Annotated in this window: 47 protein-coding genes and 1 pseudogene (2 of these 48 cut by a window edge); 13 read left to right on the top strand and 35 right to left on the bottom strand. The window is 53.1% G+C overall.

Annotated features, from left to right (window positions below):
• The 25 genes from rfbC to QEN32_RS08195 all read right to left on the bottom strand — a co-directional run.
• Positions 1-32, bottom strand: the start of a protein-coding gene (gene rfbC, locus QEN32_RS08315) for a dTDP-4-dehydrorhamnose 3,5-epimerase (RefSeq protein WP_077914013.1). The gene continues 520 nt to the left of window position 1, outside the view; 32 of the gene's 552 nt are visible here — the first part of the coding sequence; it begins with the start codon at positions 30-32; its stop codon lies beyond the left edge, outside the window.
• Positions 33-911, bottom strand: a complete 879-nt coding sequence (rfbA, locus tag QEN32_RS08310; protein ID WP_126523980.1) for a glucose-1-phosphate thymidylyltransferase RfbA — start codon at positions 909-911, stop codon at positions 33-35.
• A gap of 47 nt (positions 912-958) precedes the next feature.
• Positions 959-1,858, bottom strand: a complete 900-nt coding sequence (rfbD, locus tag QEN32_RS08305) for a dTDP-4-dehydrorhamnose reductase (RefSeq protein ID WP_001023662.1) — start codon at positions 1,856-1,858, stop codon at positions 959-961.
• Complete coding sequence (gene rfbB, locus QEN32_RS08300) at positions 1,858-2,943, bottom strand: dTDP-glucose 4,6-dehydratase (protein ID WP_080197992.1); 1,086 nt, start codon at positions 2,941-2,943, stop codon at positions 1,858-1,860. Before rfbB ends, rfbD begins: the two co-directional genes overlap by 1 nt.
• 376 nt (positions 2,944-3,319) lie before the next feature.
• Positions 3,320-4,213 (bottom strand): GalU regulator GalF, encoded by an 894-nt coding sequence (galF, locus tag QEN32_RS08295; protein WP_000981469.1) that lies wholly within the window; start codon positions 4,211-4,213, stop codon positions 3,320-3,322.
• Between the two features lie 177 nt (positions 4,214-4,390).
• On the bottom strand, positions 4,391-5,794 hold the full coding sequence (gene wcaM / locus QEN32_RS08290; RefSeq protein WP_080250359.1) for a colanic acid biosynthesis protein WcaM: 1,404 nt from the start codon (positions 5,792-5,794) through the stop codon (positions 4,391-4,393).
• Between the two features lie 10 nt (positions 5,795-5,804).
• A complete protein-coding gene (gene wcaL / locus QEN32_RS08285; protein ID WP_133322643.1) occupies positions 5,805-7,025 on the bottom strand; it encodes a colanic acid biosynthesis glycosyltransferase WcaL in 1,221 nt (406 codons plus the stop codon).
• A complete protein-coding gene (gene wcaK, locus QEN32_RS08280) occupies positions 7,022-8,302 on the bottom strand; it encodes a colanic acid biosynthesis pyruvyl transferase WcaK (RefSeq protein WP_000770901.1) in 1,281 nt (426 codons plus the stop codon). Before wcaK ends, wcaL begins: the two co-directional genes overlap by 4 nt.
• A gap of 21 nt (positions 8,303-8,323) precedes the next feature.
• On the bottom strand, positions 8,324-9,802 hold the full coding sequence (gene wzxC / locus QEN32_RS08275; RefSeq protein WP_000058679.1) for a colanic acid undecaprenyl disphosphate flippase WzxC: 1,479 nt from the start codon (positions 9,800-9,802) through the stop codon (positions 8,324-8,326).
• A 131-nt stretch (positions 9,803-9,933) separates the two neighbouring features.
• Positions 9,934-11,328: an undecaprenyl-phosphate glucose phosphotransferase gene (gene wcaJ / locus QEN32_RS08270; RefSeq protein ID WP_000183166.1), complete on the bottom strand. Its 1,395-nt coding sequence runs from the start codon at positions 11,326-11,328 to the stop codon at positions 9,934-9,936.
• 53 nt (positions 11,329-11,381) lie between these two features.
• Positions 11,382-12,752 (bottom strand): colanic acid biosynthesis phosphomannomutase CpsG, encoded by a 1,371-nt coding sequence (cpsG, locus tag QEN32_RS08265; RefSeq protein WP_133322641.1) that lies wholly within the window; start codon positions 12,750-12,752, stop codon positions 11,382-11,384.
• A 110-nt stretch (positions 12,753-12,862) separates the two neighbouring features.
• Positions 12,863-14,305 carry a mannose-1-phosphate guanyltransferase gene (gene cpsB, locus QEN32_RS08260; protein ID WP_000605946.1) on the bottom strand — a complete coding sequence of 481 codons (1,443 nt, stop codon included), beginning with the start codon at positions 14,303-14,305 and terminating at the stop codon, positions 12,863-12,865.
• Complete coding sequence (wcaI, locus tag QEN32_RS08255; RefSeq protein ID WP_133322639.1) at positions 14,302-15,525, bottom strand: colanic acid biosynthesis fucosyltransferase WcaI; 1,224 nt, start codon at positions 15,523-15,525, stop codon at positions 14,302-14,304. The genes cpsB and wcaI overlap by 4 nt, the downstream gene beginning before the upstream one ends.
• A complete protein-coding gene (locus QEN32_RS08250; protein WP_001748574.1) occupies positions 15,522-15,995 on the bottom strand; it encodes a GDP-mannose mannosyl hydrolase in 474 nt (157 codons plus the stop codon). The genes wcaI and QEN32_RS08250 overlap by 4 nt, the downstream gene beginning before the upstream one ends.
• 2 nt (positions 15,996-15,997) lie before the next feature.
• Positions 15,998-16,963 (bottom strand): GDP-L-fucose synthase, encoded by a 966-nt coding sequence (locus tag QEN32_RS08245; RefSeq protein WP_001041701.1) that lies wholly within the window; start codon positions 16,961-16,963, stop codon positions 15,998-16,000.
• A gap of 2 nt (positions 16,964-16,965) precedes the next feature.
• Positions 16,966-18,087: a GDP-mannose 4,6-dehydratase gene (gene gmd / locus QEN32_RS08240; RefSeq protein WP_000048160.1), complete on the bottom strand. Its 1,122-nt coding sequence runs from the start codon at positions 18,085-18,087 to the stop codon at positions 16,966-16,968.
• Positions 18,088-18,110: 23 nt separating this feature from the next.
• On the bottom strand, positions 18,111-18,665 hold the full coding sequence (gene wcaF, locus QEN32_RS08235) for a colanic acid biosynthesis acetyltransferase WcaF (RefSeq protein WP_001153603.1): 555 nt from the start codon (positions 18,663-18,665) through the stop codon (positions 18,111-18,113).
• Between the two features lie 15 nt (positions 18,666-18,680).
• Positions 18,681-19,427: a colanic acid biosynthesis glycosyltransferase WcaE gene (gene wcaE / locus QEN32_RS08230; protein ID WP_000480134.1), complete on the bottom strand. Its 747-nt coding sequence runs from the start codon at positions 19,425-19,427 to the stop codon at positions 18,681-18,683.
• 12 nt (positions 19,428-19,439) lie between these two features.
• Positions 19,440-20,654 (bottom strand): colanic acid polymerase WcaD, encoded by a 1,215-nt coding sequence (gene wcaD, locus QEN32_RS08225; protein ID WP_133322637.1) that lies wholly within the window; start codon positions 20,652-20,654, stop codon positions 19,440-19,442.
• Complete coding sequence (gene wcaC, locus QEN32_RS08220; protein ID WP_115276103.1) at positions 20,629-21,846, bottom strand: colanic acid biosynthesis glycosyltransferase WcaC; 1,218 nt, start codon at positions 21,844-21,846, stop codon at positions 20,629-20,631. The genes wcaD and wcaC overlap by 26 nt, the downstream gene beginning before the upstream one ends.
• Positions 21,843-22,331, bottom strand: a complete 489-nt coding sequence (gene wcaB / locus QEN32_RS08215; protein WP_000888724.1) for a colanic acid biosynthesis acetyltransferase WcaB — start codon at positions 22,329-22,331, stop codon at positions 21,843-21,845. Before wcaB ends, wcaC begins: the two co-directional genes overlap by 4 nt.
• Positions 22,332-22,333: 2 nt before the next feature.
• Positions 22,334-23,176, bottom strand: a complete 843-nt coding sequence (gene wcaA, locus QEN32_RS08210) for a colanic acid biosynthesis glycosyltransferase WcaA (RefSeq protein ID WP_000205695.1) — start codon at positions 23,174-23,176, stop codon at positions 22,334-22,336.
• Positions 23,177-23,262: 86 nt separating this feature from the next.
• Positions 23,263-25,422, bottom strand: coding sequence for a tyrosine-protein kinase Wzc (gene wzc / locus QEN32_RS08205; protein ID WP_103106944.1), 2,160 nt, complete (start codon positions 25,420-25,422; stop codon positions 23,263-23,265).
• Complete coding sequence (gene wzb / locus QEN32_RS08200; protein ID WP_000482224.1) at positions 25,419-25,868, bottom strand: low molecular weight protein-tyrosine-phosphatase Wzb; 450 nt, start codon at positions 25,866-25,868, stop codon at positions 25,419-25,421. The genes wzc and wzb overlap by 4 nt, the downstream gene beginning before the upstream one ends.
• 5 nt (positions 25,869-25,873) lie before the next feature.
• Positions 25,874-27,013, bottom strand: coding sequence for a polysaccharide export protein (locus QEN32_RS08195; protein ID WP_000978077.1), 1,140 nt, complete (start codon positions 27,011-27,013; stop codon positions 25,874-25,876).
• A 674-nt stretch (positions 27,014-27,687) separates the two neighbouring features.
• On the opposite strand from QEN32_RS08195, the gene QEN32_RS08190 reads away from it, so the two are divergent.
• A complete protein-coding gene (locus tag QEN32_RS08190; RefSeq protein WP_265322285.1) occupies positions 27,688-29,268 on the top strand; it encodes a TerC family protein in 1,581 nt (526 codons plus the stop codon).
• 85 nt (positions 29,269-29,353) lie between these two features.
• On the opposite strand, the gene asmA is transcribed toward QEN32_RS08190, so the two are convergent.
• The 3 genes from asmA to udk all read right to left on the bottom strand — a co-directional run bounded on the left by asmA (position 29,354) and on the right by udk (position 32,562).
• Positions 29,354-31,210: an outer membrane assembly protein AsmA gene (asmA, locus tag QEN32_RS08185; protein ID WP_023195397.1), complete on the bottom strand. Its 1,857-nt coding sequence runs from the start codon at positions 31,208-31,210 to the stop codon at positions 29,354-29,356.
• A 38-nt stretch (positions 31,211-31,248) separates the two neighbouring features.
• Entirely contained in the window at positions 31,249-31,830 is a 582-nt protein-coding gene (gene dcd / locus QEN32_RS08180; RefSeq protein WP_001234783.1) for a dCTP deaminase, read from the bottom strand.
• 90 nt (positions 31,831-31,920) lie between these two features.
• On the bottom strand, positions 31,921-32,562 hold the full coding sequence (udk, locus tag QEN32_RS08175; protein ID WP_000132082.1) for a uridine kinase: 642 nt from the start codon (positions 32,560-32,562) through the stop codon (positions 31,921-31,923).
• A 333-nt stretch (positions 32,563-32,895) separates the two neighbouring features.
• Here udk and QEN32_RS08170 point away from each other — a divergent pair, with 333 nt between their 5' ends.
• Positions 32,896-35,886 (top strand): MASE1 domain-containing protein, encoded by a 2,991-nt coding sequence (locus tag QEN32_RS08170; RefSeq protein WP_265322284.1) that lies wholly within the window; start codon positions 32,896-32,898, stop codon positions 35,884-35,886.
• Here QEN32_RS08170 and alkA read toward each other — a convergent pair.
• Complete coding sequence (gene alkA / locus QEN32_RS08165; RefSeq protein ID WP_094897105.1) at positions 35,854-36,723, bottom strand: DNA-3-methyladenine glycosylase 2; 870 nt, start codon at positions 36,721-36,723, stop codon at positions 35,854-35,856. The two genes, QEN32_RS08170 and alkA, sit on opposite strands and share 33 nt — an antisense overlap.
• A gap of 133 nt (positions 36,724-36,856) precedes the next feature.
• On the opposite strand from alkA, the gene yegD reads away from it, so the two are divergent.
• Complete coding sequence (yegD, locus tag QEN32_RS08160; protein ID WP_094897102.1) at positions 36,857-38,209, top strand: molecular chaperone; 1,353 nt, start codon at positions 36,857-36,859, stop codon at positions 38,207-38,209.
• 98 nt (positions 38,210-38,307) lie between these two features.
• Here the strand turns inward: yegD and ibsA are convergent, their stop codons facing one another.
• A complete protein-coding gene (gene ibsA / locus QEN32_RS08155; RefSeq protein WP_001805500.1) occupies positions 38,308-38,367 on the bottom strand; it encodes a type I toxin-antitoxin system Ibs family toxin in 60 nt (19 codons plus the stop codon).
• 282 nt (positions 38,368-38,649) lie between these two features.
• On the opposite strand from ibsA, the gene mdtA reads away from it, so the two are divergent.
• From mdtA to QEN32_RS08105, 10 genes are all read left to right on the top strand, one after another.
• Positions 38,650-39,891 (top strand): multidrug efflux RND transporter subunit MdtA, encoded by a 1,242-nt coding sequence (mdtA, locus tag QEN32_RS08150; RefSeq protein ID WP_023181959.1) that lies wholly within the window; start codon positions 38,650-38,652, stop codon positions 39,889-39,891.
• The gene (gene mdtB, locus QEN32_RS08145) at positions 39,891-43,013 is read left to right on the top strand and encodes a multidrug efflux RND transporter permease subunit MdtB (protein ID WP_265322283.1); all 3,123 of its coding nucleotides are present in this window, start codon (positions 39,891-39,893) and stop codon (positions 43,011-43,013) included. Before mdtA ends, mdtB begins: the two co-directional genes overlap by 1 nt.
• Positions 43,014-46,094: a multidrug efflux RND transporter permease subunit MdtC gene (gene mdtC / locus QEN32_RS08140; protein WP_061383568.1), complete on the top strand. Its 3,081-nt coding sequence runs from the start codon at positions 43,014-43,016 to the stop codon at positions 46,092-46,094.
• Complete coding sequence (locus QEN32_RS08135) at positions 46,091-47,503, top strand: MFS transporter (protein ID WP_000137818.1); 1,413 nt, start codon at positions 46,091-46,093, stop codon at positions 47,501-47,503. The genes mdtC and QEN32_RS08135 overlap by 4 nt, the downstream gene beginning before the upstream one ends.
• Entirely contained in the window at positions 47,503-48,906 is a 1,404-nt protein-coding gene (baeS, locus tag QEN32_RS08130) for a two-component system sensor histidine kinase BaeS (protein ID WP_000870081.1), read from the top strand. The genes QEN32_RS08135 and baeS overlap by 1 nt, the downstream gene beginning before the upstream one ends.
• Positions 48,903-49,625, top strand: coding sequence for a two-component system response regulator BaeR (gene baeR / locus QEN32_RS08125; protein ID WP_000137854.1), 723 nt, complete (start codon positions 48,903-48,905; stop codon positions 49,623-49,625). Before baeS ends, baeR begins: the two co-directional genes overlap by 4 nt.
• Before the next feature lie 268 nt (positions 49,626-49,893).
• On the top strand, positions 49,894-51,096 hold the full coding sequence (locus QEN32_RS08120) for a cytoplasmic protein (RefSeq protein ID WP_265322282.1): 1,203 nt from the start codon (positions 49,894-49,896) through the stop codon (positions 51,094-51,096).
• Positions 51,096-51,812, top strand: coding sequence for a DUF1266 domain-containing protein (locus tag QEN32_RS08115; RefSeq protein ID WP_000498587.1), 717 nt, complete (start codon positions 51,096-51,098; stop codon positions 51,810-51,812). The genes QEN32_RS08120 and QEN32_RS08115 overlap by 1 nt, the downstream gene beginning before the upstream one ends.
• 10 nt (positions 51,813-51,822) lie before the next feature.
• Positions 51,823-53,934: a DUF4034 domain-containing protein gene (locus tag QEN32_RS08110; protein ID WP_265322281.1), complete on the top strand. Its 2,112-nt coding sequence runs from the start codon at positions 51,823-51,825 to the stop codon at positions 53,932-53,934.
• 4 nt (positions 53,935-53,938) lie between these two features.
• The gene (locus QEN32_RS08105) at positions 53,939-54,658 is read left to right on the top strand and encodes a tetratricopeptide repeat protein (RefSeq protein WP_265322280.1); all 720 of its coding nucleotides are present in this window, start codon (positions 53,939-53,941) and stop codon (positions 54,656-54,658) included.
• Between the two features lie 130 nt (positions 54,659-54,788).
• On the opposite strand, the gene QEN32_RS08100 is transcribed toward QEN32_RS08105, so the two are convergent.
• The 5 genes and pseudogenes from QEN32_RS08100 to QEN32_RS08080 all read right to left on the bottom strand — a co-directional run.
• A complete protein-coding gene (locus QEN32_RS08100) occupies positions 54,789-55,526 on the bottom strand; it encodes a hypothetical protein (RefSeq protein WP_265322312.1) in 738 nt (245 codons plus the stop codon).
• Between the two features lie 114 nt (positions 55,527-55,640).
• Positions 55,641-55,841 (bottom strand): annotated as a pseudogene (locus QEN32_RS08095) (IS1-like element transposase); the annotation flags it as partial.
• 139 nt (positions 55,842-55,980) lie between these two features.
• Positions 55,981-56,478, bottom strand: a complete 498-nt coding sequence (locus tag QEN32_RS08090; RefSeq protein WP_000037400.1) for a hypothetical protein — start codon at positions 56,476-56,478, stop codon at positions 55,981-55,983.
• A 199-nt stretch (positions 56,479-56,677) separates the two neighbouring features.
• On the bottom strand, positions 56,678-57,055 hold the full coding sequence (locus QEN32_RS08085) for a hypothetical protein (RefSeq protein WP_000357798.1): 378 nt from the start codon (positions 57,053-57,055) through the stop codon (positions 56,678-56,680).
• Between the two features lie 370 nt (positions 57,056-57,425).
• Positions 57,426-57,671 carry the 3' portion of a sel1 repeat family protein gene (locus tag QEN32_RS08080; protein WP_197400292.1) on the bottom strand. The gene runs 189 nt beyond the window's last position, so the window shows 246 of its 435 coding nt (coding positions 190-435); its start codon lies off the right edge, out of view; it ends in the stop codon at positions 57,426-57,428.

The raw sequence follows: 57,671 nt of genomic DNA, 5'->3' as shown, positions 1-57,671 counted from the left end.
TCTGGTATTGCTGTTTTAATCACAATCATCACTTATAAACCTTTCACCATCGTCAGCAAATATTTGCCATAATCATTTTTTAATAATGGCCCAGCCAGTTCTATAACCTGTTGTGCATTTATAAAATTTTTACGAAATGCGATCTCTTCCGGGCAGGACACTTTTAGCCCCTGGCGTTCTTCGATGGTTGCAATAAAATTACTGGCCTCTATCAAACTCTGATGCGTCCCTGTATCCAGCCAGGCATAACCGCGCCCCATCATAGCGACAGACAATCTTCCCTGATCCATATAGATACGGTTAATATCCGTGATTTCTAACTCACCGCGAGCGGAAGGCTTAAGATTTTTCGCCATCTCCACCACGCTATTATCATAAAAATACAGCCCCGTTACCGCGTAATTACTCTTCGGTTGTAACGGTTTTTCTTCCAGACTAACGGCTGTACCATTTTGATCAAACTCAACCACACCGTAGCGCTCTGGATCGTTTACATGATAAGCAAAGACGGTAGCACCACTTTCTTTATTAACGGCAGCTTCCATTAACTTTGGTAAATCATGACCATAGAAGATATTGTCACCCAGTACTAATGCACAATCATCATTACCAATGAACTCTTCACCAATAATAAACGCCTGTGCTAAGCCATCCGGGCTTGGCTGTACTTTATATTGAAGATTCAGCCCCCACTGGCTGCCGTCTCCCAGCAGTTGTTGAAAACGCGGCGTGTCCTGTGGCGTACTGATGATCAGGATATCCCGAATGCCTGCCAGCATAAGCGTGGAAAGGGGATAGTAAATCATCGGTTTATCATAAATTGGTAGCAATTGCTTACTTACCGCCATGGTCACCGGATAAAGACGGGTGCCGGAGCCCCCCGCTAAAATAATGCCCTTACGCGTTTTCATTTCCATTTCTCATTCATAGAAAATGCCCTGATGGGCATTTAAATTTATCAGATGGTTGTCGTCGTAAACATTTCAGTCAGCATGCGCTTAACTCCTAATTCCCATTGCGGCAGAATAAGGTCAAAATTACGCTGAAACTTTTCAGTATTGAGACGCGAATTTCCAGGTCTGCTCGCCGGCGTCGGGTAGGCGCTGGTCGGCACAGCATTAAGCTCAGTAAGCGCAAGTGTTATCCCTGCCTTACGCGCCTCGTCAAAGACTAAGGCCGCGTAGTCATGCCAGGTTGTGGTTCCCCCGGCAACCAGATGGTAAAGACCTGCGACTTCTGGTTTATTTAACGCCACACGGATCGCATGGGCCGTGCAGTCAGCCAGTAATTCCGCACCGGTTGGCGCACCGTACTGATCGTTAATGACTGAAAGTGTCTGACGCTCTTTCGCCAGACGAAGCATTGTCTTTGCGAAATTATTGCCCTTACCTGCATAAACCCAACTGGTGCGGAAGATAAGGTGCTTAGGGCAGTTATCCTGCAGGGCCTTTTCTCCCGCCAGTTTGGTTTTGCCATAGACATTCAGCGGCGACGTAGCGTCCGTTTCCTGCCATGGGATATCGCCGGTACCAGGAAATACATAATCGGTTGAATAATGCACTACCCATGCGCCAGTTTCGTTGGCCGCTTTAGCGATGGCTTCCACACTGGTGGCGTTAAGTAACTGCGCCAGTTCTGGTTCAGACTCTGCTTTATCTACTGCAGTATGTGCGGCTGCGTTAACAATCACATCGGGACGAAGCTTACGAACGGTTTCGGCAACGCCTTTCGGATTGCTAAAATCACCGCAAAACTCTTTTGAATGGACATCCAGGGCAATCAGATTCCCCACTGGTGCCAGAGAACGTTGCAACTCCCAGCCTACTTGCCCTGTCTTACCAAAAAGTAAGATATTCATTACTGGCGTCCTTCATAGTTCTGTTCTATCCAACTCTGATACGCCCCACTTTTAACATTGTTTACCCATTGAGTATTTGCAAGGTACCATTCCACTGTTTTACGAATACCGCTTTCAAAGGTCTCCAGCGGTTTCCAGCCTAATTCGCGGCTAATTTTACCTGCATCAATGGCATAACGACGATCATGGCCCGGACGATCGGCGACATAAGTGATTTGTTCACGATAAGAAGTCGCTTTGGGTACAATTTCATCCAGCAGATCACAGATGGTAAATACCACATCGAGATTTTTCTTCTCATTGTGGCCACCAATGTTATAAGTCTCCCCTGCCTTGCCTTCAGTCACTACCATATGAAGCGCGCGAGCATGATCTTCTACATATAGCCAATCGCGAATCTGATCCCCTTTGCCATAAATTGGCAAAGACTTTCCTTCCAGCGCATTCAAAATGACCAGTGGAATCAGTTTTTCAGGGAAGTGATAAGGGCCATAGTTATTAGAACAATTGGTAACGATCGTTGGTAGACCATAGGTACGCCGCCAGGCACGGACTAAATGATCGCTGGATGCTTTTGACGCAGAATAGGGGCTACTTGGCGCATATGCCGTCGTTTCAGTAAATAACGGCAGCGTAACGCTGTTTTCAACCTCATCAGGATGCGGTAAATCGCCGTAAACTTCATCAGTGGAAATATGATGAAAACGAAAATTATTTTTTTTATCTTCGCCAAGTGCAGACCAGTATTTACGCGCAACTTCAAGAAGTACATAGGTGCCGACGATATTGGTTTCAATAAATGCTGCCGGCCCGGTAATCGAACGGTCCACATGACTTTCCGCAGCCAAATGCATCACCGCGTCCGGCTGGTACTGCTCAAAAATACGCGTTATTTCAGCGGAATCACAAATATCCGCGTGTTCAAAATTGTAGCGATTACTTTCAGAAATATCAGAAAGGGATTCAAGATTACCGGCGTAGGTTAATTTATCAATATTAACTACAGTGTCCAGTGTATTCTTAATAATATGGCGAACAACAGCTGATCCAATAAAACCTGCCCCACCAGTAATAAGTATCTTCACTTTTCTATTCCATAAGGCGTATTTAATGTGGTATTTAATTTGCCAATAAAAATTAATTGCTCAAGTCGTTACACACGCTACCGCCCCTGGCTCATCAGCTACCAGTGCACTGCGTACATATCGACTTGTTACAAACCTCGCCCAGCAGGGCAAAGCTCACTAAAACTTAAACGCTAATTGTCTTATTAATTGCATCCGGAAACAAGGATTAATCTTATAAAATCAGCATTAAAATGCTCCAGATAACCCCTTGTTACTTAAGCCCTTTATACAAAACTAAAACGGCAGTCAACACTCGTTTCAGCCAACTTGCCGCTTCGAATGTTCACTGCCGTTATTATGTTTATCACCAACCATTTATCACGGTTGTTAATACTTATTCATGCAAAAGCTGCTCTATGCTCTTACGGAACTTGGCTCCTTCTTTCAGGTTGCGCAGCCCGTACTTCACAAATGCCTGCATGTAGCCCATTTTTTTACCGCAGTCATAGCTGTCACCCGTCATTAGCATCGCGTCAACCGACTGTTTTTTCGCCAGTTCAGCAATAGCATCGGTGAGCTGGATGCGGCCCCAGGCGCCCGGTTCGGTTCTTTCCAGTTCCGCCCAGATGTCGGCTGAAAGCACATAACGGCCTACCGCCATCAAATCGGAATCCAGCGTCTGCGGCTGATCCGGTTTTTCGATAAACTCCACAATCCGGCTGACTTTGCCTTCATTATCCAGAGGTTCTTTCGTCTGGATAACGGAATACTCCGATAAATCACCTTTCATGCGCTTCGCCAGCACCTGGCTGCGACCCGTTTCATTGAAACGCGCCACCATCGCCGCAAGGTTATAGCGCAGCGGATCGGCGGTAGCATCATCAATAATAATATCCGGGAGTACCACAATGAAAGGGTTATCGCCCACGACCGGACGCGCGCACAGAATAGAGTGCCCCAGCCCTAACGGCTGTGCCTGGCGAACGTTCATAATCGTCACGCCCGGTGGGCAGATAGATTGCACTTCCGCCAAAAGCTGACGCTTAACGCGCTGTTCAAGAAGTGATTCAAGTTCATAAGAGGTGTCGAAGTGGTTCTCAACGGCGTTTTTGGACGCGTGAGTCACCAGTACGATTTCTTTGATCCCTGCAGCCACAATCTCATCGACAATGTACTGAATCATTGGCTTGTCGACGATCGGTAGCATCTCTTTTGGGATTGCCTTGGTGGCAGGCAACATATGCATACCCAAACCCGCTACCGGTATAACTGCTTTCAAATTCATCATTGTTTCTTCCACCTGTAAAATGGTTGCTGAATTATAGCTCTTTAGCTTGTTTTCGCCAGCATGAATTACTCTGCTGCCAGGGATAATGATGGCACGCTCTACATTACGTCTTAGTCGGCACCATAACATTAAGTATGAACAACTTTTTCCCAGGAATTTTCGTAAAAATAACGGTACTTACCCTCCCCGCTTCGGCAGCGAAAAATTCACTGCTTCGACATTCACGGTTTGGTGATTAATCCTGTCGATATCCACGGAACTCTGCCCGTTTTCATTGATGGCATGAACATTAGCGAGGGAAAGCAGCGTGTCCTGGCGGGCCATAAATTGACCACGGACATCTTTACGCAAATCGAAATGCATTTTTAACGCCGGGCCAATCGCTGAAGTTTGCATCACGTTGATATTGCGCAGAAAGAGGTGCTGCGGTTGATTATGCAGTTCCAGCGTAGCACGCGTCATCCGTACGTTGGTGATAGCGACAAACGAAGGAGCGTTGCCGGAGGAAATTTGAATGCCGCGTAATTTATAAGCAACCTGGCGATTATCCAACCGAATAGCGTTTAATTTAAAGTTTTGCGGAATTGACAGGTATTTTCCTTTAACAACGCCATAGCCGATAAGCATCCCGGCACTATTCGTCATATCAATATTATCAATGACGAAATTATCACAGCCATAAATTGCGATCGTTGCGTTATCAATACCCGCCTTTTTACTGAAATCGGGCGTGATGTTTTTGGCTTTGACATTGCGAATGACGAAATGTTTGCCATTTTCTACGTGCACCAGCTGTCGGCAATCAGATCCGGTAATATTGGCCACCACAAAGTTTTTTACTGCCTGATCTTCAGGATAACTGTTGTCATAGGTGCTACCCGCCAGCCCGATGCCGATCCCCCAGTTGATTTTGCCATTGGTACAATCAATGCGTTCGATGACATGATCGGAAATCAGGATGTCGCGGTCGTGAATCGCGACATTCCACTCAATGGCGTCCCCCTGCAAATCGCTAAAGCGGCTATGCGTAATCCGCGCGCCGTCCATTTGGTTATGAAATCCCTGGCGGAGAATGGCGTAGTTGGCGTGGGTAACGGTGATGTCATCGATAATGAGATTACGCATCACCTGCGGTTCCTTACCGCCGATGAAAATTTGCGCGACGGGGCCAAAGCCGCTCATCGTCACGCCTTTAATCACACAGTCCGACCCGCGAACATCCAGCGTCACATTGTGCAGACTGCCGCCCTGCTCCCCCACCACCTGACACCCGTCCTGCAAAATAAACCGTCCCCGGCCATTCCCACGAACCGCGCCCTGTACCCGCAGCGTTTTTCCCGCCGGAATCGTTATCGCCGCATTGATATTTTCACACACCCATCCTGGCGGTACGACCACGGTCTGTCCGTCGGCGAAGGCCTGTTTGAACGAGGCGATACCGTCATCCGCCGGATAATCCTTAATATCGACGGTCTGGCGAGGTTCACGCGCCTGTACCGGCAAGGCGCGCAGAAAAGGAAGAACAGCAAGCGCAGAACCTGCCGTCAGGAGAGTACGTCGGGAGAATTTAGTCGCGGGCATACCACCTCGTTTATATCGTTTGTAGCAGGCAGGCTAACTGGCGATTAATCACCTGCTGATTAAAATCTTGCGCCACTTTTTCACGGGCGCGCGTGATCACCGACTCCAGCGTGTCGTGGTCAATCCGGCTGAACTCAGCGAGTCGGGCCGCCAGCGCCTGCGCATCGTTTTCCGGCACCAGCCAGCCGGATTTGCCGGCCTCCACCAGTTCCGGAATACCGCTATGCACGGTAGATACCACGGGAATCCCTACCGCCATCGCCTCCATCAGCGCTACCGGAATACCTTCCATATCGCCATCCGTGCCGGTAATCGACGGCAGCAAAAAAACATCGGCGTCATCCAGCATCGCCTTCACTTCATGGCTCGGTTTAAACCCCGGCATCTCAATGACATCCTCTAGCTGATACTGCTCGATGAGCGTGCGCAGCCGACGTTCCCACGGGCCAATCCCCAGAATGCGGTAGCGAAACACCACGCCCTGTGCTTTCAGTTGCCGACAGGCTTCAATCGCCACATGCAGGCCTTTTTTTTCTGTCAGGCGCGCGACGGAAATCATCTCCAGCGGCATCCCTGGCGCTTTCACCGAACGATGGGTAAAACGCGTCATGTCGACGCCCATGCGCGAAACGGCAATCTTTTCCGGCGGACAGCCCATACTTTTCAGGCGACCGGCCCACAGTTCGCTGATGGGCAGCATCAGATCGCCACGACGAAACAACTGCTGATACTCCGGCGTGTAATGACTGAGCACTTCGCGGCTGGAAATATCAATCCCGTGGAAAATAGTCGCTATTTTGCCGCGAAGCACGCCCAGTTCGCGTAGTTTGGCCGCCGTCACGCCCGCCGGACCAAAGTGTGCGATAAACACATCCGCCACAAAAGGCTGGCTCACCTGCGCGCAAATCGCGGAAAGGATCAAATTGCGTGATTCATCGCCATAGTGGGTAAAATTGAGCGCTTTCCAGGTCGCCGCCCGATGCAGCCCCGGCAGCGTTTTACATGCCCGGTAGCGCAGTTTCGCCAGCCGTCCCTGTGGCTCATCCTGTAACCAGCGGGTTTTCGCCGCCAGGCCATACTTCTCCCAGGCGGCGTGAGTATGTTGGGTATCGCCTTTTTGTAACGCGACAATCTCCACCTCATGGCCCATATCAATAAACGCAGTAATCTGATTCAGCACAAAGGTTTCCGATGAGAGTGGAAATTTCAGCAGAAAAAAGCTGACTTTCATTGCGCCTCCCGAATTCTGTCGAGAACAGATTTGATCATCGTGAACCCTTTCGCCCGCTCCTCGGTGACGGCGTTAGCCACTTTTGCCTTTAGCGCAGGCAATTGATTGAGCGTATCGGCCACCACGCTTTGTAATGAACCGTTCAGCAAGTGACGGATATCGATGGCCAATTCCGCCAGGCCTAGCTGCTGCATAATCCCGGCGGATTTATGTTCATAATTAATGGCGATGGCGGGTGTGCCAAAATTCATGGAGATAATGGCGGAATGCAGGCGCGTCCCGATGGTCAGTACGCAGGATGCGAGGATCTTTCCGATTTCCACGTCATTGAGTTCGTCCATCGCGATATGGAAATGCTCTGAGTCGTTTACATACTTCGCCATCCGTAACGCAACCATCCGGTCATCGCGGTTATAGCGATCGATACTGGTGCAGGTCGACAGCGCCAGTACCTGATAACCGTCCGCAATCAGGCGATTCACGACCTGGGCAAATGCCTGCTCATAGGCCTGCTGAGTGGTGCCCAGGCGTTTATCAAACGGCTCCAGATCGCGCAACGTAATCGCGACGGTTTTGCGGCGCGCGGTGACGTCCAGCCAGTGCTGCACAGCATAACTGGCAACAAACTCGTCGTGACGGCGTTCGACTAACCAGGCAGTATCCACCCCCTGCTCCACTTTCCGGGTATCGATCTGCGCGGCGGTCATCAGATCGCGGCTGACGGTTTCACGCAGGATCAGCGCACTGGTGCGCCCAAAAACATAATTGGCGAGCTGGTTAAAGTCAGGATTCTGGAAAGGGCCGACGCTATGTCCCACCATATAAATTGGTTTGTTCGCCATAAACGCGCACAGCGGATATTCAAAGTGAGTCAAACCGTATAAGTCGACATAGTTTGAACCGCCCACCTGAATGACGGCGTCATACTGCGCAATAAATTGCGCGAATTCGGCAAATTCCGGCGCGATAGCAAAATTACGCAGCGATCCTTCCTGGGCGACTTTAGACAATAAAATTTTATGCTGAAAACGACGGCGTAATACTTTTTTCACCCGACCGTTAAGCCCTGCCGCCGCCTGCTGTTTCTGGCTTAACTGATACAGCGGGTCGGCAATAATCGGGCGCCCCTGCAACCAGGCGGAACTCACCGGGAAACGGCTCATCACATCCATCTCCGCCTCTGGCGCCTGTTGACGGATGGCATCAAGCAAACCGCGCATAATGGCGCTATCACCACGGTTGCCGCATGTGTGGTTGCCTAAAATTAATAATTTCATAAATAGCCTCTTATATCCCCGTCATCCGACACGTAATAACTTTTTCATTTTTGCACTGCCAAAAAGCTGATTTTTAATTTCCATCACCAGCGCATTGCGTGAAAAAATAATCATTAAAATAAAACTCAAAATACCGACCATAACCTGTAGCGCGAATACCCCCGACAACGGTAAATAACCGTCGACCAGCTTTCCTGCGCCGTAGCTGGTAATAAATGTTGGCAATGAGAGATAAAACGGTAGCCACAGGCTGAGAATATACTGACGATAGCTGGAGCCGAGTACCGGCTTAATCATCACGAAATAGCTCAGAATGGTGTTGATGATTTGCACCACCAGGAACCCCAGCGTCACGCCAATCGCCCCCGCCAGATGGCCGCCAATGAGAATTGCCGGGATAAACAGAAACGTTTTAAAGACGTTGAATTTAAAGCTGATATCCACGCGCGCTTTCGCCATCAGCAGCGAACCAATCGGGTTGCCGACCGAACGCAGCAGCCCCACCACGCACAGCAATTGCAGGATCGGGATAATGCTGTTCCACTTCTCGCCAAACACTAACGGCACAAAATTGTTCGCCACTACCATCAGACCCAACAGCGCGGGAAAATTGATAATTCCCACCACGGAAAGCAACTTATAGAAGTTGACGCGCAGCTTCTCGGTATCGTCCTGGATTTTGGCGAATGCCGGAAATAGCACGCGAGTAATGATGGGGTTAAGCTTCGCCGGCGGCACAACCGCCACGTTGTACGCGAGGTTATATCCCCCGGCGACGCTTGCGCCGAGAATTCTCGCCAGTACCAGCGTCGATAAATTCGTGTTGATGTAATTGACGATACTGTCCGCCGTCAGCCACGCGCCAAAACGCAGGTTCGTGGACACCGATGCCAGCGAAAAATGCAGCCCCGGACGGTAAATCTTGCGGCCGAAGTAACCAAACAGCAGCGTTCGCACCGCACTGTTCACCAGATAGCCGAGAATCGCGGTTAACGCCAGCGGCCAGTAATGGGCGCTAATCACCGTAAAGGTGAACCCCGCCAGCACGGAGGTCGTTTCGATCATGCCGATCTTATTGAACTCCAGCTCTTTTTGCATCAGCGCGCGGAACTGCTGCCCGTGAGGGATCACGATGAACGCCAGCGACAACGTTTTGATTAACGGCGCGAGATCCGGGTTATGCAAAACATGGGCAATCGCATCGCTCAGCCAAAAGACCACCGCAAATACCACAATCCCAAGCCCAACGTTTAGCCAGTAGAGCGTGGTCAGCTCCAGATGCCCAATCGTTTTACGCTGGATAATCGAGTTCGCGATGCCAAAGTCCGAGATCGTGTCGGCCAGCGCGATAATCACCAGCGAGACGGTCAACAGGCCAAACTGGTGGTTGTCGATGATCCGCGCCAGCACCGTCATCTGAATTAACCCCAGACCGATAATCACTATCGTGGCGATAGCCGACCATTTAGCGCCGCTGATCGTTTTTTGTCGTAAACTCATTCTTTTCTCCAGAACCTGTTCACAAGGCGTCATTGGCGCAGCCAGATTGAACACGGACAGCGCGGGAAAACCGGAGCGTACACGCTGCCCTGGTTCGATATGGCAAGTAAATAGCCTTGTGGGTCAGGTTCTTAATACGCCGCTTTATTAACAAACCCTTTAAAAATCGTCAGAAAAACGATTTTGATATCGAACCAAATACTCCATTCGCGGATGTATTCCAGGTCGAACTCCACGCGTTTTTCCATTTTCTCCAGCGTATCGGTCTCACCGCGCCAGCCATTAATTTGCGCCCAGCCGGTGATGCCCGGCTTCATCTTGTGGCGTAGCATGTAACCTTCAATCAACTGACGATACTGTTCGTTATGCGCCACCGCGTGCGGGCGAGGACCGACGATGGACATCCCGCCAGTTAATACGTTGATAAACTGCGGCAATTCATCCAGCGAGGTACGACGCAAAAAGTTACCTACCCGGGTGACGCGCGGATCGTTTTGCGTCGCCTGGGTAACGACCTTATCGTTCTCCATCACCTTCATTGAGCGGAACTTCCAGACCTTGATCGGCTTGCCGTCCATCCCGTAGCGCGTCTGACGGAAAATCACCGGCCCGGGCGAGCTCAATTTGACCGCCAGCGCAATGCAGCACAGTACCGGTGAGATGAGCAGCAGAATCAGCGACGCCAGCACGATATCTTCTGCCCGTTTAAGCAGACGGTTAATCCCTGATAGCGGCGTGTCATACAGCGGAACGACCGGAACGCCGCTCATCTCCTCCACGCGCGAGTGGAGAATATTAAAGGTGAACACATCGGGAATAAGGATCACCGAGCAGGTGGTGTCGGCCAGCTCGCGCACCAGTTTTTTCACCATGGCGCCGTCGCTCATTGACATGGCGATATAAACATTGTGAATTCGCGAGGCTTTCGCATCGTCAATTAACTGCTCGAAGTTCCCGGCCCAGTCAGCAGAGACGCCGCCCGGTTTAGGATCGTGATAGACGCCCACCACCTCAAAACCCAGCCACGGCTCATTACGGAAGCTATCCAGCAACGTCTGGCCCGCAGGCAAATCTCCGGCGACGGCGACCCGGCGAGTGTTATAACCACGATTGCGTAGCCAACCCGCGCCGAAACGAATAAATGAACGGCATAACACTAAGCCCAAGCTGGACAGCGCATACCAGGCCAGCCAGGTGGCGAGGCGGTTGTCAAAGTCATCATTAAACGCCACCAGACCGGCGCTGAAGATCAGGCTCAGCGTCCAGTTTTGCAGTAACAGCGTTAACTCTGTCGACATTTTGACGCCGCGCCAGGAGCGATAAAAATCGGTCATCCCGCCCAGCATTTGAAAAACAACCAGCGTAATCAGCGCCACCAACAGGTGCATGTACAGGAATGGCAGTCCACTGACTTCACAGATGAACCACAGCCCGCCAAACATGATGGTGATATCTGAAAAGCGTTGCACCATAGAGATTAACGATGCATTGGTTTTGGCTCGTTCGCGCTTTTTTAGATTTGTCATCGTTGTTCCTGTGATTGGCCCCTTACCCGCAGGCGGTAAGGGGAGATCTGACGTTACTGATTCAGCAGCGCCAGCAGAGTGCGTGTTCGCGCTTCCATCAGCGGAATATCGCCGCGTGATTCCACATTCAGGCGCACCACCGGTTCGGTGTTTGACGAGCGCAGGTTGAAACGCCAGTTGGCAAACGACATGCTGAGACCGTCCGTGCGGTCCACTGCCTGCGCCTCTTCCGCAAAGTGCGCTTCCACCCGCGCAATGGCCGCCGCCGGCTCCGCCAGTCTGCTGTTGATTTCCCCGCTCGCCGGAAACGCCGCCATCCGGTCGCGGACCAGTTCACCCAGCGACTGCCCCTTCAGGCACACCAGCTCCGCCACCAGCAGCCACGGGATCATCCCGCTGTCGCAGTAGGCAAAATCACGGAAATAGTGATGTGCGCTCATTTCCCCACCATAAATGGCATCCTCCGTACGCATCCGCTCCTTGATAAAGGCGTGCCCGGTTTTTGACATCACCGGCGTCCCGCCCGCCGCCGTCACCACTGCCTCCGTGTTCCAGGTCAGGCGCGGGTCGTGGATAATCTTCGCCCCCGGGTGTTTTTCCAGAAATGCTTCCGCCAGCAGCCCGACGATGTAGTACCCCTCGATAAACTGCCCTTTCTCATCGAACAGGAAGCAGCGGTCGAAGTCGCCGTCAAAGGCGATACCCATGTCCGCCCCGTGTTCAATAACGGCCTTGCGGGTGTCGTCGCGACACTCCGGCAGCAACGGGTTGGGAATGCCGTTCGGGAAGGTGCCGTCCGGGGTGTTGTGGATTTTGATGAACTCCACCGGCGCGCCCAGCGCCTTCAGGCGCGCTTCGATGGCGTCAATGACCGGCCCCGCCGCGCCGTTGCCGGCGTTAAACACCAGCTTCAGCGGGGTGAGATTGTTAACACTGATATAGCCGAGCAGGTGGTCGATGTAGGCGTCGCGCAGGCTGATTTGTCTGTAGCTGCCGCGCGTGGCCTCGTTCACCGGCGGGAAGTCGCCCGCTTCCGCCAGACGCTGAACGTCGCGCAGACCGGTGTCGCCGCTTATCGGGCGGGCGCCCTCGCGTACCAGCTTCATGCCGTTGTAGTCCATCGGATTATGGCTGGCGGTCACCTCAATACCGCCGTCCACGCCGAGGTGGAAGGTGGCGAAGTAAATCTCTTCTGTGCCGGACATACCGATATCCAGCACGTCAACGCCCGCGTCCTGTAACCCTTTCGCCAGCGCCAGCTTCAGCGCCTCGCTGGTCAGACGCACGTCGCCGCCCAGCACGATGGTTTTCGGTTTTAAATATTCGCCGTAGGCGCGGCCAATCCGCCACGCGATATCTTCATTGAGCTCTTCGCCCAGCCTGCCGCGAATGTCGTAGGCCTTGAAACAGGTTAATTTTGTCATGTTCTTACCCTTCTTCAGGCAACAGTTAGCCCTGACCGTAAATGGCCAACATCGTTATTGTTATTCATTGCCGGATGGCGCGTTGCGCTTACCGGGCACCGTTGCAGGCGTCAGACCCGCCCGTAACGATCCTCGAACCGCACCACGTCGTCCTCTTCGAGATACGAGCCGGAACGCACTTCAATTAAATCGAGCGGTATTTTTCCCGGATTTTCCAGGCAGTGGGTCGCCCCCAGCGGAATATAGATGGACTCGTTTTCACCGAGCAGCTTAACCTCGCCGTTGATGGTGACTCTGGCGGTCCCCGCCACCACCACCCAGTGCTCGGCGCGGTGATGGTGCATCTGCACCGACAGTCCTTCCCCCGGCTTGACGGTAATGCGCTTCACCTGATAGCGCTCGCCCGCGTCGATGGAGTCGTATTTGCCCCACGGACGGTAAACCTCGCGGTGCATGTGGTGCTCATGGCGTCCGTCGGCCTTGATCTTCTCCACCACCTTTTTCACGTCCTGCACCGCGTGGCGATCGGCAATCAGCACGGCGTCTTTGGTCTGCACCACCACCAGATCCTTCACGCCGACGGTGGTCACCAGGCCGGATTCGGCGTAAACGTAGCTGTTTTCCGTTTTATGGCTGATGACGTCGCCGTGGTGGACGTTTCCCTCCGGGGTGTGGGCGCTGATTTCCCACAGCGAGGACCACGAGCCGACATCGCTCCAGCCCGCGTCCATTGGCATCACCACCGCGTCCGCCGTTCGCTCCATCACCGCGTAGTCAATGGACTCTTCCGGACAGGCGAGGAAGGCCTCTTCATCCACACGAATGAAGTCAAGATCCGGATCGACGCCGCGCATCGCCTGTTCACATGCGGCCAGAATATCGGGGCGGAACTTTTTCAGTTCTTCCAGATAGCGTCCGGCGCGGAACAGAAACATGCCGCTGTTCCAGTAGTAATCGCCGCTGGCGACGTAGGCCTGAGCGGTTTCCAGCCCCGGCTTCTCAACGAACTGCGCCACCTCAAAAGCCACCGCATCCGTCGCGCCCGGCACGACATCACCGCGCCGGATATAGCCATAGCCGGTTTCCGGCAGATCCGGCACGATACCGAAGGTCACCAGTTTGCCCGCGTCGGCATAGGGCATGGCGCCGCGCACCGCGTCGCGGAAGGCCTCTTCATTGGCGATCGCATGATCCGCCGCCAGTACCAGCATCAGCGGATCGCAGTCCGTATGCTGGCGCGTCGCCGCCAGCGCCGCCAGCGCAATCGCCGGCGCGGTATTGCGCCCGGCGGGCTCAAGAATAATGTTCTCCGTCAGCTTATTGAGCTGGCGGAGCTGTTCGGCAACGATAAAACGGTGCTGTTCGTTGCAGATAACCACCGGGCTTTCGCACTCCACGCCGTTCAGACGGCAAATGGTGGTTTGCAGCATGGTGAGATCGCCTTTCAGGCACAGAAACTGTTTTGGATAAAGCACGCGAGAAAGCGGCCACAATCGGCTACCGGAGCCACCGGCCATCACAACCGGGTAAAGTTTTGTCTGACGCATTATCATCCCCGAATATCTGCAATAAATTGGCGTAGCACGTTCTCTTTATTGAGCGTGCGTTCGGCGTATTCACGTGCCGTCGTGTTGTTTTTCGGCATGGCGAGCGCCTGGCTAATCCCGTTAACCAGCGCGTCGGTTGACTCCGGCTCCACGCAAACGGCGATGCCCGGATAACACGCGCAAAGTTGTCCTAATTCGGTGTGCGGCTCAGCGGTAATCACCGCATTGCCGCCGACCGCCAGAATGTTAGTCAGCTTGGAGGGCAGTACCGCATCCGCCGCGCCGCGCTTTTGCACCACCAGATGGCAGTCGCCCATTTTCAGCAGCGCGGGTAAGGCGTCGTAAGGCTGCAGCGGGAGGAATTTAATATTTGCCAGGCCGCGTTCGCGGGCCATGTTCTCCAGCCGCGCCTTGCCGCCCCCCTGGCCGACAATCGCAAAAATCAACGGTCGATCGCGTAATCGTTCCGCGGCGTCAATTACCTTTTCCAGCCCTTGCTTTTCGCCGATATTGCCGGAATAGAGCACAATTTTTTTGCCCTCTGGCAAGCCAAGCTGCTGACGCAAAGCCGTCACGTCAGCGTCATTAACGTCCTGAAAGCGCGCCACTTCCGACCAGTTCGGAAAAAAGAGGATTTTTTCCGCCGCGACGCCTTTTTCCCGCGCTTTATTCATCATGGAGCGAGAAATGGTCGAAACATTATCAACGTTACGCAGCGCGCTGCGTTCAAAGGCCGTCGCTAACCGCGCTACGCTGCCGCGCTTGCCTTTTCCCGCCATTCCTAAGCCGAGCATGGCGTCCACTTCGTAATCCTGAATATGCAGAACGGTACGCGCGCCGGAGAGTGTCGCCAGCAGGCGCATTCCCGGCGTACAAAAGAGCGTCGGTACAACGCCGATAATCCGATCCGGCTTCCAGCGACGCTGCGCCATCAGTGGGAAAAAACTGCTCAATGCAAAGCTCCCCAGATGAAGTAGTCGTTTTAGGGTGGAGGGCTGTTTCGGCACATACAGCGGGCAGCGCCAGACGGTAGCCTCGCCCTCTTCCCGGCGATAGCGCCAGGCGGAATAGCGCTCACCGACCTTCCACTGCGGGTAGTACGGCGGCGCAGTAATGACCCGCACCTCATGGCCTTCCTGCGCCATCCACGCCACCATTTCGCCGGTATATTTGCCGATACCGGTCAGTTCCGGTGAATAGTTAATGCCATAGACCAGGATCTTCATAGGCCCACCGCCGGCGCGTCAGGAGAGAAGTAGGCCCGACTGTTCTCATGAACATTATCGCTTGCCAGAAGCTGTTCCGGCGTCAGCCAGCGGTAACTGCCATGCTGGGTGTCAGGCAGGCGTAAATCGCTCTCCGCCACGCGCAGACGAAAGCCGAGCACGATGTAGTGAGTTGAAAAATCCTCACCGGAAAAGTTGTCGTCATAGAAGTGCTGCCAGACGCCATAAAACGTCCCTGCCGCCAGCGGCAGACGCACGCCCAGTTCCGCCTGCGTCAGGCGTGCAAAGGCGGCCTCCAGCGTTTCGTCTTTGCACACCCGCCCCCCCGGCACAAACCAGTAGCCCTGCGCCGGACGGTTGAGACGCTGGCCCAGTAAAATTTCCCCCTGGCCGTTTTCCACAATGAAATCGAGGGAGATGAGGGGCGTGGTCCGCACCACGGCGGCGAAATCTTCCTGACGTAAAAACATTGTCACCCCCGGAACCGTTGCTGATTCTCAAGGAACCACTGGTAAGTACCGGCAAGCCCTGCCTCCAGTGAAATTTCGTGATACCAGCCAAGCTGATGCAGGCGCGTGACGTCGAGCAATTTACGCGGCGTGCCGTCCGGCTTCGCGGCGTCGAACACCACCCGGCCCTGGTAACCCACCACCTTTGCGATGGTCTGCGCCAGCTCGCGGATGGTGCAGTCCACGCCAGTGCCGACGTTAATGTGCGACAGCATCGGGGCAGTGTTCTCCTGCCACACTTCGCGCGCCAGCTCCATCACGTGAATACTGGCCGCCGCCATATCGTCAACGTGCAGAAATTCGCGCATCGGCGTGCCGCTGCCCCACACCACCACCTCCGGCGCGTGGCTCTGCGCAGCCTCATGAAAGCGACGCAGCAGCGCCGGGATCACATGTGAATTGTCCGGGTGGAAATTATCATGCGGGCCGTACAGGTTGGTTGGCATCACCGAACGGTAGTCGCGACCGTACTGCCGGTTGTAGGACTCGCACAGTTTAATCCCGGCGATCTTGGCGATGGCGTACGGCTCGTTGGTCGGCTCCAGCGTCCCCTGCAGCAGCTCGCTTTCCGCCATCGGCTGCCTTGCCAGTTTCGGATAGATACAGGACGAACCGAGAAACAGCAGTTTGTTCACGTTGTGCAGGTGCGCGGCGTGAATAATGTTGCTCTCTATCATCATGTTTTCATAAATAAAATCCGCCGGATACGTGTTGTTGGCAACAATACCGCCCACTTTCGCCGCCGCCAGATAAACCTGGTCGATGCCCGCCCCGGCAAAGAACGCCTGTACCGCACGCCCGTCGAGCAGATCCAGCTCATCGCGGGTGCGCAGTACCAGTTCCACGTCGCCGCGCTGCGCAAGCTGCCGTACAATGGCGGATCCCACCATCCCGCGATGGCCCGCCACAAAAATTCGTTGCTTATTCATTCTCAGGACTCCAGCGCGATGGCCACCTCGTAACCGTGAGATTTCAGCAGTGAGTGTTTTTTCGCGGCCTCCAGATCGTTCGCCACCATCTCGGAGACCATCTCCGACAGGGTGATTTCCGGTTTCCAGCCCAGTTTCTCATGCGCTTTGGACGGGTCGCCCAGCAGGGTTTCCACTTCCGCCGGACGGAAATAACGCGGATCAACGGCCACAATCACATCCCCCGGTTTCACGCCCGGCGCATCGTGTCCGGTAACGGATACCACGATCCCTTTCTCATTAATGCCTTCGCCTTCAAAGCGCAGTTTTATCCCCAGTTGCGCCGCCGCCAGCTCCACAAACTGGCGTACGGAATACTGCACGCCGGTGGCAATCACGAAATCTTCCGGCTGCTCCTGCTGTAACATCATCCACTGCATCCGCACGTAATCTTTCGCATGGCCCCAGTCGCGCAGCGAGTCCATGTTGCCGAGATACAGGCAGGACTCCAGTCCCTGCGCGATATTGGCGATGGCGCGGGTGATCTTACGGGTGACGAAGGTTTCGCCGCGACGCGGGGACTCATGGTTAAACAGAATGCCGTTACAGGCGTAAATGCCGTAGGATTCACGGTAGTTGACGGTGATCCAGTAGGCGTACAGTTTCGCCACCGCATAGGGGGAACGCGGGTAGAACGGCGTGGTCTCTTTCTGCGGAATTTCCTGCACCAGACCGTACAGTTCAGAGGTGGAGGCCTGGTAGAACCGCGTTTTCTTTTCAAGACCGAGGAAGCGAATCGCCTCCAGCAGGCGCAGCGTGCCCATCGCATCCACATCGGCGGTATATTCCGGCGACTCAAACGACACCGCCACGTGGCTCATTGCGCCCAGGTTGTAGACCTCATCCGGCTGCACTTCCTGTAAAATGCGGGTCAGGTTGGAGGCGTCGGTCAGGTCGCCATAATGCAGATGAAATTTCGGGTTGCAGCTGTGCGGATCCTGATAAATATGGTCCACGCGCTCGGTATTAAACGATGACGCGCGGCGCTTGATACCATGCACCTCATACCCTTTTTCCAGCAGAAATTCTGCCAGGTAAGACCCATCCTGTCCGGTTACGCCAGTAATGAGAGCGACTTTTGACATTTTCATTTCCTCAAATAGTCCCGTTAGGGAGTAACTTTCTGAACGCGCTGGCGCGTTACCACTGCGGGATTGCCCCGACAAATCGCATTTGCCGGTAATGATTTAAATACGCTGCTGCGCGCGCCGACGACGGTGCCATGACCTATCGTCACGCCGGGCGCGACAAAAACATCGGTTGCCAGCCAACATTTTTCGCCAATAACAATCGGCGCGGCGTTAATATCGAAATGGGCGCTGGTATAATCATGGCTACCGGTACACAAATACCCTTTTTGTGAAATGACCGCATGTGCGCCAATATTAATTTCACCCAACGTATATAACACAGCGTCGTCGCCTACCCAGGCATAATCGCCGACGGTTAATTTCCACGGATAGGTAATTTTTACTGACGGTCGAATAACCACATTCTTTCCAATTTTGGCGCCAAACAGACGCAGCAAAAAGGCTCGCCAGCGATACAATATTTGCGGCGACCCGGCGAATAATGTCGCCTGTACCGCCCACCATAATTGTACTTTTAGCGCATTAGCGCCGCGGAACCCTTTCGGCACCGTAAAGCCGCTAAGATCCTGCATAATAACTCCCGGTAATTAGACTTTGTTATACCGCGCTTTTGTTTTACCCGTCGTTTTCAGACGTAATAAATAGGATAATTGCGCCCAAAACCCTGGCACACGTAATATTTTTCGCTGTACGTTTTTTGCATCCTGACATAATTCCAGATTATTCGAGGTTGACACGCCGCCCATCGAAAATTCAGATACCAGTCCGTTAATTCGCCGAAAAGGATAGCCTGCTTTATAGAGACGGGCCGCCAGCGCATAATCTGAAGAGACATGATATTGCAGATCATAAGGATACTTTTTTAACGCTACCGTCGGGAAAAATATCGCCTGATGGCTGGCTGGCAAACTATGGTAGATATAATACCCGGGTTTAGCCTTCCGGCGTATTTTATGCCCGCCGCCGAAATCCAGCAGCGCGTCGCCAATATACATCGCCTCGCCCTTTTGTCGCGCCAGTTGGCGGACAAACAGCGCGGCATCATCATGGAACGCATCACCGGAATTAAGAAACAGGGTATAGCGCCCCTGCGCCAGCGCAATGCCTTTGTTCATGGCATCATAAATACCGCGATCCTTTTCACTGATAAAACGCAGGTTAAACTCACCGTGACGTTTTTGCAGAAATTCGCGCGTGCCGTCCTCCGAACCGCCATCCACTACGATCCATTCAAATGACAGACCCGGATCGCGCGCCAGATTGCGCAGCGAGCGCCAGGTTTTTACCACCCCTTCGTAATTGCGAAAGGCGACGGTAACGACGCTTAAAAACATGCAACCACCCCGTTATGAAATTTTTAACGCCTTGCGCAAAATGAACGGACAGACGATTAAAAAAGCATATTCCGGGCTAAATATTGAACCGGTAAAAAACAGCGACACCGGCGTAAAAAGATAGAGCTGCACCCGAAAATTACGATTATCGCCAAACGCATTTAGCGCCATTTTTAAAACTTTCCCCATATACCACAGCGTCATTAGCACTGCGAACCAGGAAAAATAAATAATCAGCAGATACAATCCATTGTCTATGGTTTTCCCGACATCCGCACCGTTAAAGATTCCGAATGATGCAACGTATTCATAAAGTGAGCCAAATCTGACTACACCATCAATATGGGTCAAGGAATATCCGACCATGACTAAGGGGCCCACAATACGATAATAAGAAGATGAGCCTTCCGTCCCTAAATCGCCAAGTCGTGTCGCGATATAAGGAAATGCAATAATTACCCCAACAAAAAACAGGGTTAATGAGACCAGCGCCAGTGGAAGTTTTTTCTTTATCGCATCCTTATTCAAATATTGGAACGCCCACTCCAGAAGGTAAAACAGGATAAATGTCATTACCCCTGAAAATGATCCTGATAATATTATCCCTGCCAGAATCATAGCATCGCTTTTCGGTGTTTTGATACCAAACTGTTTGATGCTCAGCCAAATTGAGATTAGTGCCAAAGCGAAAAATGCCGGTTCAAAATAAAGCGCAGTGGTACGCTTACCGCCAAATTTTATGAAGTTCAGTACATAGCTATTACTGTAAATGAGATATTTCGAAATTCCTTCCATAATACTGCTGCCGCCGGTAAGGATAATTTGCGCCATCTCAACTGCGGCGAGCGCGACCACTATACCCACCACCAGATAAAAAAAACGCAAAATCTTTCGGTGGTTATGCGCGGAAATGGTTTTGAATCGGATACTCCAGACCATCCCGATAATGACCACAATATAGACAAACAGCATCGTGGACGTGACATATTTACCGGCATTCAGCGACTGGCCGAACAGGAAGTTAAATGCTGTAAGCCCCGCGCCGATGCCTAAGGCGATCATCAATTTTTTTACGCTAATGCGTTCCACAAATAACAGCAGCAACAGCGGTAAAAAAGTGACGATGGTAATGGGAAAGCTTTCCCCCAGTTGGGCAATCTTGACATTGACCAGTAGGTAGATCAGCGGCAGCAGCAGATAGCTACAGATTCTGATAGAACGAGACATACTCCTCCAGCATCTGTTGACCGCTGTACGCGACGCGGCTACGCATACGAAAGGCGTCCAGCGTTGCGCCAAATACCGCCTGAGCAATCTCTGGCTTACGCCGCTGCGCCAGGCGCAGGACATCTGTAGCGGCAAAGGTCTGGCCGCCGGATTTCGCCAGTACCTCCTGCGCCGCCTCGCTGTGGGTGGCGATTACCGGTACGCCGATCGAGAGCGCTTCACACAAGATCAGCGGATAGTTATCGACCCGCGAGCTAAAGACCAGCGCATCCATCTCATTGAGCGCGCTCATTAATTTGCGCTTATCGGTTTCAAAACCGTGATTAACGACGTTTTGGCCGGTAAAAGGCGAAAATTTACCGAAGGTATGCAGTTCAATTTTTTCGCCCAGCGCCATCATGTCGTGTACCAGACGCTGGTCAGTTTTGCCGTCGTAACGCAAGTCATGCGCCACAATGGCGATCCGCGGTTTGCCCGGATTCAGCGGCACAGGTGATAGTTGCGCGAGAATCGCCTCGGTCGCCAGATCGATACCGTTGTTAATCACCCGGCAGAGTCCCGCGCCATAAACGCTGTTAAAGGCCTCGGCCACGTGCTGGCTCGGTGAAATAAACCGGCAGCCCAGCCGCAGCATGTCCCGAAAGCGCTGACGTTTGCCGCCAATAAGCTGGTGCGCCCGATCCACCCTGACCGGCGGATAATTGCTTAGGGTCGGACATTTTTGGCAGCCGCTTTTCCAGCCCTCGCAACCGTCGGTGAAGGCGCAACGCCCGGTGACGCTCCAGTGATCGTGCAGCGTCCAGACCAGAGTGACGTCTGGTTTTTGCGCTTTGACTTTTTCGCAAAACGTCACGATGTCCGCCAGGTTTAGCCAGTAACTGTGGAGAACATGAAAATGCAGCACCAGCGGGCCGGATGTCTGGATAACCGTGCGGTAAAGATTGTCGAGATTGCCAAACAGATCGCGATTCAGGAAACGAAACAGCGCGATATTAGCGATTGCCGTGCCGCGCGGCGTCTGTTTTATCACCTGCGGATAACGGTGGTGGCTGACGCTTTTTTTTCCGCCTTTGCCATAACCATAGACAAAACGTGACGTCAGCCCTTTTTGCAATGCCCGCAGATGGAGATCCAACGCCACTCCCGCCGCGCCCCCTTCCGCCAGCCGTACATTAAATTGCAGAATATTCATGTGCTGACCTTCACCCGTGCTTTTTCTCCCACCACCAGCGCATGGTCCGGAATACTGTCAAGCACCACGCTACCCGCGCCAATCGTGACGTGATTACCAATAGTAATATCGCCAAGCAGGATGACATTCGCCCCCAGCTCAACGCCGTGACCAATCACCGGACAAGCCAGGCTGTCCGCGCCGCGATTGCCAATGGTGACGCCGTGGCGAATGGTAAAATCGTCGCCGGCGACGACATGTTTGTTGATCACTACCGCGTAACCATGATGGATAGTGAACCGCCGACCAATGGTCGCGGCGGCCTGGATTTCATACCCGAACAGGCATTCCGTGATCACGCGATACAGCACCAGCACCGGCGCGGCCCACAGATTATTCAGCACATTCTTTTTGCGCCAGACGGAACAAAAATGAGCGATACGGTAGGCCAGCACCATGCAACAGGGGCGTAAGCTCCAGCTATTCGCGCGTAAGTCTTCCAGCATCGTTATCGCCCCCGCAGCCCGGCCGCCAGGCGTTTGCTATTACGCACGGAGAGCAACGTCAGCAACGTGCGCCAGGTCATTCGCTTATTGCGAATTTGGTACAGGGTAAAAAGCTGGTATTTTTTGCTGGCGCGATCGAATTTATCTTTGTGCTTACGATAAAAATGGAAATAGCCGGAGAACTTTTTCGGCGAAGAGGTAATCTGCATCTCGCCGTGGTTGATATGTAAAATTTGCGTCGCCTCTTCGACTTTCCACGGTTCGCCATATTCCACCACCATACGCAGAAAAATGTCGTAATCCTGCGCCGCCTTGAGTTCGGTATCGAACAAACACGCTTTAAAACGCCAGGCCCAGGTAAAAACCTGATTGCCAATAATATTGCGCTTGTAGAACAAGCGGCGCGAATAAGGGGATTTCGGATACAGCGGCAGGCTGGCAGGCTGAGAGTAGACCTCGCCCTCACACACATAGTCGTTGGCATACAAAAAGGCGTGCGTAGTCAACTGGTGTTTATGGGCCAGAAACACGCTCAGACGGTTTGGCGTCCATTCATCGTCATCATCAATACCGGTAATGTAGTGCCCTTGCGCCTGCATAATGGCCTGGTTGCGAACCGCGCAGGCGCCGGTATTCCTGGCGTTATGGGTATAACGGACGCGCGGGTCGTTCAGCTCCTCAACAAATTGTTGTAGCTGCTGATAAGACGAGGAGCAATCATCCACGATGATCATCTCCCAGTGACGGTAGTCCTGACGTAGTACTGATTTAATCGCCCGGATAGCCAACTGCTGCCTGTTCCAGGTTGGCATATAAATTGAGATCAGCGGATTGTCTGTTGTCATGCTTATTCCCCAGATAGTTTTGCCGCATGGCGCTACGCTTGTCCGGCCTACAGTCACAGGCCGCGCCATCCGGCACGCCTTATTTTTTATTTGGAATCTGACTGGTATTCATACTCGTAATAGCCATAATCCTGGTAGCCCGTCGCCCGGCGGAAAATGGAGTTGAGAATGACGCCTTTGACCTGAATGCCATTCTGGTCAAAACGGCTCAGACTGGTTTCCACCTCTTTTAAAGTGTTGACGGCATAACGCGCCACCATCAGCGTCGTCCCGACGTGACGACCCACAATCGCGGCGTCCGTCACGGCCAGAATCGGCGGCGTGTCGATTAATACCAGGTCGTAGCGGCTGCTTGCCCAGGCGATCAGCTCGCCGAAGCGCTCGCTCATCAGCAGTTCCGATGGATTAGGCGGTACCTGACCGCGCGGAATAAGATCAAAATTAGCGATCGCCGTGGGTTTCGCGCAGGAGGCTATCTCGCCTTTGCCCGCCAGAATGTCAGATAAGCCGTCCACGTTATTGGTGCCGAGCAGTTCATGGGTGTAGCCCTTACGCATATCGCAGTCGATCAGTAATACCCGTTTATGCGTCTGGCTGATGACGGCCGCCAGATTGGCGCAAACAAAGGTTTTGCCGATAGAGGGGCTGACGCCTGTGAGCATGAGTACATTATTTTGCGCCTGCATCATGGCGAAATGCAGGCTGGTGCGCAGGCTGCGAATCGCCTCAATCGCCAGATCGGTCGGATTGCCCACCGCCAGCAGTTGGCTCTGCTTGTAACGCTTAATTCCTTTAATGGTTTTGACGCTATCGCGCGCTTTTTGCCATTCCGACAGCGGAATACTGGCATAGACGCTGATCCCGTGCTCCTCCAGCGCCTGCGGGCTTTCAATACCGCGATTAAACAGCGAGCGCAGCAGCACGCCGACAATCGATAACATTAATCCCAGAATAATGCTGCCGAGAATAATCAACGCCTTTTTCGGCTTCAGCACGCCCGGCTGGGTAATCGCCGGGTCAACGATGCGCACGTCGCCAACGGTGCTGGCTTCGGTGATTTTCAGCTCCTGCTGTTTATTAAGCAGTTGCATATAAACCTGCTGACCGGACTCCACATCGCGGGTCAAACGCACAATCTCCTGCTGGGTTTTCGGCATCGCCGTCACCCGCCCGTTCAGTTTGGCTTTTTCATCTTCCAGCGCTTTACGTTTTTCCAGCAGCGTGCGGTAAGCCGGATGCGCTTTGGTAAAGAGCTTGGAAATTTCCGCCTCTTTAAACGTCAACTCATTCAACTGGGCGTCGATATTAACCATCGAATCGAGCACCGCCTTCGCCTCCAGCGGTAAATCCACCGAGTCTTTATCCTGGCGGAAAGCGTTTAGCTTGTTTTCCGCCACATCCAGACGGCTGCGGACTTCCGGCAGTTGTTTTGCCAGAAACGCCAGACTCTTCCCCGCCTCTTCAGATTTCCGCGCAATATCCTGTTGCAGATAGTTACGGGTAATACTGTTGAGAATGTCGCGGATCTGGTCGCGATCCTCTCCCGTGAATGTCAGGCTCAGAACGCCGGTATCTTTGCCGGTTTCCGTTACGGTGAGGTTATTTTGCAGGTTATTAATCATGCCAAGCGTTGAGAATTTACTCACCGTAAATTCCGTATCAGGACGGGCGTCAATCGCCTCTACCTGCATCGTCACGCCGTCTTTATTGAGTGGCTGGCCCACAACGCCCTGCGCGCTAAATCCGCCGTCGCTAACCAACTGATAACGTTTGTCGCCCAGCACTTTGAGGGTGAAGATCTGTCCGCTCATCGTCTCTGGTCGGGTGAATGTCGTGACTTTCACCATTTCATTCTGACGTCCCATCAGCCGTTCCCACCCGGCGCCAAACAGCGGAAAGGTGTTTTTGGTGACGGCAATATCCAGATCCAGATCGTCAACGGTCTTCCCCAGCACCAGGCGCGATCGAATGAGCTGAATTTCCGCATCGGAAGCCGGCGGCTTATTCGCTAATGCGCTGTTGATATCCTGTACCAGCGAATTACCGGCGTTTTGTTCAATCTGCACCAGCGCATCGGCGCTATAGATGGGCGTGGCGAAGAACGTATAAATTACCGCGCACAGCGCAAATATGGCCGTCGTCCCCAACACCCACCAACGCGCTTCAATCACCGTTCCGACCAGACGCCCGATATCGATTTCATCGCTACCCGTAGCCGCCGCAGATTGTTTTACTTTTTCTGTCATGGTTTTCCCTGCTCTGCATTCAGTGCCTGCGCCCACTGGCGGGCAGACCTTTCCAGTAATGTGTACACCGCCTCAAACGCATCGCGGCTTTTGCGATACGGGTCCGGTATTTCACGCTCGCTGTCCCAGTGACCAAACAGCATTACCTTGCCGCGCATTTCCGGCGCAATGTCGCACAGGGCGGCGATGTGGCGTTTCTCCATCGTCAGAATCAGGTCATATTCCCGGCACAGACGCGCGGAAATTTGCCTTGCGCAGTGATTTTCCAAAGACAGATCGTGGGCGCTCGCCACGCTCGCCGCCGCAGGATCGGCGCCTTTGCCGACCAGCGCGCCTAACCCGGCGGACGCAACCGTCAGCGAGGGATGAAAGCGCTTTAGCAAACGTTCCGCCGTCGGGGAACGGCAAACATTCCCCACACAGACCACTAAAATTTTGTTAAACATAACGATTACCAGGAATGAATGTCGCTGGCCGTATCCGTCATATAACGGACACCGCTAATGGTCGGCAGCAACTGATTGATCAGACGGTTCCAGCGAGCAACCGGCGCGGTCGTGACGTACACCACATCGTAAGGCTGAAGTCGGAATTCCGTCGCCATCACCAATGACGTGGCGTCAGACATATCAAGCTGGTAGATATTGGCGATCTTGCCGCCGCGTCCCCCCTCGCCTTTCAACGGACGAATCACAAAAATGCCGCTGGCGTTGGAGGTGGTCAGATCGATGCCTTCCGCATTGCCTAATGCTTCGGTGAGCGTCATGCCGCTGAAATCCATTTTGAGGGTGCTCTGTTTTTTCACTTCGCCCATGACAAAGACTTTCAGATCGTCATTGCGCGGCACATACAGAATGTCGCCAGGGTAGAGCAAGCGATTCTGGCTAAGATCGCCATTTTGCATCAGCGCCTGTAGCGAAATGCGCTGTTCTTTGCCGTTGTGCGTCAACACGACGTTGCGCCAGTCCGCCATATCGGTCAGACCGCCCGCGGCGTTAATCGCATCCAGGACGGTTAGTGGTACGTTAGTAATGGCCTGCTGACCGGATTTATTCACCTGGCCGGAGATATACGCTTTTTGCGAGCGGAAAGCGGCGATATTGACATCCACCTGCGGGTCCGCGATGTACTTCGCTAAACGCCCGGTAATATCGCTGCGAATCTCTGACAAAGTTTTACCGACGACGCTAACCTTGCCAATGTAGGGATAAAACATGGTGCCGTCCGGCTGTACCCAGTTGCCGGTATCGCTTGAGCTACGGTACTGGCCCGCTGGCGTGGTCAATTCCGGGTGATCCCAGACGGTGACATTCAGCACATCGCCAGGCCCGACGCGATACTGATAGCTGGCAATCTCCTGGTCCAGCGACATATTCGGTTGCGCGACATTGGGCCGCGGGCGTAATTGCTCAACCAGCCGTGGCGTCAGCGGATACACATTGACCATCCGGTCGAGATCAAAGTCAGCGTCTTGCTGTTTGATCACATCTTTCCCCATCGTAGACATATTGCTGCCCGGAAGTACTGTGCAACCACTTATCAAGCTGAGCGACGCCAATAATGGCATCAATTTCATTTTGGATTTCATCATTGATTATTTATCACTTTGGCAGAGTCATTATCCTGTGCAATTTAAATAGCGGCTTCGTCCGTGCACATTTACCTTGCAGTTAATGGCAGAGAAAATTAACTGGCATCATTCTGAAAAAAAATCAATTCATCCGCAGGCTATTGACAGAATAATAAAGGCTTATATTCAGGCTTTCAGGCACGCTACCGCCCCTGGCTTTTTAGCTACCAATACACTGATTATTCTAAATTTTCGCATTCCCCTCCGATTTCATCCTCGTTCAGATAAAAATCTTCAGCGAAATAAAGGTTACGTATTAATAGTTTTCTCGATGTCGTGACAGGATATTTAAGAGCGCTATCTTAATCCTGCAAGAATTGTTGCAGCTAACCTAATGACAGGCAAGGTAACAAACCCGCCATTCTATATTTTTAAGATTAATATTAAATGAATTAACAGATGATTTTAGGATTTTATTGATGTTGACAATATTTATTTACCCCACTCCACCTGCGATATTTCCTAAATATATTCTTGACATTATTTAGTTTCCGACAGAAACATTACGGCTATTTTAAAGTTATTTTATAGCCGCGTAACAAAGATAAATTGCTCTGCGGCATTGCATTTTTCCGCCGTATTATCCATGATCGAATTGTGACAATTGTCATATTACAGAAGGTATTGCTCTTACTATGGAATGGATTGCCGATCCGTCAATCTGGGCCGGACTGGTAACGTTAATCGTTATCGAACTTGTTCTCGGCATTGATAACCTGGTCTTTATTGCCATCCTCGCTGAAAAACTACCGCCGGGGCAGCGCGACCGCGCGCGCATTACCGGCCTGATACTGGCGATGATCATGCGCCTGCTGCTGCTGGCGTCAATCTCGTGGCTGGTCACCTTGACTAAGCCGCTCTTTAGCGTACAGGCGTTAAGCTTCAGCGCCCGCGATCTGATTATGCTGTTCGGCGGCTTTTTCCTGCTCTTTAAAGCCACCATGGAGCTCAACGAACGGCTGGAAGGGAAAGATAGCGCCAACCCTACCCAGCGTAAGGGGGCGAAATTCTGGGCGGTGGTCGCGCAAATCGTGGTGCTGGACGCTATCTTTTCTCTCGACTCCGTGATTACCGCCGTGGGGATGGTCGATCACCTGGCGGTCATGATGGCGGCAGTGATAATCGCCATTAGCCTGATGCTGCTCGCCAGCAAGTCACTGACCCGATTTGTGAACAACCATCCCACCATTGTCATTTTGTGTCTTAGCTTCCTGCTAATGATCGGCTTTAGCCTGGTAGCGGAAGGGTTTGGTTTCCACATTCCGAAAGGGTATCTGTACGCGGCTATCGGCTTCTCGGTGATGATCGAGGCGCTCAACCAACTGGCTATTTTTAACCGCCGCCGTTTTCTTTCCGCTAACCATACGCTGCGCCAGCGCACAACGGAGGCCGTGATGCGGCTGATTAGCGGTAAAAAAGAGGATGCCGAACTGGATGCGGAAACCGCTGCGATGCTGGCAGACCATGACGACAGCCAGATTTTTAATCCGCAGGAGCGCAGGATGATTGAGCGGGTGCTGAATCTCAACCAGCGCACCGTAAGTAGCATCATGACGTCGCGCCACGATATCGAGCATATCGATCTCAACGCGCCGGAAGCGGGAATCCGCGCTCTGCTGGAAAAGAACCAGCATACGCGTCTGGTCGTGACGGGTGAAAATGAACAGGAAGATTTACTCGGCGTCGTCCACGTCATCGATCTGTTGCAACAATCGCTGCGTGGCGAACCGCTCAACCTGCGGGCGCTGATTCGCCAACCGCTGGTTTTCCCGGAAACATTGCCGCTGCTGCCTGCGCTGGAGCAGTTCCGTAACGCCAGAACCCATTTTGCCTTTGTCGTAGATGAGTTTGGCTCGGTTGAAGGCATTGTGACATTAAGCGATGTCATGGAGACTATTGCCGGTAATCTGCCGAATGAAGTCGAGGAAATTGACGCCCGCCACGATATTCAGAAGAACCCGGACGGTTCCTGGACAGCAAACGGCCATATGCCGCTGGAGGATTTGGTGCAGTACGTGCCGCTACCGCTGGATGAAAAACGGGAATACCATACGATTGCCGGCTTGTTGATGGAATATTTGCAGCGCATACCGCAAACCGGTGAAGAGGTTCAGGTGGGCGATTATTTGCTGAAAACATTGCAGGTAGAAAGCCATCGAGTGCAGAAAGTGCAGTTAATTCCGCTGCATAACGGCGAGCCAGACCCGGAGATGTAACGTCTGTTCGCCTGCCCCGGCCTGCTTACCAGGCAGGCCGGAGGCGCGTTAGCCTCGCCATCCGGCTCTGCCCTTTGGCCAAAAACTAAAGCTTATTCAGCAGCTTCTTCACATCTTTACCGTTGCGGGTATCTTTATTGCGATCCGCCCAGTCGTTGAGCCGACGCTTCGCCTCATCCTGTAAATGCTTGCGCAATAACTGATCCACTTGCAGGGTATAGTTCAGCTCCTGCCACTTGCCATAGACGCGCAGCGGCACCGGCGTCTCTTTCAGGAAGGTGATCAGGTTGCTATTGCCGTTCCAGCCGCCCAGCACACGCAGATTAAATTGCGTATCACAGCTCTGCTTAACCAGATCCAGCGTTCCGCTGCCGGTTAACGCCAGCATAGAAGATTGCCCGACCATGTCGTCGAGCGTCAGCGTGCCCTTATTTAGCGTCAGATCGGTCGTGAAGCGATCCAGTCGGGTCGCATTGTCCATATTTTCCTGCGACTGCTGCGCGTCGCCGCCGCTTCGCTCTACGGCCTGCTGCACCAGTTGCTGGAAATTCATTCCTTCAAGGCGCGTATTGCTCATGTCAACATGCGCTTTTCCTTTCCAGCTATGGCGAAATGCCTCCGCGTCAATATCCGCCCCGGAGAAATCGCCAACCAGCGACATCTTACCGGTCAGGCTAATCGGATAATTGAAGGCTTTCAGGATAGTCCCAATCTCAACATGGTTGAGGCGAGGGTGGAATTCGATGCGCGGACTGGCGGTGCGGGCGTCAAGCGTGCCGGGCAGCGACATCTCTCCGTCGGCCAGTTTCCCCTGCAACTCGGTGATATCCAGCAATCCGGCCTGATTAGACATCTTCGTCGAAACCTGGGTAAAGTCCATTCCCCGCCAGCGAACTGAATCCGCCTGTAAAGCAATCTCCGCCGTAAAGCTTTGCAGCCCCTGATAAGGCGGCGCACCAACACGCGACGCGATAACTGGCCTGGTCAGGGGGAGCGTATTTTGCCCCTGCGACACCGCGCCGCCCGTCTGTGCCACGGTGCTATGATGCGGCAACAGGTTGTCCAGATTAAGCCTGCTGGACCGGAGGTCAATTTGCCATTCCGGCTGCTCCGCCAGCGTTACCTGAACATGCCCGGTCAGAGAACTGTCATTCGCCGTTAAATTTAAGTGGTTAAATGAAAGACGTTTTTGCGCCTCCTGCCACTGCGCCTGCAGTTGTCCCTGCCCCTCAATCCCCTGCGCCGGTAGATCCGCGCCCTGCAATTGCCAGCGCAGTTGCTCAATACCCGCGGTTAAATTATGCGGATAATCGGAAGCATCCACCGTTCCGCTGAACGATAAAGCAAGATCCCGCTGATCGCGGTTCACGCGTCCCGAAAAATCAAACGTGCCGCGATGCTCGGCATCTTGTTCCATATTCAGACGAATATCGCGCACCGTGACCTGATCATCATTTTCATGCTGGAAAACCAGCACGCTGTCGGCAACGCGCAGGCTACGAATATCAAACGACCAGCCGCGATCTTCCGCTACGTCCGGCAAGGTATTATCTTTCGGCGCGACCGGCGCATCATCGCTGCGTACCGCTTCCGTTTGCGGCGTCAGTTGAATCACCCCGCCTTTCAGCATCACCTGCTTAACATGAAGCTGATGACTCAACAGCGGCCATAAAGCGACATCCAGGCGCATATTGTCAGCCCGCACCAGCGGTTCGCTGGCGCCTCGCGCCGTTAGCGTCATTCGCCCGGAAAGGATGCTGAGTTGCGGCCATACGTGCCAGCGCAGCGGCCCGTCCAGTTGCAACTGATATTCACTACGCGCGGCAACCTGCTGCACCATATAGGCGCGGAAATCATTCGGATTGACCAACAATACCAACGCAGAGAATCCGGCCACCAGCACGACCAGGAGAATCATCAGCGTCGTCAGAAATCGTCTCATGCTACCCTCAATGGACCGGCAGTATTGCGCCGAATGGCTCAGTCTTTATCAATCCGGCTGGCAACAGCGCCCTGCTGATCGCGATATTTGGCATCCTGACGGCGGTTATAAGGCCGCGCCGCCGGGCCGGACAGCGGCTCAAAGCTCAGCGCGCCGATGAGCATACCCGGACGCAACGCCAGCGGCAGCTTCCCGGAGTTGTAAAACTCAAGCACAATGCAGCCCGACCAGCCGGGATCGATACGGTGCGCCGTCACATGCACCATCAGTCCCAGACGCGCCAGCGAGGAACGACCATCCAGCCAGCCCACTAAATCCGGCGGCAGGGTAACGGATTCAAAGGTGACAGCCAGCGCCAACTCGCCCGGATGCAGATAAAATGCCTCGCCGTCCGGCAAAACGATTTCATCGCTCATCACGCGATCCAGCGCCGCGCTGACCTCATCTTTCGGCCCGCTCAGATCGATAAACGCCGCCGTATGGCCACGGAAGGTTCGAAATTTATTGCCAAGACGTACATCGACCGTCGCGCCGTTAATGCGCTCTACGGGAGGTCGCGGGGTGATAGACAAACGGCCTTCATCCAGCCAGGCTTCAATATCTCGGTCGCATAAACGCATGGCACTTTCTCCTTTCGCGCATCAAGCCCTTAAATCAAGCACATCAAGGGCTAACCTGGTTATCACTGAACGGTACACAATTCGCCAGATTTATTCAAAGAACTGGCTGATTTTCGCTTTCAGAATATCAATAGCGATGCGGTTTTTACCGCCGCGCGGCACGATAATATCCGCATATTGTTTGGAAGGCTCAATAAATTGCAGGAACATCGGACGTACCGTTTTCTGATATTGCGCCATCACCGAATCCATTGAGCGACCACGCTCGTTCACATCGCGTTTGATACGGCGCATCAAACAGATATCCAGCGGCGTATCGACAAAAATAGAGAAGTTCATCTCTTCACGCAAACGCGCGTCGGTCAGTAACAGAATACCTTCAAGAATAATCACTTTCTTCGGTTCTACGCGAACCGTTTCCTGCATACGGGTATGCTCAACATAACTGTATACCGGTAATTCAATCGCCGAACCGCGCTTGAGCGCCTGAAGATGCTGAAATAGCAGGCTGTGATCCATCGCATTCGGATGGTCATAGTTAGTTTTTACGCGTTCTTCCATCGACAGATGGCTTTGATCTTTGTAATAACTGTCTTCGGGAATAACGCCAATATGTTCGTCACCCACTTGTTCACGCAATTCGCGGTAAAGGGTACTGGCAATAAGACTCTTGCCGGAAGCCGATGCGCCAGCGATACCGATAATGACGCACTGATGAGACTGATCAGTCATAAATTTAGCGACCTGATTAACCTGGATGTAAGGAAGGGGGGCGCCGAAACGCCAAACGCGGCAATTATAGGGATTTCAGCAGCGCGATACCAGTCCGGCGCTATGCCACGGTGAATTTGTTGGCGGCGCATTCGACGTCGCGACGTAAAAGCGTTCAGTTTTAACGCGGACAGCGGATTTATCGACCCGTCTGGAGGAGGAGGAATACGCCGGGAGCCACAATTTATATTCAGCCAGCGTATAAATCATTACGCGTTTATACTAGCATAATCACAGAGTAAACTGACGCGTCCGGTATTCCGCGACGTTACCGGCGATTCGGATAGAGTGGTAATGAGTAAACCATCCCAACATGTTTTCGTTACCGTCCCCCACCCGCTATTGCGTCTGGTCAGTTTAGGCCTGGTCGCGTTTGTCTTTACGCTCTTTTCGCTCGTATTATCGCGTGTCGGCACCCAACTGGCGCCGCTGTGGTTCCCCACCTCCATTATGATGGTCGCGTTTTACCGCCATGCGGGCCGTCTGTGGCCAGGGATCGCGGTCGCCTGCTCGCTCGGCAGCATCGGCGCCTCCCTGATTTTATTTCCTGCCGCCTCGCTTAACTTTAGCTGGACGGCAATAAATATTATCGAGGCGGCCACTGGCGCGATACTGCTGCGAAAACTGCTCCCCAGCTACAACCCCTTACAAAATTTGAATGACTGGTTTCGTCTGGCTATCGGCAGCGCCGTGATTCCGCCGCTACTCGGCGGCCTGTTATTTTGGCTGATAGCGCCGGAAGCGGTCGCCTCGAAAGCGTTTCTGATTTGGGTATTATCGGAAGCCATCGGCGCGCTGACGCTGGTGCCGTTAGGTTTACTGTTTAAACCACACTATCTGTTGCGTCATCGCGACCCGCATCTGTTGCTGGAAACGCTATTGACGCTGGTCATTACGCTGGCGCTAAGCTGGCTCGCTATGCGCTATATTCCGTGGCCGTTTACGTGCGTTATCGTCCTGTTGATGTGGAGTGCGGTGCGCCTGCCGCGAATGGAGGCGTTTTTAATTTTTTTAGCTACCGTTATCGTGGTCTCGCTCATGCTGGCCAATGACCCCACGCTGCTCGCCACGCCGAAAACCGACGTGATGGTCAATATGCCGTGGCTACCTTTTTTAATGATCCTGCTGCCTGCCAATATGATGACGATGGTGATGTACGCGTTTCGCACGGAACGTAAACATATCACCGAGAGCGAATCCCGCTTTCGCAACGCGATGGAGTATTCCGCCATTGGTATGGCGCTGGTCGGTACGGAGGGTCAGTGGCTACAGGTCAATAAATCTCTGAGCCATTTTCTTGGCTATAGCCAGGATGAATTACGCACGATGACATTTCAGCAATTGACCTGGCCGGAAGACCTGAATAACGACCTTGAACAGCTAAACATGCTGGTGCGCGGCGACATCAATAGCTATTCCATGGAAAAACGCTACTACACCCGCAACGGCGATGTCGTCTGGGCGCTACTGGCCGTCTCGCTGGTTCGTCATAAAGACAATCAACCTCTCTATTTTATTGCTCAGATTGAAGATATTAACGATCTCAAGCAAAGCGAGCAGGAAAACCAGCGGTTGATGGAACGTATTACACAAGCGAACGACGCGCTGTTTCAGGAAAAAGAACGGTTGCACATCACGCTTGACTCTATCGGAGAAGCGGTGGTGTGTATTGATGTCGCGATGAATATCACCTTTATGAACCCGATCGCCGAGAAGATGAGCGGCTGGCGGCAAGAGGATGCTTTAGGCGCGCCATTATTAACGGTTCTGCGCATTACGTCAGGTGATAAGGGGCCGCTGCTGGAGGATATTTATCGCGCCGACAGGTCGCGATCGGACATGGAACAGGAGATAGTGCTCCATTGTCATAACGGCGGTAGCTACGATATTCATTACAGTATCACGCCGCTCAGTACGCTTGACGGCGATAAGATTGGTTCGGTTCTGGTTATCCAGGACGTTACCGAATCACGAAAAATGTTACGCCAGCTCAGCTACAGCGCAACGCATGACGCCCTCACCCATCTTGCCAACCGCGCCAGTTTTGAAAAACAGCTTCAACAGCGCCTGCAAACAATACAGGAATCGCCTCAACATCATGCGCTGGTGTTTATCGATCTGGACCGTTTTAAAGCGGTTAACGACAGCGCGGGACATGCCGCTGGCGATGCCTTATTGCGCGAGCTCGCATCACTGATGCTCAGTATGCTTCGCTCCGGCGATCTCCTGGCCCGTCTGGGTGGCGATGAGTTTGGCCTGTTGCTGCCGGATTGTAATAGTGACAGCGCGCGCTTTATCGTGACGCGGCTTATCAACGCCGTTAATGAATATCACTTTATGTGGGAAGGACGCCTGCATCGGATCGGCGCCAGCGCCGGGATCACAATGATAAATGGACATAACTGCCAGCTCACAGAGGTCATGTCTCAGGCCGATATTGCCTGCTACGCCGCGAAAAATAGCGGTCGCGGCCGTCTGACCGTGTACGAACCGCAGCACGCATTAACCTCCTCAAAGGGAATGATGCCGCTGGAAGAACAGTGGCATATGATTAAAAATAACCACCTGCTGATGCTTGCCAGAAACGTCGCGCCGCCGCGTACGCCGGAGGCCACCAGCTTTTGGCTGGTCTCACTCAGGCTGTGGACCAGCGAAGGGGAAGTGTTGGAAGAGCGCGCGTTCCGGGCAGGGTTAGCCGACTCCGCGCTGCATCACGCGCTTGACCGACGGGTATTCCATGAGTTTTTCCACCATGCGGCGACCGCCGTCGCCAGCAAGGGATTAAGCGTTGCGCTGCCGCTGTCCGCCGCGGGATTATACAGCGCGACCCTTATTGATGAGCTGCTGGAACAACTGGAGCATAGCCCACTGCCGCCACGGTTATTACATCTGATTATCCCGGCTGACGTTATCGTTAAGCAGGCGCAGACCGCCGCTGCGACTCTGCGAAAACTGCGGCAACGCGGCTGCCAGGTGATTCTCAGCCATGTCGGGCGCGATTTACAGCTGTTTAATTTACTGCCCCCGCATATCGTCGATTATTTACTGCTGGATAGCGACCTTATCGCCAACGTTCATGAAAGTTTAATGGATGAAATGCTGACCTCGATCATCCAGGGACACGCCCAGCATCTGGACATCAAAACGCTCGCCGGGCCGGTACAAAACCCACAGGTGCTGGATACGCTCTCCCGTATTGGCGTGGATCTGATTTATGGCGACACTATCGCCGAAGCGCAACCGTTGGATTTGTTACTGAATACCAGCTATTTCGCTATCCATTGACGGTTGCCAGCCGTGGGTATACCAGATATGCAGTAGCGCGTAGGAACGCCACGGTTTCCAGCGCTCCGCGTAGCGACGGATCTGCGCGGGCGTCATCCCGGCGAAGCGCTGCTTAATTAAGTAATCATCGGGCAAAAAGATATCTTTTGCCTGCCAACCGCGCAGGGCGAAATAGTTCGCCGTCCAGCGGCCAATTCCCGGAAACGTTTGTAAATTTTTAACGCTCTGCTCAATATCCGGCGGCGCGGCGAGCGCCAGTTTTCCCGCCAGCGTCGCCTGCGCCAGATGAATCAGCGCTTCGGCGCGCCGCAGCGGCATCCCCAGAGCTTTAAGCGCCAGCGGATCGGCCAACGCCAGCGTTTCCGGACCGGGAAAACAGACATAATCGGTCGCATCCGGCAACGCCTCGCCATAGCGGCGCGCCACTTTCGCCGTCAACCTTGCCGCCATCGCGACACTCACCAGTTGCCCCAATATCGCCCGCACGCCCTGTTCAAACGTATCAACCGATCCCGGTAAACGCAGCCCCGGTCTGTCCTCGCCCAGTGGCCCCAGCACGGCGGCAACCTGCGCGGGCTGGCAGTCAAGATCAAACAGACGCGAAACTTTCGCCAGACACGCCGGCGCGACGGGAAGTAATCCGGCGCTCACGCTAACCTGCACAGTGTGGGTGGGCAGATGGGGCCTCACGCTGACCAGTCCGCGATGCTCGCCCACCACCAGGCTGCGCGCATAAAAGCCCTCGCCTACTGTTTCCACGCCGTCCACCGCACGCGCGGCAAGAAAGCCCAACATCCACGACCAGTCGTAAGGCGGCTGCCAGCTCAGGGTAAACATACTTTTCTCCTTTATTTGACCTTTCAGCATAAACGCTAATCGCACGTAACGCCTTGCTTTCATATTCCAGTTGTCGCCGCGACGACATTTCGCTAAAGTCACGCCCCTTCTTCACTGGCATGGGGATTTTAAGGTGTTTATAGGATTTGATTACGGTACGGCAAACTGCTCGGTCGCCATTATGCGCGACGGGCATCCACAGTTGCTGACAATGGAGAATAACAGCGCATTACTGCCGTCTATGCTGTGCGCGCCGACGCGCGAAGCGGTGAGCGAGTGGCTGTATCGCCATCATGATGTGCCGGCAACGGACGACGAAACCCAGGCGCTGCTGCGCCGCGCGATACGCTACAACCGCGAGGAAGATATTGAGGTTGGCGCGCAAAGCGTACAGTTTGGTCTGGCGTCGCTGGCGCACTATATTGACGATCCCCAGGAGGTCTGGTTTGTCAAATCGCCGAAATCCTTTTTAGGCGCCAGCGGCCTGAAACCGCAGCAGGTCGCGCTGTTTGAAGATTTGGTCTGCGCCATGATGGTACATATTCGTCATACGGCGCACAGCCAATTGCCGGAGGCCATTACCCAGGCGGTGATCGGTCGCCCGATCAACTTTCAGGGACTCGGCGGCGATGACGCGAACCGCCAGGCGCAGGGTATTCTGGAGCGGGCGGCAAAACGCGCCGGTTTTCAGGAGGTGGTATTCCAGTACGAACCGGTTGCGGCGGGCCTGGACTACGAAGCTACGCTGCGGGAAGAGAAGCGTGTGCTGGTCGTGGATATTGGCGGCGGCACCACCGACTGTTCCATGCTGCTGATGGGGCCGCAGTGGCGTCAGCGCGCCAATCGTGAAAGCAGCCTGTTGGGGCACAGCGGTTGCCGCGTGGGCGGAAACGATCTGGATATCGCGCTGGCCTTTAAAAATCTGATGCCTTTGCTGGGCATGGGCGGCGAAACCGAAAAAGGCATCGCCCTGCCGGTGCTGCCGTGGTGGAATGCCGTGGCGATTAACGACGTCCCGGCGCAAAGCGATTTTTACAGTAGCGCGAATGGTCGTCTGTTGAACGATTTGGTTCGCAACGCGCGTGAAGCAGACAAGGTCGCGTTGCTGCTCAAGGTCTGGCGTCAACGGCTTAGTTACCGCCTGGTACGCTGCGCGGAAGAGAGCAAAATCGCCCTTTCCGGCCAGGCGGATGTTACGGCGAGGCTGCCATTTATCAGCGACGACCTGGCGGTCGCTATCAGCCAGCAAGGACTGGAAGCGGCGCTGGATCAACCGCTGGCGCGTATTCTGGAACAGGTGCAACTGGCGCTGGACAGCGCGCAGGAAAAACCGGATGTCATCTATCTGACCGGCGGCAGCGCCCGTTCGCCATTGATTAAAAAAGCGCTTTCCGAACAGTTACCGGGCATACCCGTCGCTGGCGGCGATGATTTCGGCTCCGTCACCGCAGGACTGGCTCGCTGGGCAGAGGTCGTTTTCCGCTAAGCGCCTCGCAAGCCCAGCGCTGATGGATTGACATTATTCTTGATGTGGCTTAACGTCAGGAGTGAGGGTTAGGGAGGATTCCTCCTCCCCCTGGTGTCTTAGTAAGCCTGGAAGCTAATCACTAAGAGTATCACCAGTATGATGACTACCTTCATCATAACCCTTTCCTTATTTTGGCCCCTTCCTCGGGAGGGGCTTTCCCGTTTCAGCGTCCTGCTGAAATCGGTGGCTTACCTTTATTGCCGTGCCGCCACTTTACCGCACTCCGGCGCGTTAACGATTTTCACCGATGAGAGTTGCGTAGCGCCTCGCAAAGCGGGTCGCCATTCAGAATAATCCCGACCGTGTTCCATAATTCCTCCATTTTTCTCCCTTCCCTGCTGACTACAATAGAGGGAGCAACATTCCGCAAAACGTTTCAGGATGAGAAACTTATACCGATGAAAGGCAGTAATACTTTCCGCTGGGCAATAGCGATTGGGGTTGTAGTAGCCGCCGCCGCATTCTGGTTCTGGCATAGCCGTAGCGAAAGCCCGACCGCCGCGCCGGGCGTCGCCGCGCAAGCGCCGCATACCGCCGCCGCAGGTCGCCGCGGTATGCGCGACGGCCCTCTGGCGCCGGTACAGGCCGCGACCGCGACCACGCAAGCCGTACCGCGCTATCTGAGCGGGCTGGGTACCGTGACCGCCGCGAATACCGTTACGGTGCGTAGCCGCGTGGACGGTCAACTCATCGCCCTGCACTTTCAGGAAGGTCAGCAGGTCAACGCAGGCGATCTGCTGGCGCAAATCGATCCCAGCCAGTTTAAGGTCGCCCTGGCGCAGGCTCAGGGACAGTTGGCGAAAGATAACGCTACGCTGGCGAATGCGCGTCGTGATCTGGCGCGCTATCAACAACTGGCAAAAACCAATCTGGTTTCCCGTCAGGAACTGGATGCGCAACAGGCGCTGGTCAACGAAACCCAGGGAACCATTAAAGCGGATGAAGCTAATGTCGCCAGCGCGCAGTTACAGCTCGACTGGAGTCGTATCACGGCCCCGGTCTCGGGACGCGTGGGTCTGAAACAGGTGGATGTCGGCAACCAGATTTCCAGCAGCGATACCGCAGGTATTGTCGTCATTACGCAAACGCACCCGATTGATCTCATTTTTACTCTGCCGGAAAGCGATATCGCGACCGTGGTTCAGGCGCAGAAAGCGGGGAAAACGCTGGTCGTAGAAGCCTGGGATCGGACTAACTCGCACAAATTGAGCGAAGGTGTGTTGCTCAGTCTGGACAACCAGATTGATCCCACGACGGGAACGATCAAAATTAAAGCGCGCTTTACCAATCAGGACGATACGCTGTTCCCCAATCAATTTGTGAACGCCCGGATGTTGGTCGATACCGAACAAAATGCCGTTGTGGTGCCTGCCGCGGCGGTGCAAATGGGCAATGAGGGCCACTTTGTGTGGGTGCTGAACGACGAAAATAACGTCAGCAAGAAGCGGGTAAAAATCGGTATTCAGAATAACCAAAACGTGGTGATCAGCGCAGGCTTGTCGGCAGGCGATCGCGTCGTTACAGATGGTATTGATCGGCTGACGGAAGGTGCAAAAGTCGAGGTCGTTGAGCCGCAAACCACCGTGGCGGATGAAAAATCCCCTTCCCGCCATGAAGGTCAAAAAGGAGCGCGCGCCTGATGCAGGTATTACCTCCGGGCAGCACAGGCGGCCCCTCGCGTCTGTTTATTCTGCGCCCCGTGGCCACCACTCTGCTGATGGCGGCGATTTTACTCGCCGGGATTATCGGCTATCGCTTCCTGCCCGTCGCCGCTTTGCCGGAGGTCGACTACCCCACTATTCAGGTTGTTACGCTCTACCCTGGCGCCAGCCCGGATGTCATGACCTCCGCCGTCACCGCGCCGCTTGAGCGCCAGTTCGGCCAGATGTCAGGACTGAAGCAGATGTCGTCGCAAAGTTCCGGCGGCGCATCGGTGGTGACGCTACAGTTTCAGTTGACGCTGCCGCTGGACGTTGCCGAGCAGGAAGTACAGGCGGCGATTAACGCAGCCACCAATTTATTGCCTTCCGACCTGCCGAATCCGCCGATTTATAGCAAAGTCAATCCGGCGGACCCGCCGATTATGACGCTTGCCGTCACCTCAAACGCGATGCCGATGACCCAGGTAGAGGACATGGTAGAAACCCGCGTGGCGCAGAAGATCTCGCAGGTCTCCGGCGTCGGACTGGTGACGCTTGCCGGCGGGCAGCGCCCTGCGGTGCGTGTAAAACTGAATGCTCAGGCTATCGCCGCGCTCGGTCTGACCAGCGAAACGGTCCGTACCGCAATTACCGGCGCCAACGTCAACTCGGCGAAAGGCAGTCTGGATGGCCCCGAACGGGCGGTGACGCTTTCTGCTAACGATCAGATGCAGTCTGCCGACGAATACCGCAGGCTTATCATCGCGTATCAAAACGGCGCGCCGGTACGGCTGGGCGATGTCGCCACCGTCGAACAGGGGGCGGAAAATAGCTGGCTCGGCGCATGGGCGAATCAAGCGCCGGCTATCGTGATGAATGTTCAACGCCAGCCTGGCGCCAATATCATTGCGACAGCGGACAGCATTCGCCAGATGCTGCCCCAGCTTACCGAAAGCCTGCCGAAATCGGTGAAGGTCACGGTCCTGTCCGATCGCACCACCAATATTCGCGCTTCCGTGCGCGATACCCAGTTTGAACTGATGCTGGCGATCGCGCTGGTCGTCATGATTATCTATCTGTTTTTACGTAATATTCCCGCCACAATTATTCCCGGCGTCGCCGTACCGCTGTCGCTTATCGGCACCTTTGCGGTGATGGTGTTTTTGGATTTTTCCATTAATAACCTGACGCTGATGGCGCTCACTATCGCCACGGGTTTCGTGGTGGACGATGCGATTGTGGTGATCGAGAACATCTCGCGCTACATCGAAAAAGGAGAAAAACCGCTGGCGGCGGCGCTCAAAGGCGCGGGCGAAATCGGCTTTACCATTATTTCCCTCACCTTTTCACTGATTGCGGTGCTGATCCCGTTGCTCTTTATGGGCGATATTGTTGGTCGACTGTTCCGCGAATTTGCGGTGACGTTGGCGGTAGCGATTTTAATCTCCGCCGTCGTCTCTTTGACGCTCACGCCCATGATGTGCGCGCGTATGCTCAGCCAGCAATCTCTGCGTAAACAAAACCGCTTTTCCCGCGCCTGCGAGCGGATGTTTGACCGCGTGATCGCCAGCTACGGACGCGGATTAGCGAAAGTGCTCAACCATCCGTGGCTTACATTGAGCGTGGCATTCGCCACGCTCCTGCTTAGCGTTATGCTGTGGATAGTCATCCCGAAAGGGTTCTTTCCGGTACAGGATAACGGCATTATCCAGGGGACGCTGCAGGCGCCGCAATCGTCATCGTATGCCAGTATGGCGCAACGTCAGCGCCAGGTGGCGGAGCGGATATTACAGGACCCGGCGGTGCAAAGCCTGACGACTTTTGTTGGCGTAGACGGCGCTAACCCCACGCTGAATAGCGCGCGCCTGCAAATTAACCTCAAGCCGCTGGATGCGCGTGATGACCGCGTGCAGCAGGTGATCTCCCGGCTGCAAACCGCCGTGGCGACGATTCCCGGCGTGGCGCTGTATCTCCAGCCGACGCAGGATTTAACCATCGACACGCAGGTCAGCCGCACGCAGTATCAGTTTACCCTGCAGGCCACGACACTCGATGCGCTCAGCCACTGGGTGCCAAAACTGCAGAACGCGCTACAGTCGTTACCACAGCTTTCCGAGGTAAGCAGCGACTGGCAAGATCGAGGATTAGCGGCCTGGGTGAATGTCGACCGCGACAGCGCCAGCCGTCTGGGTATCAGCATGGCGGATGTGGATAACGCACTCTACAACGCGTTCGGACAACGCCTGATTTCAACGATTTATACCCAGGCGAACCAGTACCGCGTCGTGCTGGAACATAATACCGCCAGCACGCCGGGCCTGGCGGCGCTGGAGACGATTCGCCTGACGAGCCGCGACGGCGGCAGCGTACCGCTCAGCGCGATTGCCCGCATTGAGCAGCGCTTCGCTCCGCTCTCCATCAATCATTTAGATCAGTTCCCGGTCACGACATTTTCGTTTAACGTGCCGGAGGGCTATTCGCTCGGCGATGCGGTGCAGGCGATTCTCGATACGGAAAAAACGCTCGCCCTGCCAGCGGATATTACAACGCAGTTTCAGGGCAGTACGCTCGCCTTCCAGGCGGCGCTGGGCAGCACCGTCTGGCTTATTGTCGCCGCCGTGGTGGCGATGTATATCGTGCTCGGCGTGCTGTATGAGAGTTTTATCCATCCGATCACGATTCTCTCAACGCTGCCTACGGCGGGCGTCGGCGCGCTGCTGGCGCTGATCATCGCTGGTAGCGAGCTCGATATTATCGCCATTATCGGCATTATTTTGCTGATCGGCATCGTGAAGAAAAACGCCATCATGATGATTGACTTCGCCCTCGCCGCCGAACGCGAACAGGGGATGAGCCCGCGCGACGCTATCTTCCAGGCCTGTCTGCTGCGTTTTCGACCGATTCTGATGACCACGCTGGCGGCGTTGCTCGGGGCATTGCCATTAATGTTGAGTACCGGCGTTGGCGCGGAATTACGTCGCCCGTTGGGGATCGCGATGGTGGGCGGCCTACTGGTCAGCCAGGTATTAACTCTGTTTACCACACCGGTGATTTATCTCCTGTTTGACCGCCTGTCGCTGTACGTGAAAAGTCGCTTTCCGCACAATAAAGAGGAGGCGTAGATGCGCTTTTTCGCCCTTTTCATCTACCGCCCGGTCGCCACCATTTTGATTGCCGCCGCCATTACGCTGTGCGGCATTCTGGGCTTTCGTCTGCTGCCGGTCGCTCCGCTGCCGCAGGTCGATTTCCCGGTGATTATGGTTAGCGCCTCGCTGCCGGGCGCCTCGCCGGAAACCATGGCTTCGTCAGTGGCGACGCCGTTGGAACGCTCTTTGGGACGCATTGCAGGCGTCAATGAAATGACTTCCAGCAGCTCGCTCGGCAGTACGCGCATTATTCTCGAATTTAATTTCGATCGTGATATTAACGGCGCGGCGCGCGACGTGCAGGCCGCCATTAACGCCGCGCAAAGCTTGTTGCCAGGCGGAATGCCCAGCCGCCCGACTTATCGCAAGGCCAACCCGTCCGACGCGCCGATTATGATTTTAACGCTCACCTCGGAGAGCTGGTCACAGGGCAAACTGTATGATTTCGCCTCTACCCAACTGGCGCAAACCATCGCGCAAATTGACGGCGTCGGCGATGTTGACGTCGGCGGCAGCTCCCTGCCCGCAGTACGTGTAGGCTTAAACCCGCAGGCGCTCTTTAACCAGGGCGTCTCGCTGGATGAGGTCCGCGAAGCGATCGACAGCGCCAACGTACGCCGACCGCAAGGCGCAATTGAAGATAGCGTCCACCGCTGGCAAATCCAGACCAACGACGAACTGAAAACCGCCGCCGAATACCAGCCGCTGATTATTCACTATAACAACGGCGCGGCGGTACGCCTGGGCGACGTCGCCAGCGTCACCGACTCGGTGCAGGATGTCCGTAACGCCGGGATGACGAACGCTAAACCCGCTATTTTGTTGATGATCCGCAAGCTGCCGGAGGCCAATATTATTCAGACGGTCGACGGCATCCGGGCAAAACTGCCGGAACTGCGGGCAATGATCCCCGCCGCTATCGATTTACAAATCGCCCAGGATCGTTCGCCGACGATTCGCGCGTCGCTGCAAGAGGTAGAAGAGACGCTGGCTATCTCTGTCGCGCTGGTGATCCTGGTGGTGTTTTTATTCCTGCGTTCCGGGCGCGCCACGCTAATCCCCGCCGTCGCCGTTCCCGTTTCGCTCATCGGCACCTTCGCCGCCATGTATCTGTGCGGCTTCAGCCTCAACAATCTGTCGCTGATGGCGCTGACTATCGCGACCGGATTTGTCGTTGATGATGCCATTGTGGTGCTGGAAAATATCGCCCGCCATCTGGAGGCGGGAATGAAACCTTTGCAGGCGGCATTACAGGGTACGCGGGAAGTCGGGTTTACGGTCATCTCCATGAGTCTGTCGCTGGTGGCGGTATTTCTGCCGCTGCTGTTAATGGGCGGTCTGCCAGGGCGATTATTACGGGAATTCGCCGTTACCCTCTCGGTGGCGATTGGCATTTCGCTGGTGGTCTCGCTCACGCTGACGCCGATGATGTGCGGCTGGATGCTTAAATCAAGCAAACCGCGCACCCAACCGCGTAAACGGGGCGTTGGCCGTTTGCTGGTCGCCTTGCAACAGGGTTACGGCACGTCGTTAAAATGGGTGCTTAACCATACGCGTCTTGTCGGTGTGGTTTTTCTTGGCACCATTGCGCTGAACATCTGGCTTTATATCGCCATCCCTAAAACATTCTTTCCGGAGCAGGACACCGGCGTGTTGATGGGCGGTATTCAGGCTGACCAGAGCATCTCTTTCCAGGCCATGCGCGGCAAGCTGCAGGATTTTATGAAAATTATTCGCGACGATCCGGCGGTGAATAATGTCACTGGTTTTACCGGCGGCTCGCGGGTGAATAGCGGCATGATGTTTATTACGCTGAAGCCGCGCGGCGAGCGCAAAGAGACGGCGCAGCAAATCATTGATCGACTGCGGGTCAAACTGGCAAAAGAACCCGGCGCCAGGCTGTTTCTGATGGCGGTACAGGATATTCGCGTCGGCGGGCGGCAGGCTAACGCCAGTTATCAATACACATTGCTGTCTGACTCCCTGGCGGCGCTGCGCGAGTGGGAGCCGAAAATACGCAAAGCGCTCTCGGCCCTGCCGCAACTGGCGGACGTAAACTCCGACCAGCAGGATAACGGCGCGGAGATGAACCTTATCTACGACCGCGACACCATGTCACGACTGGGCATTGATGTTCAGGCCGCAAACAGTCTGTTAAATAATGCTTTCGGCCAGCGGCAAATTTCCACCATTTATCAGCCGATGAACCAGTATAAAGTGGTGATGGAAGTCGATCCGCGCTATAGCCAGGATATCAGCGCGCTGGAGAAAATGTTTGTTATCAACAGCGACGGAAAAGCGATCCCCCTCTCTTATTTCGCCCAATGGCGGCCCGCCAATGCGCCGCTGTCGGTGAACCATCAGGGACTTTCCGCGGCGTCCACGATTGCCTTTAACCTGCCGACCGGCACATCGTTATCGCAGGCGACGGAGGCCATTAATCGCACCATGACGCAGCTTGGCGTCCCCCCGACGGTACGCGGCAGTTTTTCCGGAACGGCGCAAGTGTTCCAGCAGACCATGAATTCGCAGCTTATTTTGATAGTGGCGGCGATCGCTACCGTCTACATTGTGCTGGGGATACTGTACGAAAGTTACGTCCATCCGCTGACCATTCTCTCTACTCTGCCATCGGCGGGCGTTGGGGCGCTTCTGGCGCTGGAACTCTTCAATGCCCCTTTCAGCCTAATCGCCCTGATAGGGATCATGCTATTAATTGGCATTGTGAAGAAAAACGCCATTATGATGGTCGATTTTGCGCTTGAAGCGCAACGAAGCGGCGGCCTGACGCCGGAACAAGCCATTTTCCAGGCCTGCTTGTTACGCTTCCGTCCAATAATGATGACCACGCTGGCGGCGCTGTTCGGCGCACTGCCATTGGTGTTATCTGGCGGAGACGGTTCGGAATTACGGCAGCCGTTGGGGATAACCATTGTCGGCGGTTTGGTCATGAGCCAGCTCCTGACGCTCTATACCACGCCGGTGGTGTACCTCTTTTTCGATCGTCTGCGACTGCGTTTTTCGCGTAAAAATAGCAAACCGGTAGTAGAGATATGACAGAACTTCCTGACAACACCCGCTGGCAACTCTGGATTGTGGCATTCGGCTTTTTTATGCAGTCGCTGGATACCACCATCGTCAACACTGCGCTGCCCTCCATGGCGAAAAGCCTGGGGGAAAGCCCGCTGCATATGCACATGGTAGTGGTGTCATATGTTCTTACCGTCGCCGTGATGCTCCCCGCCAGCGGCTGGCTGGCAGACAAAATCGGCGTGCGTAATATCTTCTTTGCCGCCATTGTGCTGTTCACGCTGGGTTCGCTGTTTTGCGCCCTTTCCGGCACGCTTAATCAACTGGTATTAGCGCGGGTTTTACAAGGCGTAGGCGGCGCGATGATGGTGCCGGTCGGACGCCTGACGGTCATGAAAATCGTGCCGCGCGCGCAATATATGGCGGCGATGACCTTCGTCACCCTGCCGGGTCAGATCGGGCCGTTACTCGGCCCCGCGCTGGGCGGGGTGCTGGTGGAATATGCTTCATGGCACTGGATCTTTCTGATCAATATCCCGGTGGGAATTGTCGGCGCTATGGCAACCTTTATGCTGATGCCAAACTACACCATAGAGACCCGGCGCTTTGATCTGCCGGGGTTCCTGCTGTTAGCTATCGGCATGGCGGTACTCACGCTGGCGCTGGACGGTAGTAAAAGCATGGGGATCTCGCCCTGGACATTAGCCGGACTTGCTGCGGGCGGCGCGGCAGCCATTCTGCTCTATCTCTTCCATGCCAAAAAAAACTCAGGCGCGTTATTCAGCCTGCGATTGTTCCGCACGCCCACGTTTTCACTGGGGTTGCTGGGCAGTTTTGCCGGGCGTATCGGCAGCGGTATGCTGCCGTTTATGACGCCGGTCTTTTTACAAATTGGTCTTGGTTTTTCACCGTTTCATGCCGGTTTGATGATGATTCCCATGGTGCTGGGCAGCATGGGAATGAAGCGGATTGTAGTGCAGATAGTTAACCGTTTTGGCTATCGTCGGGTTCTGGTGGCGACCACGCTCGGACTGGCATTGGTTAGCCTGTTGTTTATGTCGGTCGCGCTGCTCGGCTGGTATTATCTCCTGCCGCTGGTACTGCTTTTGCAGGGAATGGTGAACTCGGCGCGCTTTTCTTCCATGAATACCTTAACGCTAAAAGACCTTCCCGATACGCTGGCCAGCAGCGGCAATAGCTTATTATCGATGATTATGCAGCTCTCGATGAGTATCGGCGTCACTATTGCCGGAATGCTGCTGGGTATGTTTGGCCAACAGCATATCGGGATAGACAGTAGCGCCACACATCACGTCTTTATGTACACCTGGTTATGTATGGCGGTTATTATCGCGCTACCGGCGATAATTTTTGCCCGCGTGCCGAACGATACACAGCAAAACATGGTCATTTCACGGCGTAAAAGGAGCCTGTAATGAAAGTCTGGCGGCCCGGAATCACCGGCAAGCTGTTTCTGGCGATCTTCGCCACCTGCATCGTGCTGCTGATCAGTATGCATTGGGCCGTGCGCGTCAGTTTTGAACGCGGATTTATTGACTATATCAAACACGGCAACGAGCAGCGGCTACAAATGCTGGGCGATGCGCTGGGCGACCAGTACCAGCAACACGGCAACTGGCGTTTTTTACGTAACAATGATCGCTTCGTTTTCCAGATTTTGCGTTCATTTGAGCATGACAACGACCGGGATAAACCCGGCCCCGGTATGCCGCCGCACGGTTGGCGCACCCAGTTCTGGGTCGTCGATCAAAATGGCCGGGTGCTGGTCGGCCCACGCGGTCCGGTGCCGCATGACGGTACTCGCCGCCCCATTCTGGTCAATGGCGTCGAAGTCGGCGCGATTATCGCCTCGCCTGTCGAGCGGCTGACGCGCAATACGGATATTAATTTTGATATGCAGCAGCGGCGCGCCAGTTGGATGATCGTGGCGTTATCAACGTTGCTGGCCGCGCTGGCGACATTTTTGCTGGCGCGTGGCCTGCTCGCCCCGGTCAAACGGTTGGTCGAGGGTACGCACAGGCTGGCGGCGGGGGATTTTACCACGCGCGTGACCCCAACCAGCGCCGATGAGCTGGGAAAACTGGCGCAGGACTTTAACCAGCTTGCCAGCACGCTGGAAAAAAACCAGCAGATGCGCCGCGACTTTATGGCGGATATTTCCCACGAACTGCGCACGCCGCTGGCGGTATTGCGCGGCGAACTGGAAGCCATTCAGGATGGCGTTCGCCAGTTCACGCCAGAATCGGTTACCTCGCTACAGGCGGAAGTCGGTACGCTTACCAAACTGGTTGACGACCTGCATCAGCTGTCGTTGTCTGACGAAGGCGCGCTGGCTTACCAAAAAACGACCGTCGATCTTGTTCCCCTGTTGGAAGTCGCTGGCGGCGCGTTCAGAGAGCGCTTTACCAGCCGGGGGCTAACGTTACATTACGCGTTGCCGGATAGTATGACCGTCTTCGGCGACCCGGATCGCCTGATGCAACTGTTTAATAATCTGCTGGAAAACAGTCTGCGCTACACCGACAGCGGCGGTGGCCTGCATATTTCCGCCGAACAACGCGACAAATCATTATTCCTGACCTTTGCCGATTCTGCACCGGGCGTCAGCGATGAACAGTTACAAAAGCTTTTTGACCGTTTTTACCGCACGGAAGTGTCCCGTAACCGCGCCAGCGGCGGTTCTGGACTGGGGCTGGCGATATGCGTCAATATTGTACACGCGCATAACGGTCATCTTCACGCCGCTCATTCGCCTTTTGGCGGGGTTAGCATTACAGTAGAGTTACCGCTGGATCGCGATTTACAGAGAGAAGTATGACTGAATTACCCATTGATGAAAACACGCCGCGCATTTTGATTGTTGAAGATGAACCCAAGCTGGGACAGCTGCTTATTGACTACTTACGCGCGGCGAGTTACGCCCCCACGCTCATCAATCATGGCGACAAGGTACTGCCGTATGTGCGTCAAACGCCGCCGGATCTGATCCTGCTGGATCTGATGCTGCCGGGTACCGATGGTCTGACGCTATGCCGGGAGATTCGCCGTTTTTCCGACATCCCCATTGTGATGGTCACGGCCAAAATCGAAGAGATCGACCGGCTGCTGGGGCTGGAAATCGGCGCCGATGATTATATCTGTAAGCCTTACAGCCCACGCGAAGTCGTGGCCCGCGTGAAAACCATTTTGCGCCGCTGTAAACCGCAGCGCGAACTCCAGCAGCAGGATGCCGAAAGCCCGTTAATGATTGATGAAAGCCGCTTTCAGGCCTCCTGGTGTGGTAAAGCGCTGGATTTAACCCCCGCTGAATTCCGCCTGCTAAAAACCTTATCGCTTGAACCGGGTAAAGTTTTTTCCCGCGAGCAGTTGTTAAACCACCTCTACGACGACTACCGTGTGGTGACCGATCGTACTATCGACAGCCACATTAAAAACCTGCGCCGTAAACTGGAATCGCTGGATGCCGAACAGTCATTTATCCGCGCGGTCTACGGGGTGGGATATCGCTGGGAAGCGGATGCGTGTCGCCTGGTATAATGATTATTGGCATAACAATAACAAGGTCGTAAGACGATATTTTCCGCCAACGCTATTCTGGCGGAATTAACACACTGCCCTCTTTCCTTTGGCCGAGCGGTATCCCGAAAACCATGACGAACGCGATCGGGGACAATAAATTATTTGGCCGCTCTTTTTAGTTTACCGATATACTGTGAGTATTTTTTTAAACTTATTGCGCATCAATTCATTAAGTGAATCTAAAAATACATAAACATAATACCAGCTTAATTATACATGGATTTTTATGACAGAAACGTCATCTCACCGCTATAAACCACGCAATATAATAAATGCGCCAAATGTAAAATCGTCTATTTTTTCACGGAGCCAACAACGCGGCGACAGCGAGAATATCCAGCGCTGGTTAAGCAACCATTTTTATCGTTGGATCATTGGTGACTTTCCCCATGTTTATCCTGTGCGCTCCGTCGCCGATTATGTCGTTTATTTTAGCGCTGATGCAGAAATCCCCGCCTGGCTGGCGCCAAAGCTGGGTGGCGATGAGCGCTTTTACTACCTTAACGTTCAGCACCCGCAACTTGTGGCAATGGAAAGAGATTTAGTGGAATTTCTTTCGCGTCAGGAAGGAACGCGGCTGGAAACTAAACTGCAGCGCATCAACTGCTTTACCGTGCTGGCAATGCGCGAAGCGGAGCATCAAAAAATGCAGCGCCTGCGTGAACAGGGTTGGTATCCCTCCAACAGCGAGGCGCTAAAACCGGTGATGGCGGTGAATAACGGTGTACTGGTTGAGCTTGATGCAACAAACCCCGGCCTGCGCAGTGAGATGGCGTATGAATCCTGGCATATGCAACACTGCGTCGGAGATTTTGATAATAAAGGCGCGCTTTCCGGCGGCTACGGCGATTACTACGCCCGGCAAATGGAACAACAAAAACTTCGCCTGTTCAGCCTGCGCGACGACAATAATATTCCCCACGTCACAATAAGCCTGGTGGTTGGTAATAACGGCCTGAGTATTGATCAGATTAAAGGTAAGCAAAATCGCCATCCTATTAAGAAATATGCTAACGATGTTTTATCTCTATTACGCCATCTGCAACCACTTCCTGAGCGCCACGCCGATTGCGAAGGGATGGGAATAGTTTATGAATCGACGCCGGAATATTCAGGTTGGAAATTTATTACGCATATTCATGACCTCAATTTTCTGCTCAATGTGCTGCATGACAATTTTCATTTAATGGAACACTTCCCCACTCCCCCGGTAGCTTTACAGTGGCTGCTGCTGCACAGCGCCCCGGAGGCACTGCGCTACCTTCAGGTTGTTGATCCTAACGTGGCGACGGCTGCGGAAATGCTGTTTCCACGACATGAATGGCACCCTACGCTTGCCGGGAAAAACACCAGTAGCGAACCTTTCGAAATTGAAAGCCTGACGCTACAAACCACGCGTTACCTCCCTGTCATCAAGGAGGTGCAATAATGTTCTGGATTGTTCTTATTATTGCCGCCCTATTTTTTAGCTGGCGCAACTACAAAAAAAACAAACCGCTGATTGCGGCCCGTATCGCCGAGGAGAAAGAAAAAGATCGCCTGAAAGACCTGCGTCGCGATACCCGACGGCGGCAATGGGCGCTGGCGCTAGCTGATATCCTCGCCCGGCGCAACGGGCTACCGATCAAAGGCGTTGAGCTGGTATTTAAACTTGACGATGACAAACGCCGCTATCTGGCGCAGCAGGTAAAAAAAGAGCTGGGCTTGAGCGAAAACCTCGACGGCGCGGCGTTACGCCACAAGGTTGAGGATATCTTACGCCGCTGGCCTGCGGGCATCGGCAGCTCGCCGCGCACGTTTTATCATCATCTGGCGGCCCAGGGCCAGGTCCGCGACGCGCTGGCCTTCGACTGTATGCGCACCGCCTTTCTGACCCGCTGTATCGCCGGGCTCGGCTGGTGTAACGAAAACGAGGCCTGGCTGGTGCTATTGCTCAACGCCCAGCGCGCTCAGGACTGTTTTGATTCCTGGGAGGATTACGCCACCGCCTACGTTCGCGCTCGCCGGGTATGGCTCACGCTACGTGACACGCCAACAGCGCTTGCCGGACGGGATTTACAGGAAGCCACCCATTATCTGCAAGACCCTGTCAGCCGCTGGCGACAACTGCCGTGGAATGAATTCAAAATTTTCGAGCCGATTTAAAGGACTATTTATGGAACAGGATGATCGTCTGCTCAACGCTATGTTTGAGATGTGCAACCACAAAAATCCCCTCAATGACGGGCAACGAGAGTGGCATATCGCCGATATTCCCGGCCTGCTGCGCGAAGAACGCTATGACGAACTGGACGAACGCTACAACCAGGCGCTGACGGAGAGCTTTACCAGCCGCGAAGCGGAAAAGCGCTATTTCTTCGCCTGGAATCAAATGGACAACCCTTTTTACGATATGAACACGCTGGTTGAGGCTGGGCCGCAAGGATTAGCGCTGATCAAAAACTGGCAGCGCGCTCGTCCCCGCTCCACTCACGCCTGGCTTGCCGAGGCGCAATACTGGAATCACCGTGCGTGGCTTTACCGCAGCTATGGCTGGGCGAGAGAAACCACCCGAGCGATGTGGATCTGCGCTGCCGCCTGCAACGAACGGATGGTCATCGCCGCGCTCAATGCTATCGACTGTGAACCGCGCCAGTGGATGGCGGCGGCCCTGACCAGCACCAACTCAAAAGTCTTCGGCCAGCCCGAGTGGCTGGTTGAGTTCCTCGTGGGCGCGGATGTTGCCGGGCAGCCATTAATGGAAGATCTGGCTGAATATCATCGCCATTCACCGCAGGAGGTGGACGCGCTGATGGCCCATTCCGGGCTGTCGTTTACCGACGCGGTTTGCCCAAATTTGCCGCGCCCGTCCGTGCTGCCGGAGTGCAATGACGATGCCGGGCAAAAATACTGGCTCGCCGTCTGCCTGGCTATTTTCCCGACGGCATTTTACGTGCTGGATGAATATATCCCGTTTCGAATGCCACGCTGGAGAGGGTCTCACGAGGAAATCCGCGAATTTCTGGAATCAAGCGTATGCGATCACCTTTCTGCCGCAGAACGTGAACATCTGGAGCTATTGATCTGGTGGGACGATCACCGCGATCTGCGCATCAAAGAGGTTGACTCCCCGGCAGAACAGGAACGCATTATCGCCAAAGCCGAAGAGATTAGCCTGCGAGCACATATCCAGGAATCTCGCCACAACGCGCTGGAGTGGCTGCGGGCCTGCTATAGCGATCTGGACGATAATGACGCGCTCTGGCGAACCCTTCAGCGTTCGATCGTGGAAAAAGTTAAGCTCAACAATTACTTCTTTGATGACACGATAAAGTTCGCCCTGCGCGATTTTCCTGACACCTGGTGGATGTATAATTTTCTCTGTCAGAATGCGCAGCAAACGGAATTCGCAGTGCCGAAAATCCGTCGTGGCTACTTTCAGTACGCCGGGTTATTGGGTTTCGAAAAGGATGAGGCGCAAGGCCTCGCCTGGCTCGATAGCGTCGCCGACATTCAATATAACCATAACTGGCGGGCGGCGATTAAAAATTTCAACTGGTTCGGGCTCCCGGAACATTTCGTGCCGCTGGCAGAGCTGGGCGCACAAAGAAATATACCCGCCGCGCTAAACCTGCTGGGCCTTGAACACAATAATAAAGAGAACAACGGCCTACTACCTTACGATCCTGCCATCGCGTTAGGGTATTTTCAGCGCGCGGCGGAGATTTTGCACCGGCAGTTAGCGCTGCGCGAGAGCACCCCGTACAAATTAATAGATAACGGAGGCTATACCGACTATGAAAATAACCTGCAAAATATTCATTTCAGCATTGGCATCTGCAACCAGCGTCTGAGTAAACAAGAACCTGATACCGAAAAACGTTCCGCTTATGAAAAAGAACTACTCGATAATCTCTGGCTGGCGCATCAGTTCGGGCATAAAGAGGCCTGGGGCTTGTTCCTGCTGAATATTTTTGAAGTGAAGGATATTACGCTGGCGCATAAGCATCTGGAACTGGTGCAACAAGAGGCCAACAAAGGCACGCTACATGCTATGGTGACCCTATCGCGCCTGCACGGTAATAAACACGATCGAACGCTGTTTAATATGAAGCTAAGCGCACGCTGGGCGCATTTTGCCTTCACGCTTTACCCGGATAATGAAATCGTTATGGACTGCCTGGACCACCTGCATTTCGATTCTTTCTGGAAACGCTTTCGTTTCGCCTGGTATACCGTCCGCATCCCGAATTCAGAGCTGCCGGGACAGGTCAACTCAATGGTGTAATGGAGTGATAATACAAAGAAAATCTTTATTTCTTTGCGCCCTGCTTCTACTCTGCGCCACCGCCAGGGCTGAAATTACGGAGCAGCAGATCGAGGCCGACTGCGCAAAAATTCCAGTTTTTGCCAGCCAGGGCGAACAGCTTTACAAGACCCAAAAGTATGCCAAAGCGCGCGACGCTTTTGAACAGCAGGCCGCATGGAGCGAAAGCTGCGCCCTTGACGACAACGCCATCGCGACGGCCTACAACAACGTGGCGCTAACCTGGATACGCGAAGGCGAGTGGCGTAAAGCCCGCGCCTGGCTGATGCTAAGGCCGAATGATAGCAAGTCGATCTACAACCTGAAACTTATCAAAGATAAGCTATCGGCCCTGCCGCCACCGGTTTTTGCGGCGGGTGAATACTGGCGCTATGCCGGGCGCGCCTCCTGGAACGTGCTTAGCGTGAAGGCATTACCCACCCCATCACGCTATCAGGTTAATTTTCAGGGTTACTGGTTCGGTTTAATGGGGATCTACTTCGGCCCCAATATCGGCGAGTTCTCCGCAACGGTAACGCTGGAAAACGATAAAGCCATCGTGGCGCTTCGGGAAGGCGATGATATTCACTGTGACATTTCACTGGCTTTTTCTTCTGAAACCATTGATGCCAGCACCGATACGTTTGTGGACTGCGGTTTTGGCGCAAATGTCCGCGCCGACGGGCACTATTTGCGCGTTGAATAAATCTGGCGCGGAAACTGAAATTTTATGATTAACCTGAGTTCAGTTGAAATTAACAATCTATTTATAATTCTCATAACGTTCCTCATTCTTTCCTGCTATCCATATTAACTTAACACCTCCATTACAATTATTAATGTCGTAAGCATGATATATTTAACGCTCGCTTCTTTTTTGTACCCTGTGATACTTCATTTCTGGATATCAATTTGAACCGACCATTTTCCATTTGATATTGTTCCTTTATATAAATCTGAGGCGCCTGATCTTTAAACTTTATAGTTACAAGCTGACCATCTTTGCTGTCTTCATACCACCTATATATAACATAACTATCAATGCTTATTGTGTAATCCTGGCGGATGACAAAATCAGAAAAACGCACGATATCTTCATAAGCAAAAAAGCTACTAAGCAATAAAGCATCCACCAGGTTTCCTTTTGCATCGTAACTATTTATTTGCACATTAAGCAATGACGTATCAGACTCTCCAATTTTATTATAAACTATCAATCTGTAAGTATTACCATCATGTTCAAAGTATCCTAATTCATAATAACGGACACCATCTCCAATATACGGAGAAAGAAAATTCTCACCTTTTACCGGCACCTTAACTTCCTGCTGATTAAATAAGTTAGTTTTCTCTTTATATTCACCTGGTAATTTTAACTCCATTACATTATCATCGGAATTAATATCCTTATAATAACAAGCCAATTGCGCAAACTGCGTGGAATCAACAGGAAGAACCAATTCTTTACTCTTTTGATTATTACAACCAACACTTGTTAAAATAATGCCAAACAATATGGCCGAACGCAGTAAACATAAAGAAAAAGTTAATCTATAACTATTCATAGTCGGCATTAACATTGGATTATATGTTGAAAACTATATAATAAAATATTGTCATCATACATTGTTGTATTTTTCAATTAAAGACTCATGATATGATTGCTAAATAAGCGTCAATTATTAAGATGTGCAGATGACGGTGTTGATACCAATTTTTAGCGTTTTTGCCGTATCGCGCACGTCAGCACCATTAAAGGCCATATCAACAATGTGTTCTTTGACGCCGGGCTTACGGGCTTCACAGGTATAAGACAACTGGAAAACGCGTCTACATGGCCGGCAACGAAAGCGCTCGTGCCGGGAAGAACTACGACCATGACGATAAATTTCATCTGAATGGCAACAGTAACCATAGAAAACCTAAAATAACAGGACATACTATAAAATCTATCGATTGAAGGCATTACCCCTGTATCCTCCACAAAACGTTGCCCCGGAGGATGGAGCTCGTTTACAAAACACCACATTATTCACACTTTATTCTTTCTGTACTATTTAAAGAACTTCCAAACTCATAAAAATCGTTCATATTAGTGATATAATCATGATAATTATCATCATTTAATTCACGTTCCTTCTGCATAACCAACGAAAACAATTCGCTGTCAGACTTAACATCATAGCAACCATGAACTGACATCACAGATAACAAATATATAATTGTCATTTTTTCAAAAGAACTATTTGTGGTTGAAAGTTTGTCTCTCAATAGAGGAATAGCCTTCGATCCCATAGGGGCAATACCATCAGCCATCCATAATGGATATGGTCTTTTAGCACGCGTACCATAATAATAAAAATCATACCTTTTATCTAAAGGCAATCCCTTCATATACACCAAAACATCCTGGATAGAGTGCCCGTTGAGGGTACTCCTGACATATTCAGGAATAGAAGACTGGCAAGCTGTTATCGCCGCAACGAATGATATGACCATAATTATAGAGAAAAATTTTTTTGACATAAATTATCACCTGCATCAGTTATTTTTTTCATATCAGATTTTATTTTATCCCCTGTCGCATAGGCATCCTTTTCAAAACCAATATTTCAAAGTCAGAAAAAATGCACGGCACGATAAGAACATTAGCTGGTATCTGACAATCAATCACTATCAATAAATTTGCGTCATTACCGGATTCTACATATTTAAATAAATACCATCATGACTTCCCAAAATTCCTCCAAGCCAGAGCATGTTCCTTAGATTTTACTCCCAACAACCCCTCTATTTCCCCCCATAAATGTTGATTGGCGTCTGTCGATGTAACTATTGCCTCAACAAGACCTGTTGCTATGGCAGTGGCTAATTCATCATTATCTGAAGCCATCCCATCTTCAATATATTTAAACAATAACTCTTTTTTAACACAATCAAGTTCAGAAAATATCGCTACCAAAGACTTACCAATCTGCGAAAATAGCATAATCAACGGTGACTCATCAGGAATCCAATACTCATTAACGGACCCAATTGTTTCTGATATAGAGTCCGAAAAAGAACTAAATTTATCCACATAGTCAGCAATAATTTTATCCATTACTCTCCCCTTAAAGCTCGCTGTAAATCTTTCAATATATTCTCTGCCGCCGACCTTCTCACCAGTAGACAATTCATAAAGCACAGCATCCGCAGTGCTTCTGCAAATAGACCCGTTTTAGTTCAATGCATTTTTTTAAGATCCCGGCCAAATTGACCCTGGTTGAGTTGTATCCATTTCTTGTTTGGACCAACATCCCCCCCCCAATGCTCTACTTTACCATCAGAATATGGTCACAGTGGCAAAGGTGGAGTTTTCTCTCCGGCTCATGGTGTGGCTCCAGTTGCCCCGTCATCTGCTCCGGCGTCAGCCCGTCCCTCTTGACTAATATTCACATAACTCATTGATAATAAAAACATTTACCTCATAGCTAATTCTTTAATTTTTCCAGTTCTTGTAGCTTGTTTTGAGCACCTATATCACCATTTTTTGAAGCCAATCCCATCCAATAAATAGCTTTGTCCAAATCATAATACTTTGAAAAGGCTGGATTTGTATTGGATAAATAAATACCATAATTATATTGAGCTATGATATTTCCTTGAGATGCAGATATCTCCAAATACCTTAATTGTTCGTCAATGTTATTTATGGTGAAGCAATAATATTGATATAA

This window comes from Salmonella sp. SA14318 (assembly GCF_029866905.1).
In the GTDB taxonomy this organism is placed as follows: domain Bacteria; phylum Pseudomonadota; class Gammaproteobacteria; order Enterobacterales; family Enterobacteriaceae; genus Salmonella; species Salmonella enterica.
The sequence above is the reverse complement of the archived record's forward strand: the minus strand, read 5'-3'. Positions and strand labels throughout refer to the sequence as shown.

Excerpts from the sequence above, each read along its gene's own strand:
- rfbA (WP_126523980.1), bottom strand. The coding sequence starts at position 911 with ATGAAAACGCGTAAGGGCATTATTTTAGCGGGGGGCTCCGGCACCCGT.
- rfbD (WP_001023662.1), bottom strand. The coding sequence starts at position 1,858 with ATGAATATCTTACTTTTTGGTAAGACAGGGCAAGTAGGCTGGGAGTTG.
- galF (WP_000981469.1), bottom strand. The coding sequence starts at position 4,213 with ATGATGAATTTGAAAGCAGTTATACCGGTAGCGGGTTTGGGTATGCAT.
- wcaM (WP_080250359.1), bottom strand. The coding sequence starts at position 5,794 with ATGCCCGCGACTAAATTCTCCCGACGTACTCTCCTGACGGCAGGTTCT.
- wcaL (WP_133322643.1), bottom strand. The coding sequence starts at position 7,025 with ATGAAAGTCAGCTTTTTTCTGCTGAAATTTCCACTCTCATCGGAAACC.
- wcaK (WP_000770901.1), bottom strand. The coding sequence starts at position 8,302 with ATGAAATTATTAATTTTAGGCAACCACACATGCGGCAACCGTGGTGAT.
- wzxC (WP_000058679.1), bottom strand. The coding sequence starts at position 9,802 with ATGAGTTTACGACAAAAAACGATCAGCGGCGCTAAATGGTCGGCTATC.
- wcaJ (WP_000183166.1), bottom strand. The coding sequence starts at position 11,328 with ATGACAAATCTAAAAAAGCGCGAACGAGCCAAAACCAATGCATCGTTA.
- cpsG (WP_133322641.1), bottom strand. The coding sequence starts at position 12,752 with ATGACAAAATTAACCTGTTTCAAGGCCTACGACATTCGCGGCAGGCTG.
- cpsB (WP_000605946.1), bottom strand. The coding sequence starts at position 14,305 with ATGATAATGCGTCAGACAAAACTTTACCCGGTTGTGATGGCCGGTGGC.
- wcaI (WP_133322639.1), bottom strand. The coding sequence starts at position 15,525 with ATGAAGATCCTGGTCTATGGCATTAACTATTCACCGGAACTGACCGGT.
- QEN32_RS08250 (WP_001748574.1), bottom strand. The coding sequence starts at position 15,995 with ATGTTTTTACGTCAGGAAGATTTCGCCGCCGTGGTGCGGACCACGCCC.
- QEN32_RS08245 (WP_001041701.1), bottom strand. The coding sequence starts at position 16,963 with ATGAATAAGCAACGAATTTTTGTGGCGGGCCATCGCGGGATGGTGGGA.
- gmd (WP_000048160.1), bottom strand. The coding sequence starts at position 18,087 with ATGTCAAAAGTCGCTCTCATTACTGGCGTAACCGGACAGGATGGGTCT.
- wcaF (WP_001153603.1), bottom strand. The coding sequence starts at position 18,665 with ATGCAGGATCTTAGCGGCTTTACGGTGCCGAAAGGGTTCCGCGGCGCT.
- wcaE (WP_000480134.1), bottom strand. The coding sequence starts at position 19,427 with ATGTTTTTAAGCGTCGTTACCGTCGCCTTTCGCAATTACGAAGGGGTG.
- wcaD (WP_133322637.1), bottom strand. The coding sequence starts at position 20,654 with ATGTCTCGTTCTATCAGAATCTGTAGCTATCTGCTGCTGCCGCTGATC.
- wcaC (WP_115276103.1), bottom strand. The coding sequence starts at position 21,846 with ATGAATATTCTGCAATTTAATGTACGGCTGGCGGAAGGGGGCGCGGCG.
- wcaB (WP_000888724.1), bottom strand. The coding sequence starts at position 22,331 with ATGCTGGAAGACTTACGCGCGAATAGCTGGAGCTTACGCCCCTGTTGC.
- wcaA (WP_000205695.1), bottom strand. The coding sequence starts at position 23,176 with ATGACAACAGACAATCCGCTGATCTCAATTTATATGCCAACCTGGAAC.
- wzc (WP_103106944.1), bottom strand. The coding sequence starts at position 25,422 with ATGACAGAAAAAGTAAAACAATCTGCGGCGGCTACGGGTAGCGATGAA.
- wzb (WP_000482224.1), bottom strand. The coding sequence starts at position 25,868 with ATGTTTAACAAAATTTTAGTGGTCTGTGTGGGGAATGTTTGCCGTTCC.
- QEN32_RS08195 (WP_000978077.1), bottom strand. The coding sequence starts at position 27,013 with ATGATGAAATCCAAAATGAAATTGATGCCATTATTGGCGTCGCTCAGC.
- QEN32_RS08190 (WP_265322285.1), top strand. The coding sequence starts at position 27,688 with ATGGAATGGATTGCCGATCCGTCAATCTGGGCCGGACTGGTAACGTTA.
- asmA (WP_023195397.1), bottom strand. The coding sequence starts at position 31,210 with ATGAGACGATTTCTGACGACGCTGATGATTCTCCTGGTCGTGCTGGTG.
- dcd (WP_001234783.1), bottom strand. The coding sequence starts at position 31,830 with ATGCGTTTATGCGACCGAGATATTGAAGCCTGGCTGGATGAAGGCCGT.
- udk (WP_000132082.1), bottom strand. The coding sequence starts at position 32,562 with ATGACTGATCAGTCTCATCAGTGCGTCATTATCGGTATCGCTGGCGCA.
- QEN32_RS08170 (WP_265322284.1), top strand. The coding sequence starts at position 32,896 with ATGAGTAAACCATCCCAACATGTTTTCGTTACCGTCCCCCACCCGCTA.
- alkA (WP_094897105.1), bottom strand. The coding sequence starts at position 36,723 with ATGTTTACCCTGAGCTGGCAGCCGCCTTACGACTGGTCGTGGATGTTG.
- mdtA (WP_023181959.1), top strand. The coding sequence starts at position 38,650 with ATGAAAGGCAGTAATACTTTCCGCTGGGCAATAGCGATTGGGGTTGTA.
- mdtB (WP_265322283.1), top strand. The coding sequence starts at position 39,891 with ATGCAGGTATTACCTCCGGGCAGCACAGGCGGCCCCTCGCGTCTGTTT.
- mdtC (WP_061383568.1), top strand. The coding sequence starts at position 43,014 with ATGCGCTTTTTCGCCCTTTTCATCTACCGCCCGGTCGCCACCATTTTG.
- QEN32_RS08135 (WP_000137818.1), top strand. The coding sequence starts at position 46,091 with ATGACAGAACTTCCTGACAACACCCGCTGGCAACTCTGGATTGTGGCA.
- baeS (WP_000870081.1), top strand. The coding sequence starts at position 47,503 with ATGAAAGTCTGGCGGCCCGGAATCACCGGCAAGCTGTTTCTGGCGATC.
- baeR (WP_000137854.1), top strand. The coding sequence starts at position 48,903 with ATGACTGAATTACCCATTGATGAAAACACGCCGCGCATTTTGATTGTT.
- QEN32_RS08120 (WP_265322282.1), top strand. The coding sequence starts at position 49,894 with ATGACAGAAACGTCATCTCACCGCTATAAACCACGCAATATAATAAAT.
- QEN32_RS08115 (WP_000498587.1), top strand. The coding sequence starts at position 51,096 with ATGTTCTGGATTGTTCTTATTATTGCCGCCCTATTTTTTAGCTGGCGC.
- QEN32_RS08110 (WP_265322281.1), top strand. The coding sequence starts at position 51,823 with ATGGAACAGGATGATCGTCTGCTCAACGCTATGTTTGAGATGTGCAAC.
- QEN32_RS08100 (WP_265322312.1), bottom strand. The coding sequence starts at position 55,526 with ATGCCGACTATGAATAGTTATAGATTAACTTTTTCTTTATGTTTACTG.
- QEN32_RS08090 (WP_000037400.1), bottom strand. The coding sequence starts at position 56,478 with ATGTCAAAAAAATTTTTCTCTATAATTATGGTCATATCATTCGTTGCG.
- QEN32_RS08085 (WP_000357798.1), bottom strand. The coding sequence starts at position 57,055 with ATGGATAAAATTATTGCTGACTATGTGGATAAATTTAGTTCTTTTTCG.